A 54748-nucleotide genomic window follows, 5' to 3' on the forward strand; every position below is an offset into this window, starting at 1 on the left:
GAAGGTGCGTGAGTATCTCCAAGACAAACTAAAAAGCGCGTCCGTAAGCCGTATCGATATCCATCGTCCGGCTCAAACTGCACGTATCACCATCCACACCGCTCGTCCAGGTATCGTTATCGGGAAGAAAGGTGAAGATGTTGAGAAACTGCGTCAGGACCTGACCAAACAAATGGGTGTGCCTGTGCACATCAATATCGAAGAAATCCGCAAGCCGGAACTCGACGGTATGTTGGTTGCGCAGAGCGTAGCTCAGCAGCTGGAGCGTCGCGTAATGTTCCGTCGCGCTATGAAGCGCGCTGTACAGAACGCCATGCGCATTGGTGCCAAAGGCATCAAAATCCAAGTGAGCGGTCGTCTCGGCGGTGCTGAAATCGCACGTACTGAATGGTATCGCGAAGGTCGTGTGCCACTGCACACCCTGCGTGCCGACATCGACTATGCCAACTACGAAGCTCACACCACTTACGGTGTGATCGGTGTAAAGGTTTGGATCTTCAAAGGCGAAGTAATTGGTGGTCGCCAAGAAGAACTGAAACCACAAGCACCAGCGCCTCGTAAAAAAGCTGCTAAGTAAGGGGTACGCCAAATGTTGCAACCAAAGCGTACGAAGTTCCGCAAGCAGATGACAGGCCACAACCGTGGTCTGGCTCAGCGCGGTAGCAAAGTCAGCTTCGGCGAGTTCGCGCTGAAGTCTGTAGCTCGTGGTCGTCTCACCGCTCGTCAGATCGAGTCAGCGCGTCGTGCTCTGACCCGTCACGTTAAACGTGGCGGCAAGATCTGGATCCGTGTATTCCCGGACAAGCCTATTTCCAAAAAGCCACTCGAAGTTCGGATGGGTAAAGGTAAGGGTAGTGTGGAGTACTGGGTTGCCCAGATTCAGCCAGGCAAAGTCCTGTATGAAATCGAGGGTGTAACTGAAGAGCTGGCGCGTGAGGCTTTTGCCCTGGCTGCTGCAAAGCTGCCGCTCGCCACCGCCTTTGTTAAACGGACGGTGATGTGATGAAAGCGAATGAACTTCGTGAAAAAGACGCGCCGCAGCTTAACGAGCAACTGCTCGGCCTGCTGCGCGACCAGTTCAATCTGCGCATGCAGAAAGCAACTGGCCAGTTGGGGCAGTCTCACCTGCTCCGGCAAGTTAAGCGTGACATCGCTCGCGTGAAGACTGTGCTCAAACAGCAGGCAGGTAAGTAATCATGGCTGAAGCCGAAAAAACCGTCCGTACGCTGACTGGCCGTGTTGTCAGCGACAAAATGGACAAGACCATCACCGTTCTGATCGAGCGTCGCGTAAAGCACCCGATCTACGGTAAATACGTTAAGCGTTCGACTAAGCTGCACGCGCACGACGAAACCAATCAGTGCCACATCGGCGACAAAGTCACTATTCGTGAAACTCGTCCGCTGGCCAAGACCAAGTCTTGGGCATTGGTTGATGTTCTCGAACGCGCTGTGGAAGTCTAAGGACTAGGGGTCGGAGAAATTATATGATTCAGACTCAATCCATGCTCGATGTGGCCGATAACAGCGGCGCACGCCGCGTTATGTGCATCAAGGTGCTGGGTGGCTCCCATCGTCGTTACGCTGGTATCGGTGACATCATCAAAGTTACCGTGAAGGAAGCAATTCCTCGCGGTAAAGTGAAAAAAGGCCAAGTGATGACTGCTGTTGTAGTCCGCACTCGTCACGGCGTACGTCGTGCTGATGGCTCCATTATCCGCTTTGATGGCAACGCTGCTGTTCTTCTGAACAACAAGCAAGAGCCGATCGGCACCCGTATCTTTGGGCCAGTGACCCGTGAACTTCGTACTGAGAAGTTCATGAAGATCGTCTCGCTCGCCCCAGAAGTGCTGTAAGGAGATCCGACATGCAAAAGATTCGTCGTGACGACGAGATCATCGTGATCGCCGGCAAAGACAAAGGTAAGCGCGGTAAGGTGCTTAAGGTTCTCGCTAATAACCGTCTGGTTATTGGTGGTCTGAACCTGGTTAAGCGTCATACCAAGCCTAACCCGATGTCGGGCGTACAAGGCGGTATCGTCGAAAAAGAAGCTCCACTGGACGCTTCTAACGTCGCCATTTTCAACGGCGAAACCAACAAGGCTGACCGCGTTGGTTTCAAAGTAGAAGACGGCAAGAAAATTCGTGTCTTCAAGTCGACCCAAAAAGCGGTTGATGCTTGAACACTGCTAGGTAGAAGACCATGGCACGACTAAAAGAGATTTACTGGAAGGAAATCGCACCGAAGCTTAAGGAAGAACTTAAGCTTTCGAACGTGATGGAAGTTCCACGCGTTACCAAAATCACCCTGAACATGGGTCTGGGCGAAGCGGTCGGTGACAAAAAAGTCATCGAGCACGCTGTTGCTGACCTGGAAAAGATCACCGGCCAGAAAGTCGTTGTGACCTACGCTCGGAAATCCATCGCTGGCTTTAAAGTCCGTGAAGGTTGGCCGATCGGCGTCAAAGTGACCCTGCGCCGTGAGCGTATGTACGAGTTCCTGGATCGTCTGCTGTCGATCTCCCTGCCTCGGGTTCGCGACTTCCGCGGCCTGAATGCCAAGTCCTTCGATGGTCGTGGTAACTACAGCATGGGCGTTAAAGAGCAGATCATCTTCCCGGAAATCGACTACGACAAGATCGATGCTCTCCGCGGTCTGGACATTACCCTGACCACCACTGCCAAGAACGATGATGAAGGTCGCGCGCTGCTGCGTGCTTTCAAATTCCCGTTCCGCAACTGATTGGAGTAGGAAAATGGCCAAGATGAGCATGAAAAACCGCGAGCTGAAGCGTCAGCTCACGGTTGCCAAGTACGCCAAAAAGCGTGCAGCACTGAAAGCTATCATCGTTGATCTGAACGCAAGTCCAGAAGCGCGTTGGGAAGCTACAGTAGCTCTGCAGAAGCAGCCACGTGACGCAAGCGCTTCGCGCATGCGTAACCGCTGCCGCCTGACCGGTCGTCCACACGGCGTTTACCGCAAGTTCGGCCTCGGCCGTAACAAATTGCGTGAAGCTGCAATGCGTGGTGACGTACCTGGTCTGGTTAAAGCCAGCTGGTAAGCACTGTCAAAGTCTCGGTGCTCAGGATCGCAAGATCCTGACCGCCGGTGACCTTGAACTTGAATCAAGCCCCTTTTGGGGCTTGATTCATTTGTGGGGTGTGTCTAGAATACCCGGCTCGCCTGAGCCCGTGCTTTTTTCGCATGGATGAGCTCGGCGACACGTAGTAGCCGCAAGGCTAATTTTTTTGTATTAGGAGCGTCTAGCCCATGAGTATGCAGGACCCGTTAGCGGACATGCTAACTCGAATCCGTAATGCCCAGATGGCTGAAAAGTCCGTCGTAAGCATGCCATCTTCTACTTTGAAGGTAGCTGTTGCCAAAGTCCTGAAGGACGAAGGTTACATTGCGGGTTATCAGATCAGCAGCGAAATCAAACCACTGCTGTCCATCGAGCTGAAGTACTTCGAAGGCCGTCCGGTCATCGAAGAAGTGAAGCGCGTTAGCCGTCCAGGCCTGCGTCAGTACAAGTCCGTCGATGATCTGCCAAAAGTTCGTGGCGGTCTCGGTGTGTCTATCGTCTCCACCAACAAAGGTGTGATGACGGATCGTGCTGCGCGCGCTGCCGGTGTCGGCGGCGAAGTTCTTTGCACTGTGTTCTAAGGGGGGATAAGCATGTCACGCGTCGCTAAGAACCCCGTTAAGCTGCCAGCCGGTGTCGAAGTAAAATTCGCAGGCCAACAGCTTTCGGTGAAGGGTGCCAAGGGCACTCTCGAACTGAACATCCATTCGTCCGTTGAGATCGTTGAAGAAGCTGGTGAGCTGCGTTTCGCTGCTCGCAATGGCGATCAACAAACTCGCGCAATGGCTGGTACCACTCGTGCGTTGGTAAACAACATGGTCCAAGGCGTAAGCCAAGGCTTCGAGCGCAAGCTCCAGCTGGTCGGTGTTGGTTACAAAGCGCAAGCAAAAGGCACAGTGCTGAACCTGGCTCTTGGCTTCTCGCACCCAGTGGATTATGAACTGCCGGAAGGCATCACCGCTGAGACTCCTAGCCAAACCGACATCCTGATTCGGGGTATCGATAAGCAGCTGGTAGGTCAAGTGGCCGCCGAGATCCGCGACTTCCGTCCACCAGAGCCGTACAAAGGCAAAGGTGTGCGCTACGCGGACGAAGTCGTCCGTCGTAAAGAAGCCAAGAAGAAGTAGGGCATAGCAAATGACCGACAAAAAAGTTACTCGACTGCGTCGCGCTCGCAAAGCACGCCTGAAAATGCACGAACTCGAAGTCGTGCGTCTCTGCGTGTTCCGCTCGTCGCAGCACATCTACGCCCAGGTCATTTCGGCCGACGGCAACAAAGTCCTGGCATCTGCCTCGACTTTGGATAAAGAACTGCGTGATGGCGCCACTGGCAACATCGACGCGGCCACTAAGGTTGGCCAGCTGGTCGCTACGCGTGCTAAAGCCGCTGGCGTCTCGCAGGTGGCTTTCGACCGCTCTGGCTTCAAGTACCACGGCCGCGTCAAGGCGCTGGCTGATGCTGCTCGTGAAGCTGGGCTGGAGTTCTAAGTTATGTCAAATAACGACCAAAAGCGCGACGAAGGCTACATTGAGAAGCTGGTTCAAGTTAACCGCGTAGCCAAAACCGTAAAAGGCGGCCGTATCTTCACTTTCACCGCGTTGACCGTGGTTGGTGATGGTAAAGGGCGTGTTGGCTTCGGCCGTGGCAAGTCACGTGAAGTGCCTGCTGCGATTCAGAAGGCAATGGAAGCTGCTCGCCGCAACATGATCCAAGTTGATCTGAACGGCACCACTCTGCAGTACGCAATGAAGTCCGGTCACGGCGCTTCGAAGGTGTACATGCAGCCTGCTTCTGAAGGTACCGGTATCATCGCTGGCGGCGCTATGCGTGCTGTCCTCGAAGTTGCTGGCGTTCAGAACGTTCTGGCCAAGTGCTACGGCTCGACTAACCCGGTAAACGTGGTTCACGCCACTTTCAAAGGTTTGAAAGCTATGCAGTCTCCTGAGTCCATTGCCGCCAAGCGTGGCAAAAGCGTCAAGGAGATCTTCTGATCATGGCTACCGTTAAAGTTACGCTGATCAAAAGCATGACCGGCCGCATCCCTAACCACAAACTGTGCGTTAAGGGTCTGGGTCTGCGTCGCATCGGTCACACTGTAGAAGTACTTGATACTCCCGAGAATCGCGGGATGATCAACAAGGCTTACTACATGCTGCGTGTCGAGGGTTAATCGATGAAACTCAATGATCTGAGTCCAGCGCCGGGTTCCCGTCGCGAAAAGCATCGTCCGGGCCGTGGTATCGGTAGTGGTTTGGGTAAGACCGGTGGCCGTGGCCACAAAGGTCAATCCTCCCGCTCCGGTGGCACCATTGCTCCAGGCTTTGAAGGCGGTCAACAGCCGCTGCATCGTCGCCTGCCGAAGTTCGGTTTCGTTTCCCTGAAGGCCATGGATCGCGCAGAAGTGCGTTTGTCCGAGCTGGCTAAAGTGGAAGGCGACATCGTCACCGTGCAGTCCTTGAAAGATGCCAACGTGATCAACGTCAACGTACAGCGTGTGAAAATCATGCTGTCCGGCGAAGTTACTCGCGCTGTTACCATCGGAAAGGGAATCGGCGCCACCAAAGGTGCGCGTGCGGCTATCGAAGCAGCTGGCGGCAAGTTCGAGGAATAAATGGCTAAGCAAGGTGCTCTCTCTGCGCTCGGCAAAGGCGGTATGTCTGAACTCTGGGCTCGTCTGCGTTTTCTGTTCCTGGCGATTATCGTCTACCGAATAGGCGCACACATCCCGGTTCCAGGTATCAACCCGGACCGACTCGCGGACCTGTTTCGACAGAATGAGGGGACCATTCTTAGCTTGTTCAACATGTTTTCTGGCGGCGCGCTGGAACGGATGAGCATCTTTGCACTGGGGATCATGCCGTACATTTCGGCATCGATCATCATGCAACTGATGACCGCCGTCAGCCCGCAGCTGGAGCAGTTGAAGAAGGAAGGTGAAGCTGGCCGTCGCAAGATCAGCCAGTACACCCGCTACGGCACTGTCGTCCTAGCTCTCGTTCAGGCCATTGGCATGTCCATTGGTCTGGCAGGGCAGGGCGTTGCGTTCACTGGTGACTTTGGCTTCCATTTCGTCGCGGTATCCACATTTGTGGCTGGTGCGATGTTCATGATGTGGCTGGGTGAGCAGATTACTGAGCGTGGTGTTGGCAACGGTATCTCGATGTTGATTTTTTCGGGTATCGTCGCCGGTCTTCCGAGAGCGATCGGGCAGTCTTTCGAGTCTGCGCGTCAGGGTGATATCAACATCTTCGCCCTGGTTGCCATCGGTTTGCTGGCAGTAGCGATTATCGGTTTCGTGGTGTTCATTGAGCGTGGCCAGCGTCGTATTGCTGTTCATTACGCCAAGCGTCAGCAGGGCCGCAAGGTCTTCGCTGCGCAGACTAGCCACTTGCCGCTGAAGGTGAACATGGCCGGTGTTATTCCGGCCATTTTCGCGAGCAGCATTTTGCTGTTCCCGGCTTCGTTGGGTGCCTGGTTCGGCCAGTCTGAAGGTATGGGCTGGTTGCAGGACATCTCGCAGTCGATCGCTCCTGGTCAGCCGTTGAATATTCTGCTGTTTAGTGCAGGGATTATTTTCTTCTGCTTCTTCTATACGGCGTTGATGTTCAATCCGAAAGACGTAGCGGAAAACCTGAAGAAGTCCGGTGCCTTTATTCCGGGCATCCGTCCAGGTGAGCAGTCTGCGCGCTACATTGATGGCGTTCTGACTCGCTTGACCATGTTCGGTGCTCTTTACATGACGGCCGTGTGCTTGCTTCCCCAGTTCCTGGTGGTTGCGGCAAACGTACCGTTCTACCTTGGCGGGACCTCGTTGCTGATCGTCGTCGTGGTTGTGATGGACTTCATGTCCCAAGTACAATCGCACCTCGTTTCGCACCAGTACGAATCCCTGATGAAGAAAGCCAACCTGAAGGGTTACGGCAGCGGCATGTTGCGCTGAGTACCCATAAGGTTCGAGGAGTTGGTGATGAAAGTTCGTGCATCGGTGAAAAAGCTGTGCCGTAACTGCAAGATTATTCGCCGCGAAGGTGTTGTTCGAGTAATTTGCAGCGCGGAACCGCGTCACAAACAGCGCCAAGGCTGAGTGTGATTGTGCTTCAAGCCCGGTAGCTAGTGCGCTACCGGGTTGATTATTTGTTATTACAGCGATATTATCTCGCGCCCTATTTCTTGGCTTCCGGGGCGTAGGTAGCTGTCAATTGGAGTCCCACTGAATGGCCCGTATTGCAGGCGTTAACATTCCAGATAACAAGCATACTGTTATCTCGCTGACCTACATCTATGGTGTTGGTCGCACTACTGCACAGAAGATCTGTGCAGTGACTGGGGTAAACCCAGCCGCAAAGATCAAGGATCTGAGCGACGAGCAGATTGAACAGCTGCGTGGCGAAGTGGCGAAGTTCACCACTGAAGGTGACCTGCGTCGCGAAATCAACATGAAAATCAAGCGTTTGATGGACCTCGGTTGCTATCGCGGTCTGCGTCATCGTCGTGGTCTTCCAGTGCGCGGTCAGCGTACCAAGACTAACGCGCGTACCCGTAAAGGTCCGCGTAAGCCGATCCGCAAGTAATCGCCCCAGCGAATCGACAGGAAATTAATCATGGCTAAACCTGCTGCTCGTCCTCGTAAAAAAGTCAAAAAGACAGTGGTTGATGGCATCGCCCACATCCACGCGTCTTTTAACAACACAATCGTGACCATCACCGACCGTCAAGGCAACGCTCTTTCCTGGGCTACCTCCGGTGGTTCGGGTTTCCGCGGTTCCCGCAAGTCCACCCCGTTTGCTGCTCAAGTAGCTGCTGAACGTGCTGGTCAAGCTGCGCTGGAATACGGTCTGAAAAACCTCGACGTTAACGTCAAAGGTCCAGGCCCAGGTCGTGAATCTGCAGTCCGCGCTTTGAACGGCTGTGGCTACAAGATCGCCAGCATCACCGACGTGACGCCAATCCCGCACAACGGGTGCCGTCCGCCGAAGAAGCGCCGCGTGTAATCCAGGAGATTGTAAAGAATGGCTCGTTACATTGGTCCAAAATGCAAACTCGCTCGTCGCGAAGGCACCGATCTCTTTCTGAAGAGCGGCGTGCGCGCGATCGAATCGAAGTGCAACATCGAAGCAGCACCTGGTATCCACGGCCAACGCCGCGGTCGCCAGTCCGATTACGGCACCCAACTGCGTGAAAAGCAGAAGGTGCGTCGTATCTACGGCGTTCTCGAGCGTCAATTCAGCGGCTACTACAAAGAAGCTGCTGGCAAGAAAGGTGCAACCGGTGAAAACCTGCTGCAACTGCTCGAATGCCGTCTGGACAACGTTGTATACCGTATGGGTTTTGGCTCTACTCGTGCCGAATCCCGTCAGCTGGTATCGCACAAATCCGTCAGCGTTAACGGTCAGACCGTAAACGTGCCGTCGTACCAGGTTCGTGCTGGTGACGTGGTCGCGATTCGCGAGAAAGCAAAGAACCAACTTCGCATTGTCCAAGCTCTCGATCTGTGTGCCCAACGTGGCCGCGTAGAATGGGTAGAAGTAGACACTGAGAAGAAGTCGGGCGTTTTCAAGAACGTTCCTGCTCGCAGTGATCTGTCCGCCGACATCAACGAAAGCCTGATTGTCGAGCTCTACTCCAAGTAAGGGCTAGAAAATAGGTGCATCCATGCAGATTTCGGTAAATGAGTTCCTGACACCCCGCCATATTGATGTGCAGGTTGTCAGTCCAACCCGCGCCAAGATCACTCTCGAGCCTCTCGAGCGTGGTTTCGGCCACACCCTGGGCAACGCGCTGCGCCGCATCCTGTTGTCCTCAATGCCCGGCTGTGCAGTAGTCGAGGCCGAGATTGACGGTGTGCTCCATGAGTACAGCGCGATCGAAGGCGTACAGGAAGACGTAATTGAAATCCTGTTGAACCTTAAAGGTCTGGCTATCAAGCTGCACGGTCGTGACGAAGTTACGCTGACCTTGTCGAAGAAGGGTTCGGGGGTGGTTACCGCTGCCGATATTCAGCTGGATCATGATGTCGAGATCGTTAACCCCGATCACGTAATCGCTAACCTGGCGTCTAACGGCGCCCTGAACATGAAGCTCACCGTAGCTCGTGGTCGTGGTTATGAACCGGCAGACTCGCGTCAGAGCGATGAAGACGAAAGCCGCAGCATCGGTCGCTTGCAGCTTGACTCTTCGTTCAGCCCGGTTCGCCGTATCGCATACGTGGTGGAAAACGCCCGTGTCGAGCAGCGTACTAACCTGGACAAGCTGGTTATTGATCTGGAAACCAACGGTACCCTGGATCCTGAAGAGGCTATCCGTCGTGCTGCAACCATTCTGCAACAGCAGTTGGCTGCGTTCGTCGATCTCAAAGGTGACAGTGAGCCAGTGGTTGTCGAGCAGGAAGACGAGATCGATCCGATCCTGCTTCGCCCGGTTGACGATCTGGAACTGACTGTACGTTCGGCTAACTGCCTTAAGGCGGAAAACATCTACTACATCGGTGACCTGATTCAGCGTACCGAAGTAGAGCTGTTGAAGACTCCGAACCTTGGCAAGAAATCCTTGACTGAAATCAAGGACGTTCTGGCCTCCCGCGGTCTGTCCCTCGGCATGCGCCTCGACAACTGGCCGCCTGCAAGTCTTAAGAAGGACGACAAGGCGACTGCCTGATCGTCGTAATCACCGAACGTTGTGTTTGGTAAGGAATGAACCATGCGTCATCGTAAAAGTGGTCGTCACCTGAGCCGCACTAGCTCGCACCGCAAGGCCATGTTTCAAAACATGGCAGTGTCGCTGTTCGAGCACGAGCTGATCAAAACTACACTGCCGAAAGCTAAAGAACTGCGTCGCGTTGCTGAGCCGCTGATCACTTTGGCCAAGACAGACAGCCTGGCTAACCGCCGTCTGGCTTTCGACCGTACTCGTTCGAAAGCTATCGTTGGTAAGCTCTTCAACGACCTGGGCAAGCGTTACGCTACCCGTGAGGGTGGCTACCTGCGCATCCTCAAGTGCGGTTTCCGCACTGGCGACAACGCGCCTATGGCGTACGTCGAGTTGGTTGATCGTCCTGCCGGTGGTGAAGCTGTATCCGCTGAGTAAGACGTCAGTCTGAAACGAAAAACCGGGCCTAGTGCCCGGTTTTTTGTGGGCGCTCGAAAGTGTATTTGCATTAGTATTTTTCTATCGATTCTTAAAGGGTAATGAATTTGTAGGTGTAGCGTTCATGATCAATACTCCCTCTCAGCCGATTAGCCGGCAGCTAAACACTGACAGAGGAAGAGATCGCATGAGCCAAAATAAAACGCTTACCACCGCCAGTGGCGCTCCTGTCGCCGACAACCAGAATTCCCGCTCTGCCGGCCCTCGTGGCCCGCTGCTGCTCGACGATTTCCACCTGATCGAGAAGCTTGCCCACTTCAACCGTGAAAACATCCCTGAGCGCCGAGTGCACGCTAAAGGATCGGGTGCCTACGGCACATTCACCGTCACCCGTGATATCACCGGGTACACCAGCGCCAAACTGTTTGAATCTGTTGGCAAGCAAACCCCAACCTTCCTGCGGTTTTCCACCGTGGGCGGTGAGCGTGGTTCAGCCGATACCGAACGCGATCCACGCGGTTTCGCCCTGAAGTTCTACACCGAGGAAGGCAACTGGGACATCGTTGGTAACAACACGCCGGTGTTCTTTATCCGCGATCCGCTGAAGTTCCCGGACTTTATCCACACCCAAAAGCGCCTGCCGCAAAGCAATCTGAAAAGCGCGCAGATGATGTGGGATTTCTGGTCGCACTCACCTGAAGCGCTCCACCAGGTCACTATCCTGTTTTCGGATCGTGGTATCCCTGATGGCTACCGTCATATGCACGGCTTCGGTAGTCACACTTACAGCCTGATGAGCGCCGATGGTCAGCGTCACTGGGTGAAGTGGCACTACAAGACCCAGCAGGGGATCAAGAATCTGGCGCCGGCAGAGGCTGCGCGTCTGGCGGGTACTGACCCGGATTACGCGCAACGAGACCTGTTCACGGCGATCGAGCGTGGTGATTTCCCGAAGTGGCGCGTGTGCATTCAGATCATGACTGAAGCGCAAGCGGTCGCGCATTATGAGAACCCGTTCGACGTGACCAAAACCTGGTCGCAGAAAGAGTTTCCGTTGATCGAAGTGGGCGAGCTGGAGCTCAACCGCAATCCGCAGAACTATTTCGCTGAAGTTGAGCAGGCAGCGTTTGGCCCGAGCAACATGGTGCCGGGCGTTGGTCTGTCGCCAGACCGCATGCTGCAGGGGCGCGTGTTTGCGTACGCTGATGCGCATCGCTATCGCATTGGCACCAACCATCAGCAGCTGCCGGTGAACGCGCCTCGTAGTCCGGTCAATAGTTACCAGCGCGATGGCTCGATGGCATTTGGCAGTAACGGCGGTGCGGCACCGAACTACGAGCCGAATAGCTACGTTGAATCGCCGAAACAAGCGCCTCGCTATGCTGAGCCGCCATTGGCACTGAGCGGTGCGGCTGATCGCTACGATCACCGCGAAGATACCGACTACTACAGCCACGCCGGTGCGTTGTTCCGTTTGATGAGCGACGAGCAGAAAGCGCTGCTGGTGAACAACATTGCCGGCGCAATGGCCGGGGTTTCCAGCGATGTGGTAGACCGCCAATTGCAGCATTTCTACAAAGCCGATCCGGCGTATGGAGAAGCAATCGCAAAGCTGCTCAACGTACAGCTTAACGAAGTCTAAATGAGAAGCAGAACCGCCCTCGATTGGGCGGTTTTTGCGTTATTTAAACCACTTTTCTCAGAATATCTTCGCTTTTATCGCGCCAGCGGAGTGACCAATCGGTCGTCGTGGTTCAAACTACACACTTTCAAGCAGGGAGATGTAGGGCGATGCAAGGCCACCCAGACGTAATCGATTACCTCAACACGTTGCTGACCGGCGAACTGGCGGCGCGTGATCAATATTTCATCCATTCGCGGATGTACGAGGACTGGGGTTTCACCGAGCTCTACGAACGTATCAATCACGAAATGGAAGAAGAGGCTCAGCACGCTGACGCCCTGATGCGCCGAATTCTGATGCTCGAAGGCACTCCGCGCATGCGTCCGGACGACCTGGATGTCGGCACCACTGTACCCGACATGCTCGCCGCCGACCTGCGACTGGAATACAAAGTCCGCGCCGCACTCTGCAAGGGCATCGAACTCTGCGAGCAGCACAAGGATTACGTTAGCCGCGAGATGCTGCGTATTCAGCTGAACGACACCGAAGAAGACCACACCTACTGGCTTGAGAAGCAGTTGGGTCTGATCAAGTTGATCGGTCTGGAGAATTATCTGCAATCGCAGTTCTGAACCTCAGATCGCCTGTAGGAGCGAGCTTGCTCGCGATGGACTACAGAACGCCGCGTATATTCATGGATCACGCGTTATCGTTAACCACCATCGCGAGCAAGCTCGCTCCTACAGGCGGCGATACAAAAAGCCCCTGTCACCAACAAAGTGACAGGGGCTTTTTCATGGACCTGATTCAGGCCCTGTCGCGCTCCAGCAACGGCTTGAGATAGAAGCCGGTATGCGATTGCTTCATCTCTGACACTTCCTCCGGTGTACCGACGGCAATGATTTGTCCGCCCTTGGAACCGCCTTCCGGCCCCAGGTCCACCAGCCAGTCGGCCGTCTTGATCACGTCCAGGTTGTGCTCGATCACCACTACAGTGTTGCCGTGGTCGCGCAGGCGATGCAACACGTCGAGCAGTTGCTGAATATCCGCGAAGTGCAGGCCAGTGGTCGGCTCATCAAGGATGTACAGCGTCTTGCCGGTATCGCGCTTGGACAGCTCGCGGGACAGTTTCACCCGCTGGGCTTCACCCCCCGACAGCGTCGTCGCCGATTGCCCCAGCTTGATGTATGACAGACCCACATCCATCAACGTCTGAAGTTTGCGCGCCAGCGCCGGAACCGCGTCGAAGAACACCCGAGCTTCCTCGATAGTCATTTCGAGCGTCTCGTGGATGCTCTTGCCCTTGTACTTGATTTCCAGGGTTTCGCGGTTGTAGCGCTTGCTCTTGCAGACGTCGCACGGGACATAGATGTCCGGCAGGAAGTGCATTTCCACCTTGATCAAACCATCGCCCTGGCACGCTTCGCAGCGCCCGCCCTTCACGTTGAAGGAGAAGCGCCCCGGACCGTAGCCGCGCGAACGGGATTCCGGCACACCGGCGAACAGTTCGCGAATCGGCGTGAACAACCCGGTGTAGGTCGCCGGGTTGGAACGCGGCGTGCGACCGATCGGGCTCTGGTCGATATCGACAACCTTGTCCAGATGTTCCAGGCCCTTGATGCTGTCGTGAGCGGCGGCTTCAAGCGTCGTTGCACCGTTGAGTGCCGTGGCGCTCAATGGAAACAGGGTGTTGTTGATCAGCGTCGACTTGCCCGAACCGGACACGCCGGTGACGCAGGTCAACAGGCCGATTGGAATGTCCAGATCGACGTTGCGCAAGTTATTGCCGCGAGCGCCCTTGAGGGACAGCGACAACTTCTTGTTACGCGGCGTGCGCTCGGCTGGAACGGCAATCTTCACTCGGCCCGACAGGTACTTGCCGGTCAACGAGTCAGGGTGGGCCATGACCTCGGCTGGCGTACCTTCGGCGACGATATGTCCACCGTGTACACCCGCACCCGGACCAATATCCACCACGTAATCTGCCAGCCGAATGGCATCTTCATCGTGCTCGACCACGATCACCGTGTTGCCGATGTCCCGCAGGTGCTTGAGCGTACCGAGCAGGCGATCGTTATCGCGCTGATGCAAGCCAATCGACGGCTCATCGAGGATGTACAGAACGCCAACCAGGCCTGCACCGATCTGACTGGCCAGGCGAATACGCTGTGCCTCACCGCCGGACAACGTGTCCGCACTGCGATCCAGCGACAAGTAGTCGAGGCCAACGTTGACCAGGAATTGCAGGCGCTCGCGAATTTCCTTGAGAATCTTGTCGGCAATTTCGCCGCGACGGCCCGTCAGCTTCAGAACACCGAAGTACTCGCAGGCATCGCCGATTGGCAGATTGGTCACCGCGGGCAAGGTCTTCTCGCCGACCCACACGTGCCGCGCCTCGCGACGCAAACGGGTGCCGCGGCAATCCGGACAAGGCTGAGTGCTGAGGAACTTGGCCAGCTCTTCACGCACCGAGGCGGACTCGGTTTCGCGGTAGCGACGCTCCAGGTTCGGCACGATGCCTTCGAACGGGTGCGAGCGTTTGACGATGTCGCCACGGTCGTTCAGGTATTTAAAATCGACGTTTTGCGAGCCGCTGCCGTGCAGGATGAACTTCTGCTGATCGGCCGGCAGTTCGTTGAACGGCACTTCCAGGCTGAACTTGTAGTGGGAAGCCAACGACCCGAGCATCTGGAAGTAATAGACGTTGCGCCTGTCCCAGCCGCGAATCGCACCTTCGGCCAACGTCAGTTCACCGTTCACCAGCCGCTTGATATCGAAGAATTGCTTAACACCCAAGCCATCGCATGTCGGGCAGGCACCGGCCGGGTTGTTGAAGGAGAACAGCTTGGGTTCCAGTTCGCTGATGGCATGGCCGCAGATCGGGCAGGCAAAGCGCGCGGAGAAGATGATCTCTTCGCCGGGCTCGTCGTCCATCGGCGCCACCAGCGCAATGCCATCCGCCAGCTTCAATGCTGTTTCGAACGACTCGGCCAGACGCTGTTGCAGATCGGCGCGGACTTTGAAGCGGTCGACCACGACATCGATCGAATGCTTCTTCTGTTTGTCCAGCTTCGGCAGCTCGTCAAGCTCGCAGAGCCTGCCGTTGACCCGTGCCCGCACAAAACCCTGGGCGCGCAACTCTTCGAAGACCGAAAGGTGTTCGCCTTTGCGCTCGCGGATCACCGGGGCCAGCAGCATGAGTTTGCTGCCCTCCGGTTGCGCGAGAACCAGGTCGACCATCTGGCTGACAGTCTGGGCTTCCAGCGGAATATCGTGATCCGGGCAGCGCGGAATGCCGACACGGGCGTAAAGCAAGCGCAGGTAGTCGTAGATTTCGGTGATGGTGCCAACGGTCGAGCGCGGGTTGTGCGAGGTCGACTTCTGTTCGATGGAGATCGCTGGCGACAGTCCTTCGATGGTGTCGACGTCCGGCTTTTCCATCATCGACAGGAACTGCCGGGCATAGGCCGACAGCGATTCGACGTAGCGGCGCTGGCCTTCGGCGTACAGCGTATCGAAAGCCAGGGACGATTTGCCGGATCCGGACAGGCCGGTGATGACGATCAGTTTGTCCCGTGGCAGGGTCAGGTCGATGTTCTTCAGGTTGTGGGTTCGGGCCCCACGAATCAGGATCTTGTCCAAAGTGGCCTCGCTTGGCGGGCGTCGAAAACGTAGGAGTATACGGCCAAATACTGGATGGATGCACACTATCGAATAAGCGGGTTATTGTCTTTCATGAAGAGTCTGTCAGCAGAGCGCGGCAAAGCGTCGCGATATACCCTGTCAATCGATGGGACTGGTAGAATCGCCGCCGGTTCACATGAGGTTTTTCCATGCACGATCCCCACAGCGAACGCATGAGTGGCAGTGAGACCCGCGCAGCAAGCGGTCTAGCCCTGGTGTTCGCCTTCCGTATGCTTGGCATGTTCATGGTATTGCCGGTACTGGCAACCTATGGGATGGATTTGGCAGGAGCGACCCCGGCCCTCATCGGGCTGGCGATCGGCGCTTACGGCCTGACCCAGGCGATCTTTCAAATTCCTTTTGGCTTCATTTCCGACCGTATCGGTCGCCGTCCGGTGATTTATCTGGGGCTGATCGTCTTCGCCCTCGGTAGCGTGCTGGCGGCCAATGCCGATTCGATCTGGGGCGTCATTGCCGGGCGAATCCTGCAAGGTGCAGGGGCCATTTCCGCGGCGGTCATGGCTTTGCTGTCAGACCTGACCCGGGAACAGCACCGGACGAAAGCCATGGCCATGATCGGCATGACGATTGGTCTGTCGTTCGCTGTCGCCATGGTTGTAGGACCGCTGCTGACTCGCGCCTTCGGCCTGTCCGGGCTGTTCCTCGCCACCGGCGGCATGGCGTTGTTTGGCATTGTGATCGTGATGTTCATGGTCCCGCGGGCCACCGGGCCATTGCAGCATCGAGAATCCGGCGTCGCGCGCCAGGCGCTGATACCGACACTCAAGCACCCGGACTTGCTGCGCCTCGACCTCGGCATTTTTGTGTTGCACGCGATGTTGATGTCGAGCTTCGTTGCATTGCCCCTGGCCCTGGTCGAAAAAGCCGGGCTACCCAAAGAGCAGCACTGGTGGGTGTACCTGACCGCACTGCTAATTTCCTTCTTCGCCATGATCCCGTTCATTATCTACGGCGAGAAGAAACGCAAAATGAAACGAGTTTTATTGGGCTCCGTGCTGACGCTGATGCTCACTGAGCTATTCTTCTGGAAGTTCGGCGATAGCTTGCGGGCTCTGGTAATCGGGACGGTGGTGTTTTTTACCGCGTTCAATCTGCTGGAAGCTTCGCTGCCATCGCTGATCAGCAAAGTTTCACCGGCCGGCGGCAAGGGCACGGCAATGGGGGTGTATTCCACCAGCCAATTCCTCGGTTCGGCACTGGGCGGGATCCTCGGCGGCTGGATGTTCCAGCATGGCGGTTTGTCGGTTGTGTTCCTGGGATGTGCCGGCCTGGCTGCCCTCTGGCTAGCCTTTGCTGTTACCATGCGCGAACCTCCCTACGTGACGAGTCTGCGCTTGCCGTTGTCGGCCGAGGCGATCCGCGAAGCGGGTCTGGTCGAGCGCCTGAAGGCCGTCGTAGGGGTAACAGATGCAGTGATCGTTGCAGACGAAGCGGCGATTTACATCAAATTGGACACAGAACTATTGGATCGCACTACCCTCGAGCGCCTGGTGAACAACCCGCCCGAGGCAGCGTGCGTAGCCTAGGAGAACGTTATGGCCCGTGGGGTTAACAAAGTCATATTGGTCGGTACTTGCGGCCAGGATCCCGAAGTTCGCTACTTGCCTAACGGTAACGCCGTGACCAACCTGAGTCTGGCGACCAGCGAACAATGGACCGACAAGCAAACCGGCCAGAAGGTCGAGAAGACCGAATGGCACCGTGTATCGATGTTCGGCAAAGTTGCTGAAATCGCCGGCGAATACCTGCGTAAAGGTTCGCAGGTCTACATCGAAGGCAAGCTGCAGACCCGCGAGTGGGAAAAAGACGGTATCAAGCGTTACACCACTGAAATCGTGGTCGACATGCAAGGCACCATGCAACTGCTGGGCGGCCGTCCACAACAGGGCGACCAACAAGGCGGGGGCAACAACTACCAGCAGTCCGCCCCGGCTCCACGCCAGCAGGCTCCGCGCCCACAGCAGTCGGCACCGCAACAGTCGCGTCCGGCTCCACAGCAGCAGGCCGCGCCTCAGCCGGCTCCGGATTTCGACAGCTTTGATGACGATATCCCGTTCTAGAAAAGCAGCTATCCAGTCAGTAACAAAAAAGCGAAGCCATCTGGCTTCGCTTTTTTGTTGGCGCCGTTAACTCGATAACGAAGTCACGTTGGCCCGCGCCGTGTGCAGTTTTTTGTAGCTGTCGATCAATCGCAGGTGCCTGTCGAGGCCCTCCAGTTTCATGCTGGTTGGCGTCAAGCCATGGAAGCGCACGCTGCCGTCCACCGATCCGATCGCTGCGTCCATCCGCTCGTTGCCAAACATCCGGCGGAAATTGGCCTCGAAGTCTTCCAGTTCCAGGTCTTCGTCCAGCTTCATCTCCAGCACCACATTGACGGCCTGGTAGAACAAGCCACGCTCAACCGTGTTGTCGTTGTACTGCAGGAACATTTCCACTGCCTCTTTCGCCTCTTCAAATTGCTGCAAGGCGAGATAAATCAGCAGCTTCAACTCCAGGATCGTCAGCTGACCCCAGGCCGTATTGTCGTCAAATTCGATGCCGATCAAGGAGGTGATGTCGGTGTAGTCGTCCAGCTCACTTTCCACCAGGCGCTCAACCAGCGCTTGCAGTTCGTCTTCGTCCAGGCGATGCAGGTTCAGGATATCGGCGCGGAAGAACAGCGCTTTGTTGGTGTTATCCCAGATCAGATCGTCTACTGGATAAATTTCCGAATAGTCCGGCACCAGAATGCGGCAGGCCTTCGCGCCGATATGCTCGTAGACGGCCATGTACACTTCCTTGCCCATGCCTTTGAGAATGCCGAACAAGGTCGCGGCTTCCTCGGCATTCGAGTTTTCACCCTGGCCGGAGAAGTCCCACTCCACGAATTCGTAATCCGACTTGGCACTGAAGAAGCGCCACGACACCACGCCGCTGGAGTCGATAAAGTGCTCAACGAAGTTATTCGGCTCGGTCACCGCATGACCTTCAAACGTCGGCTGGGGCAAGTCGTTGAGGCCTTCGAAGCTGCGGCCCTGCAACAATTCGGTCAGGCTGCGTTCCAGCGCCACTTCCAGGCTAGGGTGCGCGCCGAATGAAGCGAACACACCGCCGGTACGCGGGTTCATCAACGTGACACACATCACCGGGAATTCACCCCCCAGGGATGCATCCTTCACCAACACAGGGAACCCTTGCTCTTCCAGCGCCTGAATACCGGCCAGTATCCCGGGGTACTTCGCCAGCACGCTGGCCGGCACATCCGGCAGTGCAAATTCACCTTCGATGATTTCGCGTTTTACCGCGCGCTCGAAGATCTCCGACAGGCACTGCACCTGGGCTTCGGCCAGCGTGTTACCGGCACTCATGCCGTTGCTCAGGTACAGGTTTTCAATCAGGTTGGACGGGAAATACACCACCTCGCCGTCCGACTGGCGCACGTACGGCAGTGAGCAGATGCCGCGCTCTTCATTGCCAGAGTTGGTATCGATCAGATGGGAGCCGCGCAGTTCGCCGTCGCGGTTGTAAATCTTCAGGCAGTACTCGTCGAGAATTTCAGTCGGCAGCGCGTCTTTGCGGCCAGGCTTGAACCAGCGCTCGTTCGGGTAATGCACAAACGCCGCATTGGCGATGTCTTCGCCCCAGAACTGGTCGTTGTAGAAGAAGTTGCAGTTGAGTCGCTCGATAAACTCGCCCAGCGCCGAAGCCAATGCGCCTTCCTTGGTCGCACCCTTGCCGTTGGTAAAGCACATAGGCGAGTGCGCGTCGCGGATATGCAGCGACCACACGTTGGGCACGATATTGCGCCACGAGGCGATTTCAATCTTCATGCCCAGGTCCGCCAGAATGGCCGACATATTGGCGATGGTTTGCTCCAGCGGCAGATCCTTGCCGGCGATATAAGTGCTCGCCTCTGAGTTAGAAGCAGGCATCAACAACGCCTGGGCATCGGCGTCGAGGTTTTCCACCTCTTCGATCACAAACTCAGGCCCGGCTTGCACCACTTTTTTCACGGTGCAACGGTCGATGGAGCGCAGGATGCCCTGGCGGTCCTTGTCGGAAATGTCCGCTGGCAACTCGACCTGGATCTTGAAGATCTGGTTGTAACGGTTCTCCGGGTCAACAATATTGTTCTGCGACAGGCGGATGTTATCGGTGGGGATATTGCGCGTGCTGCAATACAACTTCACAAAGTAGGCGGCACACAACGCCGACGACGCCAGGAAGTAGTCGAACGGACCCGGTGCCGAGCCATCGCCTTTGTAGCGGATAGGTTGATCGGCCACCACCGTGAAGTCATCGAACTTGGCTTCAAGCCGAAGGTTGTCGAGAAAGTTGACCTTGATTTCCATGGGGGATTACCAGAATAACGGGCTAGACGATTTGGCCGCCATTATCCGGCTTTTCGGCCGTAAGTCTCAGAAAAAAGGCCAGTCACGTACGCGCGCGACTGGCCTTCCTTGTTTCGGGAACGTCGGATTGCAGCACCCGACGCAGAAATGTTGATCAGTGATGCGCCGCCAGGAACTCGTCGGTGGACACCACGCTTGCATAGGCGAAACCCAGGGCCGACATGAAGGCCGCGTGAACGTGAGCAGCCGGGACGATGACTCCGTTGAACTCCAAGTCACGGGAGGCACAGGCGTCGTGAACGACCGTAACGGTGTAGCCGAAGTCAGCAGCAGCGCGAGTGATGCCATCGACGCACATGTGGCTCATGCTGCCGACGACTACGAACTCCTTGATGTCTTGTTCGTCGAGGATCGATTTCAGTTCGGTTTCGCGGAACGCGTTGACGAAGTGTTTGAGCACCACTGGCTCGTCGGCGCGGTTAAGGACTTTGGGGTGCAGCTTCGCGCCCTCGGAACCCGGGGTGAAGAACGGCGCGGCGTCGGAAGTGAACTCATGGCGGATGTGTACCACCGGTTTTTCGGCGCCACGAAAGGCCGCGAGCAGACGGGCGGCGTTGTCGGCGGCGGCCTCGGCGCCCACCAGCGGCCACTTGCCTTGGGGGAAGTAGTCGTTTTGGATATCGACTACGATGAGTGCTTGCTTGGCCATGACTGTTTCCTCGAAGTGCTTGTTGGGTGTGGAATGAAGTATTAGGTCTGGTCGGCCGTCCGAGGATTGGCTGCACCGACATTAGAAGGGGGAAAACTGACAATGAGCGTAGAAAGGGCAGTCGCCGAACTGGGTGTGTTGATCTACCCCGGCGCGCAGATGGCCGCGGTGCATGGGCTGACGGACTTGTTCGGGGTGGCTAACCGGATTGCCGCCGAGCATCAGGCTGCGCAGTTACCGTTGCTGCGGGTCAGTCATTGGCAGGTCGATGGCGATCAAATGCCTGAACGCGTTTACGACAGCCATCCCGCCCCGGACGGTGCATTGGTGGCGGTATTGATCCCGCCGTCGATTGGCGGCTTTTCTGAAGGTCAGGCGCCAAAAGGTTTGCTCCGCTGGATTCGCCAGCAACATGCACAAGGCGCGACCCTTGGCGGCGTGTGCGTGGGGTCAATACTGTTGGCCGAAACCGGCCTGCTCGACGGTCGCAGTGCCACCACTCACTGGACATCGGCCAAAACCTTCGCCGAGCGATACCCGGCGATCAAGCTCAAGGCCGACACGCCCATTGTCGATGACGGCGACCTGATCACAACGGCCGGGCTGATGGCCTGGTCCGAGCTGGGCTTGCGTCTGGTCGATCGTTTGCTGGGGCCGAGCATCGCTACCGGCACCGCGCGGTTTCTGGTGGTGGAACACAGCGACAGTGCGAGTGAATGCGGCAGCAACTTTGCACCGATTCTCAGCCATGGCGACGCGTCGATTCTCAACGTCCAACACTGGTTGCAAAGCACCGGGGCGACCGATGTGTCGCTGACGGCAATGGCCGAACGGGCAGGGCTGGAAGAGCGCACCTTCCTGCGTCGATTCCGCGCGGCGACCGGGCTCAAACCCACCGAATACTGCCAACACCTGCGGGTCGGCAAGGCCCGGGAAATGCTCGAGTTCACCAACGGCACGATCGATCACATTGCCTGGACCGTCGGCTACCAGGACCCGAGTGCGTTTCGCGCGACATTCAAGAAGATCACCGGGTTGGCGCCGAGTGATTATCGGACACGGTTTGGAGTGACGTCGACCGCTGCCGTGGCTCGATAGCAGCATCACCACTGATTAAGTGTGGGAGCGGGCTTGCTCGCGAATGCAGTGTGTCATGCAGTATTAATATCGACTGAAAGATTGCATTCGCGAGCAAGCCCGCTCCCACCTTATAAAGGTGTAAAGCTTGGGGTCGTGCAAAATGCCGGAGTCTTGGAGGGCGTCGTGCAGAATAAAACAGGCTTAGTGCTATCACGATCCCCACAACTGGCTGATTCGAAAGCCGTTTCACGAAACCACCCCTTGGCCTGATCTCTGCACCCCTTCAACTACATTCATCACGCGCAGATTGAAGGGGGATGCATGACCCCAACAAACCGCAAAAAACTGGTGGTCGCCCATTCGGTGCGCCCAGACGCTCCGCTGCATGAAGTCGAAACCAATCGAGCGCTGGCTCGATGGCTGGCACACATTGTAGGGCTCAAATACGGCGGCAGTTACGACCCCGAACTTCACAATGGCCGAGACCTTTACCTGCTGCCAACCCAGACCCTGGTCGGCGTTGCTGCGGCCCGGCAACTGGGCGTCAAAGGGCCGGAAGATTTGTGGGGTGGTTACGTCGACCATGATTTCATTTGTACCAAAGCCATCAGCCACGGTTTACACAACAAAAATGCGTTCGCCCCCGAAGGCTGGTCACCGCTGTTTTCCGAACGCGTGCGCAACGTGGTGCTGGACGGTCTCAGTGTGTTCTCTCTGGACGATGCGCGACCCGCCGCAGAACATCTGCTCTACAGCGGTCCGATTCGCTTGAAGCCGATTCATGCCTGCGCCGGCCGCGGTCAGGAAGTGATTCATAGCCTCGACGAGTTCGATGCCATCCTCGCCAGACCCGATGCAAAAACACTCTTCACCGGCGGAGTGGTGCTGGAACAGGAGCTGGACCAGGTGATTACACACAGCGTCGGACAGAGCATTATCGGCGACAAGGTGCTGAGTTATTGCGGTGATCAATACTTGACCGAAGATGGTCAGGGCGAGCAGGTTTATGGAGGTTCCAACCTGCTGGTGGTGCAGGGCAATTACGATGACTTGCTGGCGCTGGATCTGTCGGACGATGTGCGGCTGGCAATCCGGCAGGCCCAGGTCTTCGACAGCGCCGCGGATGAGGCCTATCCCGGGTTTTACGCTTCGCGCCGCAACTACGACATTGCCCAAGGTCTGGACAGCAACGGCAAACAGCGCAGCGGCGTGCTCGAACAGTCGTGGCGCATGGGCGGGGCCAGCAGCGCCGAAGTGGCGGCGTTGCAAAGTTTCGTCAACGATTCGGGCATGCGCGCGATTCGCGTGTCTTCGGTGGAAACCTATATCGATCAATCGCTGCCACCGGACGCCATCGAGGTCTACCGTGGGCCGGCGGAAAACAGTGACTTTCTTCTCAAGTACGTAACGGTCAACTCCTATGACGGCTAGAAGCGAAACCATTCAGATCGACATCGACGATGAACAGATGATCGGGACTTTTCTCAGTCCCAAATCGAAAGTTCCTGGTGTGCTGTTCGTGCACGGTTGGGGCGGCAGCCAGGAGCGGGACCTGGAGCGGGCCAAAGGCATCGCCGGCCTCGGTTGTGTGTGCCTGACGTTCGACTTGCGCGGGCACACTGGCGGCAAAGGTATTGCGCTGTCTCGCGTGACCCGGGAAGACAACCTGCGCGACCTGCTCGCAGCGTATGACCGCTTGCTCGCCCACCCGGCGCTCGACACGTCCGCCATTGCGGTGGTCGGCACCAGTTACGGCGGTTACCTGGCCGCGATCCTGACCTCGTTGCGCCCGGTTCGTTGGCTGGCGCTGCGGGTGCCGGCGTTGTATCGCGATGAGCAATGGCACACGCCAAAGCGAGACCTGGACAAGCTCGATTTACGCGATTACCGCAGCACATTCGTCCGCGCCGAGAGCAATCGTGCGCTGCATGCGTGTTCGCAATTTACCGGGGACGTGCTGCTGGTGCAGTCCGAGACCGACGAGTATGTGCCCCACGCAACCATCATGAGTTACCGCGCCGCCTGTCAGCGAACGCATTCATTGACCCACCGCATCATCGACGGTGCAGACCACGCGTTGACCGATCCGATTTCCCAACAGGCGTACACCTCGATCCTGGTGGGCTGGATCACCGAAATGGTGGTTGGCGAGCGGTTGAGCATTATTCAATCCTCGTAGGAGCTGCCGAAGGCTGCGATCTTTTGACTTTGCTTCTAATCCCTGGGTTTCTTCGCAATTCGCAGCGACTTCGCCTTGGCTTCCACCACCAAATACATCACCACCGTAATCAACAACGGCAAAATAAAATAAATCGCCCGATACGCCAGCAACCCCGCCACCAGGCTGCCCCGCGAAGCCTCGTGTTGCAGCAACGCCACAAACACCGCCTCCAGCACCCCAAGCCCGGCAGGGATGTGGGTGATAACCCCGGCGATGGCGCTGATCAGCAACACCCCCAGCACCAGTGGATAATCCAGCTTGCTCGGCAGCAGGGTGAAAATCACCGCCGCCATCAACGACCAGTTCAGCGCCCCGAGCGCCAGTTGCAGGATTGCCATGCGCAGGGACGGCAGGTCGATTTCCAACCCGCGAATCGCCCACTCCCGACGCTTGGAAAACCGGCAGGCCGCCAGGTACCCCGCGCTCACCACCAACAGCAACACGCCCACGCCTTGCAACGCATCGCTGCTTAGCGTCCAGCCCGGCGGCATTCGCACCAGCCCGCTGCTGAACACCGCGCCGGCAATCACCATGTAACCGAACCAGTTCGTCGCCAGGCTCAGCCCGAGGATTTTCGCGATGTTGCTCTTGCTCACGCCCAATCGCGAATACAGCCGATAACGCATGGCAATGCCGCCTACCCACGCGCTCAAATTGAGGTTGAAGGCGTAGCTGATAATCCCCACCGGCAGGATCTGTTTCCAGGTCAGGTCCTGTCGAATGTAAGTGCGTCCGATCAGGTCGAAGCAGGCATACACCAAAAAACTCACCAGCGTCAGTCCCGACGCGAGGACCAGCGTACGCACCTTGAAATCGGCGAGGGTGTCGAACACTTCGTTCCATTCGATGCGCTGAGCGAGCGTTGTGAACAAGACAATCAGCACCAGGAAAAACAGGATCGTCAGCGGTTTTTTCCAGCGGCTCCAGCGGGACTTGCTCGGGCGCTGCGCATGAGTGACGGGTTGCGCGTCAGAGTGGCTCATCAGGTGTCACTCCCGGCGGATGGGCAAAAGGTTTCAGCCGCGGTTTGTGTGCAGGCAGCCAGCCGGCCCAGGCGGGAAAATGCCGCAGGAAGTGAAACACCAGAAAGCCGATGGTCATGTGCCAGACGCGCCCGCGCGGCGACGTGTCCGCAGACATGGCTTTGCAATGGTTATTGCTCAACGTTTCGAGGCGCTGGAACAGTTCGCGGTTGAACGCACGGTCGCGAATCAACACGTTGGCTTCCAGGTTCATCGACAGGCTCAACGGGTCGAGGTTGCTGGAGCCGACGGTGCTCCAGTCTTCGTCCACCAGCGCGACCTTACCGTGCAGCGGGCGCTCGCAATATTCGTGAATCTGCACGCCGGACTTGAGCAGGTAGTCATAGGTCATGCGCGCGGCCAGCTTGGCCACCAGCATGTCGGGCTGACCTTGCAGAATCAGCCGCACATCAACGCCTCGACGGGCAGCGTTGCGGATCTCGCGCAGCAAGCGATAGCCGGGGAAGAAATACGCGTTGGCGATGACCACCCGTCGTTGGGCGCTGCGCAGTACCTGCCGGTAGACCTCTTCGATGTCGGTTCGATGGTCGCCGTTGTCGCGGTACACCAGCCGAACCTGGCCGTCGTGATCGCTGAACGCGAGCTCCGAACGGCGTTGCCGGCGACGTTGCCACCAGTATTTGGCGCGAACCGGGCGGCCGCTTTGCAACAACGCGAAGTGATGAATGTCGGCCACCGCCGGGCCTTGCACTTCAACGGAGTAATCCTGTTTCGCCTCGGGCCCGAAGTCGCCCAAATGGTCGGCGGAAAAGTTGATCCCGCCGAGGAACGCAATCGTGCCGTCGACCACCACGATTTTGCGGTGCAGGCGGCGGAACCAGTTGGTGCGGATGCCGAGATGCTTCGGTGCAGGGTCGAATATCTGGAGGTGCACACCGGCTTCACTCAGGGCGGCGAGAAACTCGGAGCTCAACTCACCGCAACCGAAACCGTCAAGGCTGACGGTGATGCGCACGCCGCGTTGCGCTGCTTCGATCAAAATCTGCTGCAGTTCAATGCCGACCTTGTCCTCGAACAAAATGAAGGTCTCCAGCAGGATTTCATTCTGGGCCTGACGCAGCACTTCAAATACCCGGGGAAAATATTCTTCACCATTTTCCAGCAGATCGACCCGGTTGTTGCCTTGCCAGCCATATTCCACGTTGACGGCTGCCGGCTCGCCCATTGGCGGTGCGGCAATCTGTTCTACCGTGGTTTTTTCCATCGATGGAGTGCTCATAGCTCAATCTCCACCGAGAGCGGTGCGTGGTCGGAAAGGTGTGACCAGGGTCGTGCCGCCAGCACTTGCGGGCGGCTGGCTTTGAGGTTGCGTACGTAAATTCGGTCTAGACGTAACGTCGGCATTCGCGCCGGAAAACTGCGCGCCGGTTTACCGTGTTGTTCGGCGAACACTTCCCGTAAACCGCAAGGCTTGAGCAGCGCATCAGCCCGCTGGCGCCAGTCGTTGAAGTCGCCGGCGACGATCACCGGGGCATCGGCCGGTAACGCTTCGAGGCGCTGGGCCAGCAGCTTGAGTTGCTCCGTACGGTGGGTTTCACGCAGGCCCAAATGGACGCAAATCGCATGCACTTCCGGCCCGTCACCGGGCAGTCGCAGCACGCAATGCAAGAGGCCGCGGTTCTCATGGCCACTGATGGAAACGTCGAGGTTGTCGTGGCGAATAATCTGGAATTTCGACAACAGCGCATTGCCGTGATCGCCCGCCGGGTAAACCGCGTTACGTCCGTAGGCGAATTGCGGCCACAGGGTGTCGGCGAGGAATTCGTATTGCGGCATCGTCGGCCAGTTGCTGTAACGCTGAAGATGTTGCTCGTGGGTGCCGTGGACCTCCTGCAAAAACACAACGTCGGCGGACACGCTGCGCACCGCTTCGCGCAACTCGGGCAGGATGAAACGCCGGTTGAGCGCGGTAAAACCCTTGTGAGTGTTGACGGTCAGCACGGTAAAACGGCGCACGGCGGCGATGGTTTGTGGCTGATCGTCGGCGGGGTCGAACTGCTCGTCAGTGTTCATGGCAGCACGCCTTCGGCAGCCGGTTCGCCGGGGGCAGTGACCAGGTCGTTATCGAGGTGGAAATGCTCGAGTAAGCGGCGGGCATCGAAGGGGGCCCGGACTTTGATGTCGTTATCGAAATAGCAGAATATTTCGCGGGACTTGCGTGCTCGGGGTTTTTGCCGAGGGGCGATCAGTTGCGGATCGGAAGGCTGCTTGCCGTGACTCCACGCGTCGATCCGGTCACCCCAACGATCCAGCGCTTGGGGTGTGTAACCGCTGGCATAGAGCTCTTCGGCACCGTGTAGCCGCAGGTAGACGAAGTCACTGGTAAGGTCTTCGCGATACGGCCACTTTCCGGCGGTGTCAGCAATGACCAGGGCCACGTTGTAGCGTTTGAGCAGCCGAATGAATGCAGGGTCGACAAATGTCTCGTTCCTGATTTCGACGGCATGGCGCAGTGGCTTTTTCTTGTAAGCCTTCATGCTGGCGTGACCGTGCAGGTGTGAGTCGTGCTGACGGGCGAGGGCGGCGGCCTGCTCGGTGTCGCGGGGCAGTTGCTCGAGAAAGCGTTCGAACAGCTCGGCATCGAATTTGAAATTGGGCGGAAATTGCCAGAGGATCGGGCCGAGTTTCTCCTTGAGCTCCAGCACCCCGGAGGCAAAGAAATTAGCCAGTGGCTTGTGAATGTCTCGCAGGCGTCGGATGTGGGTAATGAAGCGTGGGGCTTTGACGCTGAAGACGAAGTCCGCCGGGGTTTCTGTGTACCACTGGGCGTAACGTTCGGGGCGTTGCAGGGCGTAAAACGATCCATTGATTTCGATGCTGTTGACCGCCCGCGAGGCGAATTGCAATTCACGCTTGTGGGCCAGCCCCTTCGGGTAGAAATCCCCCCTCCAAGGCGTGTAGCGCCAACCTGAAATACCAATGTGAATCGCCGCCATGTCGCCTCCCGTCCAGTGGTCCTCGCATTGCCCCGTCTTTTGATGACTGCCGGGTACGCGAGAAAGTTTCGACGGGATTACGGACGGTGAAGGCGAAAGATTGCACCTGTAGGAGCTGCCGAAGGCTGCGATCTTTTGATGTTGATTTTCAGAAGATCAACAGATCGCAGCCTTCGGCAGCTCCTACAAGGTTCAGTGGCTGGCGATGAGGCGGGACGAGCCTTCGGACGGCTCGGCATACACCGGCCCCAACCGATCAAGACGGCCACTCCAGGCCGTCAGTGCCAGCGCCACCAGCACCACCAGGCCACCAATCCACGCGGTATGGATCAGCCCCATGTGAGCGACGATCAACCCGCCGCCCCACGCACCACCGGCAATGCCGAGGTTGAACGCGGCGATGTTCAGGCCGGACGCTACGTCCACCGCATGCGGCGTGTGATGTTCAGCCTGGCGCACCACATAAACCTGCAAACCCGGCACGTTGCCGAATGCGACCGCGCCCCAGACCAGCACAGTGGCCAAGGCCAGCCATGGATTGCCAGCGGTGAAGGTCAGTACGAACAGCACAGCGGCGAGCAGGGCGAAGATGATTTTCAGTGCGCTGATCGGGCCGCGTTTGTCCGCCAGTTTGCCGCCCCAGAGGTTACCGACGGCCACCGAGATGCCGTAGACCAGGAGCACCAGGCTGACCGTGCCGGCGCTGAAACCGGAGATATCCTGAAGAATCGGAGCGAGGAATGTGAAGGCGATGAACGAGCCGCCGTAACCCACCGCCGTCATCGCATATACCAGTAACAGACGCGGTTGCTTGAGCACCTGCAGTTGCTGCAACAGCGACGCCGGTTTGCTGTGGGCGATGTTTTTCGGCACGTAGAGCAGGCTGCCAATGAACGCGATCACACCCAATGCCGACACGGCGAGGAAGGTTTCACGCCAGCCGAAATGTTGACCGATAAACGTCCCTAGCGGCACGCCGGTGACGAGCGCCACGGTCAATCCGGTAAACATGATCGCAATCGCGCTGGCGGCTTTTTCCTTCGGCACCAGGCTGGTGGCGATGGTCGAGCCAATCGAGAAAAACACCCCGTGGGCCAGGCCGGTGACGATCCGCGCAATGATCAGCGACTCGTAGCTCGGCGCTTGCCAGGCCAGCAAGTTGCCGAGGGTGAACAACACCATCAGCGACAACAGGAGCAATTTGCGCGGGACTTTACCGGTGAGGGCAGTCAACACCGGCGCACCAACGGCAACGCCCAATGCATAAAGGCTGACCAGCAGCCCGGCGGAAGGCAGGCTGACGCCGAGGTCAGCGCCGATGGTGGGTAACAAGCCAACGATGACGAACTCGGTCGTCCCGATGGCGAAGGCGCTGAGGGTCAGCGCGAGCAAGGCGATGGGCATGGCTGCAACTCCGGTGGATTGATTTCAGGAGCGCAGTGTCGGAGATTGAGTTGTGCGGAAAAATACAGGGATGAGCATTTGATATTTGCGTGGAGGTCAAATATCAACAGCGTGACACGGTTCAGTGTGGGAGCGAGCCTGCTCGCGAAAGCGGTGGTCCAGATACATCAATGTGGGATATGCCGCCGCTTTCGCGAGCAGGCTCGCTCCCACAGTGAGATATGCTGAGTCTGTTATCTCGCCATTTCCCGATCAGTTCCATACAGACCCTTCCCAAGGAGCTTCCCGTTTTGTTCAAGTTCAAAACTGCGATACTACTGGGGTTGTTGCTGATACTGGGCAGCAATGTACTGCAAGCGGCGACATTGCCGGGTTTGCCGGCCACTACCGCAGCAACGCCACCGGCACACCCTGAACCGCTGGTACAAGGCGGATTGCTGGGGGCCATCAGCTCAAGCATTGATGAGATTCAGGGAAAACTCGATCTTAACGAGGACCTGCTCGACGCCTGGCGTCTGCGTGCAGACCGGGCAGCCGATGAAGTGGATCAACTGGTCAATCATCCATCGGCGCGTTCGAACTGGAGCGTGGCGAGGGACTTCCTGCTGTTGTCCGGCGTGTGGGTGGGCGTTTTCGCGCTGCTTTGGCTACTCGGCGGAATGCTTGCCAAACGTCTGTGCCAGCACCGCTTGCTGCTCAATCGCGAGCGTGGCCAGGCCTTGCTGGGTTATGTATTGCCCTACACGATTCCCGCACTGATCAGCCTGCCGCTGACGCTCTATGTCAGCCATTTCCTGCAAGTATCCGCCGGCCGGGCGCTGGCGTTGTGTTTTGCTTATGCCACCAGCAGCGGCATTTTCGCCGCGTCGCTAATGTTGTCGCTGGTGGTGTTGTTCAACGCCGGCCACAAGCGCCCGGCGGTGCGGATTATTCTTCAGCACAGCCCACAACCCCTGTTTTTGATTGGCTTCCTCGTGGCCCTGAGCGACGCCCTGACCAGCCCGCAGATCGCCCACCAACTGGGCGGCAATCTCACCGGCAGTATCGCGGTATTCACCGGTCTGACGGCGACGATCACCTTCGGCCTTTTGGTGCTTCGTATGCGCCGTCCGGTCGCGCATCTGATCCGCATTCTGCCGTTGGCCCAGCGCCTCAGCCAGCCAGCATTGCGCCAAAGCCTGCGGATTTTTTCCGGGCTCTGGCACTGGCCGATTCTGTTGATGGTGCTGGTGTCGGTGATCAACCTGATCGGCATCGGCGATGACAACCAGAAAGTGCTGCGCTGTGCGCTGTTTACCACGATTCTATTGATTGCGACGGTGGTCCTCAGCACCATGCTTCGCCACCTGTTCAAATCGCGCAATGAGATGGCAGCACGCCGTAGCAGTGCCTACAAAGAGCGCTTTCTCAGCCTTTCGCACGCCCTGCTACGGATCGCCATGGCCATTGTTTTTATCGATGTCCTGGGGCGGATCTGGGGCGTGTCGTTGTTCGAGTTCGCGGTGAGTAATTCGGTCGGCCGGGCGATCAGTGATTCGCTGAGCCGCATCGGCCTGATTTTTCTGGTGACCTGGATGGTCTGGGTCGTGTTGGACACGGCCATTCAGGAAACCCTGAAACCACCCGTTAACAAACGCTCGGCGCACCAACCCAGCACCCGGGTCAAAACGATTCTGCCGCTGCTGCGCAACGCGATAAAAATCATTCTGGTGGTGATCTGCGCAATCACCACCATGGCCAATCTGGGCATCAACGTTGCGCCTTTTCTGGCCGGTGCCGGTGTCGTGGGGCTGGCGATCGGTTTCGGCTCCCAGCAATTGGTGCAGGACGTGATCACCGGGTTGTTCATCATCATTGAAGACACCTTGTCGATTGGCGATTGGGTGGTCCTCGATTCCGGCCACGCCGGCACGGTCGAAGGCCTGACCATCCGCACCTTGCGCCTGCGTGACGGCAAGGGCTTTGTGCACTCGGTGCCGTTCGGCCAGATCAAGGCGGTCACCAATCAATCGCGGCAATTCGCCTATGCGTTCTTCTCGGTGCAGGTCACCTATGACACTGACGTGGACAAGGCCATCGAACTGATCCGCGAGGCCGGTCGTTCCATCACTGATGACCCGTTCCTCAAGTACAACTTGCAAGGGCCGCTGGATGTCTTCGGTGTCGATAAGATGGACCTCAACGGCGTGGTGCTGACGGCGCAATTCCGCACTGTATCGGGCGGGCAATACGCGGTGAGCCGGGCGTTTAACCAACGGTTGAAAAAGCTTGTGGATAACAGCCCGTGGGTGCATTTCGCGCAGACTTATCCACAGCAGGTTTTGTTAGCCAGGCGGCATGCGGATGAGCCGAAAGAAGAGGCTCCGGTGCCGGAGCATTCGTCGGTGTTGTTGCCGGATCAGCCTAGAACCCAATAATTTGTAGGGGGGCTGATGGCCTCTTCGCGGGCAAGCCCGCTCCCACAGTGATCTTTGGTGTTCATTAGTTTTGTATTCACAGATAAACCTGTGGGAGCGGGCTTGCCCGCGAAGGGGCCCGCCCAGACACCATCAATGCCGGATCAGCTTGTTATGCAACTCGGCAGTGGATTGCTGATCCAGCTCCAGCCAGAAAACCTGCTTGCCAGCAATCTCGGCCGCCGCCGGCAACCCATCGCGATACACCAGCCGATTGCTGGCCAAGGCCGGCACTTTTGCGCCCGGTAAAAGCGTGCCGGCGAGGTTCAGCGGATCAACCCCGCACACCGCAATCAGACTCCCGTCCTGTGGACGTCGCCGTACTTCCCGCAGTAATGGAATCGCTTCCGGCAGCGCGAACTGTTCACCGGCCAGGCCACTGACAAACCGTCCGCCGCGAATCTCGCCCCGAGCCTCGAGCCGATGAAACGTGCGCAACAATTCACGCCAACTGGGCAACCAGTCCGCCTCACGTTCCAGCAAGCGCCAGAACACCACGCCGTAGCGCCGCAGCAACGTCAGGGCGATGTGTTCCAGGGTCTCGCTCGGTGTGGGTGCCGGGCGTTTGTTATCCACCCTCGGCGCGGCGGGTCCACGTCGTAACAAAGCCCAGCGCCCGGCATCGTCCATCCCGCCGATAAACGCTCCACGTCCGCGTCGGCTGCTGCGATTCTGTCGTTTACTGGCGGGCGTAATCAGCGCCCGCAGACCGGCAAAACTGTCGGCGTTCACCAGTCCGGCGCCGACCAGTTCCTGCAAAGCAATTTCCAGCTCCGAGCGCAGCAGATGCGCCTCATGAATCAACTCATCGAAAAACAGCGCGCCGTGTTGGCTGAGCGCCTCAAAGACTTTTTGCGTTTTGGGCGACAGTTCGCTGGCTGGCGTCTGCTCGGTCAAACCGCTCCACAACCCGACCTGGCTGCGCGGCAACAACAGAATCGGCGTGCTGCGCAGGGCCGTGCTGGTGCTTTTGTTACGCGCACTCAGGCGGGTCCAGACCAGTTTGCCGCTGCGGCACAGATCGTCCAGCCAACCCGGCGAATAACCCTTGAGCCGTGCCGGCAAGAGGTCGCTGTCCCAGGCGGATGCGGCAGCGGGGTAGCCTTCGAACTGGCCGATGATCGCGGGCAACACCGCGCTGCCCTGGCCTTGCGTCGCAGTGGAGAGGTGCTGCCAGTCGAACAGAAAACGCATGAAATCCTGCAACGCGACCGGCTCGATTTCCCGGCGCAGACGCTTGACCGTGTAGCGATGAATCCGCGCCAGCAAATGCCGCTCGCACCATTCTTCCTCTACCGCCCGCGGCGTAAATTGGCCCCGCAGCACATAGCCTTCGCGTTCCAGTTGCGCTAACACTTGAGTGACGTGTGTCGCCGATAAACCCAGGGGTTCGGCAATCGCTTTCAGCGGCAATGGACCAAACGCACTGAGCCGCGCGCGGATCACTTCCAGCAGCGCATCGTCCGGCTCCCACTGGTCATCGAAGCCCGGCAGCGCTTCCAGCAGTGGCAGCAAAATCGCCTGTGGATAAATCACCCGCAAGCAGGTCAACCGCTCCAGAGGGAACCAAAGCGACTGCCCGGCATTGACCTGCAAACGGCTGGCGCGGCCGTTGTCGGCCAAAGCGTTCAGCCAGCCGAGCCAATCCGGGTTGGCCTGGGCCTCGGTGTCGGCAATGCACGCGAGGCTCATCAGCGCCTCATGCATTTCATCGACGCCAGTCGGCGCTGGCCAGGCTTCATCGCGCACCGCTTGAATCGCCTCGGCGTCCAGTGCGCCGAGGTCATCGGTGGATTGCGGATCGCTCCAGCGCCGGTTGAGCACCGCCTGGGTGCGGCGCTCTTCCAGCGGCGCGTCGTCGAGAAAGGTGTAAGGCCGTGCGCTGAGAATTTCTGCGGCCAGCGGCGAGGGCGCCGGCAAGTCGCGGCTGATCAGCCGCACATCGCCGCTCTCCATGCGCCGCAACAACGCCAGCCAACCCTCACTGTCCATCGCCTCATGCAGGCAATCGTCGAGGGTTTGTTCCACCAGCGGATGCTCGGGGATTTCGCGCTCGCCGGCGAGGTTTTCCACGCAGGCGAGCTGATCGGGAAACACGCTGGCGATCAGGTCTTCGCTTTTCATCCGCTGGATTTGCGGCGGCACTTTGCGCCCGCCTGCATACCGCGGCAACGCCAGCGCGACACTGGCATTCCAGCGCCAGCGCACGCCGAACAGCGGCGCTTCGAGCACTGCTTGAGTCAGTAAGTGTTTGGCAGTGTTGCTGTGCACGTAGCGCCAGACGTCATCAAGATCAAAGCTGTGGCTGGTGGACAGCGACAGCACGATTGCGTCCTCGCTGGCGGCGGCCTGCAGCTCGAAATTGAAGGTGCGGCAGAAGCGTTTGCGCAGGGCCAGGCCCCAGGCGCGGTTGATGCGGCTGCCGAACGGCGTGTGGATGATCAATTGCGTGCCGCCGGACTCGTCGAAAAAGCGTTCCATCAGCAGCGTGTCCTGCGACGGCAGGGCACCGAGGGTCAGGCGTGCGCGGGCGAGGTATTCCACCAGTTGTTCGGCACTGGCGAGGTTCAGGCCGAGGGTGTCGGTCAGCCAGTCGAGGGCGGGTTGCAAGTTACCGGGCGTGGCGCCGAGCAGCTCATCGAGTTGCGCTTGCAGGCGCGCTACGGCCAATGACAGTTCAGCGCTGCGGCCTGGCGCTTCACCGAGCCAGAACGGAATGGTCGGCGGCTGGCCTTGAGCGTCTTCGACCCGGACTTTGCCGGTTTCGACCCGCAAAATCCGGTAGGACGTATTGCCCAACTGGAAGACGTCCCCGGCGATGCTTTCCACCGCAAAGTCTTCGTTGACGCTGCCGATGTTCAGCCCTTGAGGCTCCAGCAACACGCTGTAGTCGGCGTTGTCCGGAATCGTCCCTCCGCTGGTCACGGCGGTCAGTTTGGCGCCTCGGCGACCGCGCAATGTGCGTGTCACGGCGTCGCGGTGCAGGTAAGCACTGCGGATGCCTTGGCGACCGTTGTAACCCTCGGCCAGCATGCGCAGCAGCGCCTGATAATGGTCTTCGTCGAGCTCGGTATAGGGCGAGGCTCTGCGGAGCATCTCCAGCAGTGCCTGCTCCTGCCATTCCTGGCAGCTGACCTCGGCGATGATTTGCTGGGCCAGCACGTCCAGCGGAGCCACAGGAATCAGCAAGGTGTCGAGTTCACCCCGGCGCACGCAATCGAGGAGCGCGGTGCATTCGATCAAGTCGTCGCGGGTGGTGGCGAACAATCGGCCTTTGGGCGTGCCGCCGACCTGGTGCCCGGAGCGGCCGACCCGTTGCAGAAAACCGGCAATCGAGCGCGGCGAAGCGATCTGGCAGACCAGATCGACGTCGCCAATGTCGATGCCCAGTTCCAGTGACGCGGTGGCGATCAGCACCTGCAGCTCGCCGCGTTTGAGCCGTTGTTCGGCGTCGAGGCGAAATTCCTTGGCCAGGCTGCCGTGATGGGCTGCCACGGCGTCCTTGCCAAGGCGTTCGCTTAAATGCCGGCTCAAGCGTTCGGCCAATCGTCGGGTGTTGACGAAAACCAGCGTGGTCCGGTGCTCGCGGGCGAGGGCGGCGAGGCGGTCGTAGACCAGCTCCCAGACATCGTTGGCCATTACGGCCGACAACGGCACTGGCGGCACTTCGATGTCCAGATCTCGCGGGCGGGCGTGACCGATGTCGATGATTTCACAAGGGCGGTCGCGGCCCACCAGAAAGCGCGACACCGCTTCGATGGGTTTTTGCGTGGCAGACAGACCGATGCGCATCAACGGTTGCGCGCACAACGCCTGCAACCGTTCGAGGCTTAGCGCCAGATGGCTGCCGCGTTTGCTGGCGGCGATGGCATGGATTTCGTCGACGATCACCGTGCGCGTGGTGCCAAGCATTTGCCGGCCGGAGTCGGAGCCGAGCAACACGTAAAGTGATTCCGGGGTCGTCACCAGAATGTGCGGCGCGTTCTTGCGCATCGCCGAGCGGTCTTTTTGCGGTGTATCGCCGGTGCGCACGGCGGTGTTGATTTGCAATTCCGGCCGGCCCATCCCCCGCAATTGCTCGGTAATCCCGGCCAGCGGGTTTTGCAGGTTGATTTGAATGTCGTTGGACAGGGCTTTAAGCGGTGAGACGTAGACCACCAGGGTTTCGTCGGGTAAATGACCGCCGTTGGTCAATCCCTGGTGTACCAGGTCGTCGATGACGGCGAGAAACGCGGTGAGGGTTTTGCCGGAGCCGGTGGGCGCGGCGATCAGGGTCGAGCGGCGCTGGCGAATCAACGGCCACGCCCGGGCCTGGGCGGCGGTCACCGTCGGGAAGGTGTTGCTGAACCAGGCACTGACAGCGGGGTGGAAGCCTGCCAGGGCCGCGTCCGTGGGGATGGGCAGATTCATGGGGTAATTTATGCGGGCAGGGTGGGGAAGATGCAAGTACCGCTCAAGACCTCCATTGCTTATAGGGCGTCTTCGCGGGCAAGCCCGCTCCCACAGTGTTCTCTGTTGTTCAAAAATCTAGCATTCACAGAAGATCCCTGTGGGAGCGGGCTTGCCCGCGAAGAGGCCAGTAGCAGTGCCACAAATCCGGCGGATCTATACTTTACGGATGACGGTTGCGCACTAAACCCGCAAAATGCAACGATTCCGGCAATTATCAACGGCATCGCCTGCGGGCAGTGTCGATACAGCCATCGTTCCAATCAGACTGGGCCTGCTGACTCTATGCGAATGCGCCTTATGTTACTGGGCGGCGGAAATGCCCTTGGGCAGGCGCTGATTCGCCTCGGTGCGGAGGAAGACATCGGTTTCCTCGCCCCCCGCCCACCGCAAGACGGCTGGGATGCCGCGAGCCTGACGCAACTGCTCGACGACACGCGCCCGGACGCGCTGATCAACCTCGCCTACTACTTCGACTGGTTCCAGGCGGAGACGGTCAGCGAACAACGTCTGGCCGGACAAGAGCGTGCGATCGAGCGTCTGGCCGAACTGTGCCAGCATCACAACATCGTTCTGCTGCAACCCTCGAGTTATCGAGTGTTCGACGGCTCTCGGGCCACTGCCTACAGCGAAAAAGACGAACCCGTGCCGCTCGGCCTGCGCGGTCAGGCATTGTGGCGGATCGAACAGAGCGTGCGCGCTACCTGTCCGCAGCATGTGTTGCTGCGTTTCGGCTGGCTGCTCGATGACAGCCCCGACGGCACCCTCGGGCGTTTCCTCGGTCGGGCCGAACAGCCTGAAGAGCTGCTGATGGCCGACGACCGTCGGGGCAATCCGACGCCGGTGGACGACGCGGCGCGGGTGATCATTTCGGTGCTCAAGCAGCTCGATTGTGCGGCGCCGCTATGGGGCACCTACCATTACGCCGGGCATGAGGCGACCACGCCGCTGGCTCTGGGACAGGCTATTCTCACCGAAGCCCGCAGCCTGCATCCACTGGCTATCGAAGCGCCGACCGCCCAGGCGCATGCCGCGCGCCCGGACGCCGCCGAGGAGCCGCAGCACGCGGTACTGGCCTGCAAGAAAATTTTGCACACGTTCGGCATCAAACCCCGCGCCTGGCGCGCGGCACTCCCAGGCTTATTGGATAGGTTTTATCGCCATGGTTGACGGTCCAGTTTTAATCACCGGCGGTGCCGGTTTCATCGGCTCGCACTTGACCGATGCCTTGCTTGCCAAGGGCCATTCGGTGCGCATTCTCGATGACCTTTCCACCGGCAAACGCAGCAACCTGCCGCTGGACAATCCCCGGGTCGAACTGATCGTGGGCGACGTCGCCGATGCCGCTCTGGTGGCTCGGGCTGTGATCGGTTGCGGCGCCGTTGCGCATTTGGCGGCAGTGGCTTCGGTGCAGGCTTCGGTGGACGATCCAGTGAAGACTCACCAGAGCAACTTCATCGGCTCGTTGAATGTCTGCGAGGCTATGCGTCAGGCTGGCGTCAAACGCGTGTTGTTTGCGTCCAGCGCGGCGGTCTACGGTAACAATGGCGAAGGCGAGTCGATCGACGAAGACACGCCCAAGGCGCCGTTGACGCCGTATGCTTCAGACAAGCTGGCCAGTGAGCACTACTTCGATTTCTACCGTCGCCAGCACGCGCTGGAACCAGTGATTTTCCGCTTCTTCAACATCTTCGGCCCGCGTCAGGATCCGTCCTCGCCGTACTCCGGGGTGATCAGTATTTTCAGCGAGCGTGCACAGAAAGGCCTGCCGATCACGGTCTTTGGCGATGGCGAGCAGACGCGCGACTTCGTGTACGTCGAGGACCTGGTCGATCTGCTGGTGCAAGGCATCGAGGAACCGCAGGTCGACGTCGGTGCGGTCAACGTCGGCTGGAACCAGGCCACCAGCCTCAAGCAGATGCTTGAAGCGCTGAAAGTGGTGGTCGGTGCATTACCGCCCGTGAGCTACGGGCCGGCGCGCTCCGGTGACATTCGTCATTCACGAGCCAACAATCAGCGATTGCTGGAGCGTTTTACGTCTCCGGCGCAGACACCCATGAGTGTCGGGCTGGCGCGGTTGTTGGGGCTCTGAATCAAAAAAAGGCACCTGTAGGAGCGAGCTTGCTCGCGATGGACGTTAACGATAACGCGTGTTGTCTGAACAAACGCGCAGTTCGTGAGTCCATCGCGAGCAAGCTCGCTCCTACAGGGGTGCCTTTAAGATGTTTTTTAGAATTTATAACCCAATCCGACCATGTAGATGAACGGGTCCACATTCACATCGACCTTGGCACGAGTGCCTGGCGCTACCGCATTATTTTCCACGGTCGCGGTGGTATCGATGTCGATGTAACGCACTTGGGCATTGAGCATGATGTTGTCGGTGATCATGTAATCGGCACCGACTTGAAATGCCATACCCCAGGAGTTATCGGCCTTGAAGTTGCTGAAGCCGTTGGACTGGGCCTCGCTGCTGAGCTGTTCGTCGTAGATCCAGGTGTAGTTGATACCGGCGCCGACATACGGCTGGAACACCGATTTATGGTCGAGCGGGTAGTACACAACGCTGAGGGTTGGCGGCAGGTGTTTCAGGGTGCCGAGTTTGCCGTTGGCCGCGCTCAGGGACGTGTCTTTGAGCTTCACGTCATGCTCGAACGGCGTGGCGGCGAGCAGCTCGATTCCCCAGTTGTTGGTGACCATGTAAGCGAAGTTCAAGCCCAATTGCGTATCGCTGTTCATGGTGGCTTTGCCACCCAGGTTGGCGCCCGCCAACGGTCCTTGGTCGACCTTGACGCTGGAGCTGTCGGCTTTCGGGTTGACGGTGATTGCACCGGCCCGAACGATGATGTCGCCGGCGTCGTGGGCGTGTGCGAGCGGGGCTGCGAGCGCTAGGGCGAACAGCGAAGCGCTGAGCAATGACTTGTGCATGAGGGCTCCAAAGGACGTTAAAAATGTTTGATGTCCAATGGTACGGAGCCGTCTGATACGGCCTTTTGACTCAGCTCAATGAAAGGGTGATAGCCTCAAAAGATCGCAGCCTTCGGCAGCTCCTACAGGATCGGGTTCGCACGCGGTCAATGTAGGAGCTGCCGAAGGCTGCGATCTTTTGGCTATGCTGATGCTAAGCAAACCTGCCGGATTCACTCCGGCAATTCATACACATAAATCTTCTGCGCCTCCATCTGATACCCGGCATCCGCCAACTCGCTGGTCGACGCCTTGACCTGCAACGCTCCCTCGACCCAGTACGGCTGATACAGCTCATCCAGTTTCACGCCGACTTTGCTTTTCACATGCACAATCTGGTTGGACGGCGGTGGCGGTACATGGATGCAGGCACCAAAGTACGGCACCAGCAGAAAGTCGGTGGTGCGGCCCTCTTCACTGACTTCCAGCGGCACGATGTAGCCCGGCAAGCGAATGTGCTGACCGTCGAGGGCTTTCACCACCGGCGCATTCGGCAGCTCTTGCCTGGCCGCTGGCGCCGACTCTGCAGACAGCGCGCTGCTCATCTGCGACAGGTCGTGCAGCGGCGTCATGTTCGGTACTTCTGCCGGTGCGTCCGGCGGGATCATTTCCGGCCAGGTCAGGTCTTTCGGCTGGGCCGCCCATAAGGGCAGGGCGACCAGCATCAACAGCGCAAGCAGAGCGCGGGGCATCATTAGCGTCCTCATAGTCGGATCGACAGGCCATCGGCCAAGGATTGGCGATAGGCGCGCCAGGCCGGCACGCTGCCCATCAACAGCGCGGCGATCAGGATGCCACCGAGCAGGGTCCATTCATATTCACTTGGCCACGCCAGCGGCAAGTACAAACCGTAATTGGCCTGCACGTAACCCTGCGCCGCTGCGATGCACAGGTAGAGCAACCCCACACCGGCAATTACGCCTGACAAAGCGAGGGCAAACGCCTCCAGCACCAGCAGTGTCGCAATGTGCCACGGCCGGGCGCCTACCGAACGCAGAATCGCCATCTCGCGGCGTCGTTCGTTGAGGCTGGTGAGAATCGCCGTGAGCATGCCGATCAACCCGGTCAGCACCACGAACAGCGACACCACAAACAACGCTTTTTCCGCCGTGCTCATTAAACTCCACAGTTCTTGCAGCGCCACGCCCGGCAGGATCGCCAGCATGGGTTCACCACGGAATTCGTTGATCTCGCGCTGCACCGCGAAGGTCGAAATCTTGTTGTTGAGGCCAAGCATGAACGCGGTGATCGCTTGCGGCGTCAGGTCCATGTTGCGCGCCTGATCGGCACTGATCCGACCCTCGCCCCGGGCCGGCACGCCGTTGTGCCAGTCGATGTGAATCGCTTCCATGCCGCCGAGGCTGATGTGCAGCGTGCGGTCTACCGGGGTGCCGGTACGCTTGAGAATGCCAACCACGGTGAACGGTTTGTCGTCGTGCTTGACCAGGCTAATCGCCGCGACACCGTGGGCCAGCACCAATTTATCGCCGAGCTTGTAGTGCAACGCGTCCGCCACTTCGGCACCGAGCACCACTTCGAACGGGTCAGTGGCGAAGGCACGGCCGTCGGCCAGTTCCAGGTGTTGCTGATGTCCGTACTGATAGTGCTCGAAGTACGCCCCGGTGGTGCCCATCACTCGATAACCGCGATGGGAGTCGCCGAGCGACATCGGGATCGCCCACTTCACTTTCGGGTTGTTGGCGAAGTGTTCGAAGCTGTCCCAGCGAATGTTGTTGGTCGCGTTGCCGATGCGAAACACCGAGTACAGCAACAGGTTGACCGAGCCGGAGCGTGCGCCAACGATCAGGTCGGTGCCGCTGATGGTACTGGCGAAACTGGCTTTGGCTTCGGTGCGCACCCGCTCAACGGCCAGCAGCAGACAGACCGACAGGGCGATGGCGAACGCGGTAAGGATCGCGGTGAAGCGGCGGTTAGCCAGGCTGGCCAGGGCTAGACGAAACAAATACATCTCAAACCTCGGACGGGGTGGCGGCGCGATTGAGTTCGGCCAGCGACAGGTTGCGATCGAACAGTGGCGCGAGGCTCTGGTCATGGCTGACAAACAATAGGCTCGATCCGGCTTCACGGCATTCGGCGAACAGCAAGCGAATGAAGTTCTCGCGGGCGTCGTAATCCAGGGCCGAGGTCGGTTCGTCGGCGATCACCAGTTCAGGCTGACCGATCAACGCGCGAGCAGCGGCCACCCGTTGCTGCTGACCGATGGACAGCGAGTCGGCGCGACGGCTGAGGATGCTTTCATCTTTCAAACCCAGGTGCGCGAGCAGGGTCGCCGCCGCCTGATCGACGCTGCCGTGGCGCTGGATCGCCCGCTCGGCGCGCAGTTTGGAGAAGTGGCAGGGCAACTCGACGTTCTCGCGCACCGAAAGAAACGGCAGCAAGTTGAACTGCTGGAAGATATAGCCGGTGTGGTCGACGCGGAAGCGGTCGCGGGCGCCGGCACCGAGTTCGGTCAGTTCCTGGCCGAGCAGGCGAATGCTTCCACGATCGGGTTTTTGCACGCCACCGAGCAGGCCGAGCAGGGTGGTCTTGCCGCTGCCGCTGGGGCCTTTGAGGAACAGGGTTTCACCCGGTTCCAGGCGAAACGCCGGGATATCCAGCAGCGGCGGATGACCGGGCCAGCTGAAGCCAAGGTCGGACAGTTCGATGAGTGCTTGGGTCATGTGAAACCGGTCAGGTTGGTGATTGACCCTGTAGGAGCGAGCTTGCTCGCGATGGTGTGTCAGTCGACATCAATTTGGCTGATACACCATCGCGAGCAAGCTCGCTCCTACAGGGGGATCTATGGTGGATTCAGAATTTCAGGGCGGCAGCCTTGGCCGTCACCTCAACACCTTGCTGGCCGCTCGGGCTGATCAGTTGTACCTGAATCTTCTGGGTTGCCGGGAAGGTATTGAAAATCGTCGCCAGATCCAGGGTTTTCAGTGCGCCGGGTGCCGAGCAGCTGAACTGGTAATGCGCGTGAATCTCGCTGTGGTCATGGTGATGTTCGTCCTTGGCATCTTCGTCATGGTCATCATCGGCGTCGGGCTTGTCACCGAACAGCGGGCTTGCCAGTTCCTGTGAGGCGACCACACAACCGGCGACTTTCGGCAGATTGAACAGGGTCAGCGGCTTTTCCAGCTGGGCGCGGACGGCGGCCACTTTGGCTTTGTCGGCGTCAGTGGTGGCGACGTGTTCGAAACCTACGAGATTCATTGCCGGGCTGTCCAGTTCCAGCGCCAGGGTCTGGCCGTCCAGTGCTGCGTTCAAGCGACCGACGCCATGTTCGTGGACGCCGAGGCTGCCGTGCTCATGATCATGTTCATCGGCGGCGTGGGCGATGGCCAGCGGCAACAGGGCGAACGGCAGGGCGAGAAGCAGACGGCGCATGGCAAGTCTCCGAAAGTAAAATGAAGAAATTGTTATGTAATCTTATAACGAAAGCGCGAGGAGTTTGACCGTCTGCTTGGCGTTGCGCAAGTCGCATGGGAGCATGTCCGTCAGAAATGTGCAGGAGCGAACTTATGTTGCGTATACGCGGAACCATCGGCGACTGGCCGGTGGATTTGACGCTGGAGATGGATGACGGTGACTGGGCACGGCTCGGCGCGCAGTTGCAAGTGGTCAAGCCCGAAGCCAGTGCGGCGCCGGCGAAACCGGTGAATCAGGATGATGCGCAGTGGCAGATCGCAAAGGATTTGCTGCGCAAGGCCGGACAATTGAGCGGGCCGGATTTACTGGATCAACTGGAAGGTTTGACCGGCAGCGCGGCGTCGGGCAAACGCCTGTTGGTGCGCCTGCGCCATAGCGCTGATGTGAAGGTATCGAGCGGCGGGGATACGCCGATCTATCGCTGGCTGTAGGAGCGAGCTTGCTCGCGAAAGGCGTTAGGGCGCCGCGGTCATGCAGGTAGCCCTCGTCATCGTTGACGCCCATCGCGAGCAAGCTCGCTCCTACAAGGTGGCGATTAGTACAGCGCAGCGAACAACTTGCGACGGTACGTGGTCACCAGCGGGTGATCGTTGCCCAGCAACTCGAACACCTGCAGCAAGGTCTTGTGCGGCAAGCCTTCGCTGTAGCTACGATTGCGGATGAACAGCTTGAGCAACGCATCCAGCGCGGCATCGTATTGCTGGCGGGCCAACTGCTGAATCGCCAGTTGATACACGGCCTCATCGTCCTGCGGATTTTTTGCCAGACGCGCTTTCAGGTCCGCTGCATCCGGCAGGTCCTTGGCCTGGCCGAGGAACTGAATTTGCGCCTTGGCGCCGGCGAGTGCCGCTTTGTGTTCATCACTTTTTACAGCGTCGAGCACGGTTTGCGCCTCACCCAGTTCGCCACGCTCAGTCAGGCAACGGGCGTAGAGGATTAATGCCTTGGCGTTGGTGTTGTCTTCGCCCAGCAGCACTTTGAGCACCGCTTCGGCGTCGGCAAAACGACTGTCGTCGAACAGCGCCTGGGCCTGCTCAAACGGGTCGGCCGCCGCTGGTGGCGGCATTTGTACGTGAGGCTCAAGCAGCGCGCGCACGGCCGATTCCGGTTGCGCACCGGCAAATCCATCGACGGGCTGGCCGTCTTTGAACAGCACCACGGTCGGCAGGCTGCGAATACCAAAACGGGCGACGATGTCTTGTTCAAGATCGCAGTTGACCTTGGCCAGCAGCAACTCGCCCTGATAGCTCTCGGCAATGGTCTGCAGCATCGGCATCAGCACTTTGCACGGCGCACACCATTCGGCCCAGAAGTCCACCAGCACCGGTTTGTGGAAAGAGTTCTCGATCACCGACTGGTCGAAATCGGCAGTCGTGGCGTCGAAGATGTACGGCGTTTCCTGACTCATGGGGGATCTCTTGGAAGCGTGAATACGCCCACTATAAGGTCTGGCGCAAAAGATCGCAGCCTTCGGCAGCTCCTACCGGGTCGGGTTTACGCGCGGAGGACGTGGCGCATGTGAAACGGACGCACAAAGGATGGGTAAAAAAACGCGGTCACTGTAGGAGCTGCCGCAGGCTGCGATCTTTTGGCGGCTTCAAACGCGCCGCGCATGGTAGAGGCTCACATGCCGAAACTCTTCAGGCTCGGCCAGATCCGGCAGGGTCATCGCTTCCAGCATCTCGATGCGTTGATACAACGGATGGCGGAAATCCCTCACCCGTGAATCTGCCACCAATGCCTCTTGGCCACGGCTCAAGAATTCATCGAGCAACGGCAGATTGGCCCGGTCATAGAGCACATCGGCCACCAAAATCAGGTCAAACCGATCCGCTTCGGCAAAGAAATCCGTCGAATAGCTGAGGTCTACGCCATTGAGTTGTGCATTTGCCCGACAGGCGGCAATCGCCAGCGGGTCCAGGTCGCAGGCCACCACTTCCAGGGCCCCGGCCTTCACCGCCGCAATCCCCGCGACCCCGGAACCGGCGCCGAAATCCAGCACTCGTTTGCCTTTGACCCACTCGGGAAATGCCGCCAGATAACGGGCAACCGCCAAACCGCTGGCCCAGCAGAAACTCCAGTACGGCGGTTCATGCAGAATCCGCCGGGTTTCCTCGGGACTGAACGCACGGTCCATATTGTCGCCGTCGATCAGCCACAGCTTCAGGTCCGTATCCGGCAAGGCGACAGGGACAAGCTGCGCATCGCCGAGCAGTTCACTTAACGCCTGTTGCAGGTCGAGCGGTGCCGTCATGGTGCTTTGACGAATTGCAGTTGGCCCAGCGCCTGCGTGGTTGGCTGGGTGATGGCCCGAGACGGCAGATGCAAGATCAACTGACCGGACTGGCTGGCGCGACCACGCAATTCAACGCGGCTGCCGACCGGGAACGAATCCGGGTTGAAGCGCAGATGGAACGGCAGAATTTGATTGGTGCCGATCAGGCTGGAACTGGCCAGCAATTGTTGCGGGCGACCCTTTTCGTCGATCACCAGCAACGCCAGTTCGACTTCGGCCCCGCTCGGCACGCCTTGCAAGGTACCGCTCAATTCACGCTGATAGGCGGGCAGTGGACCGAGGTCGGCTGCCTCCTTGGCTTTCTTCTGTGCCTGTTGCGACGCGGGGCCTGGCGTTGGCGGCTGGGGCTTGGGCGCATTGCTGCCACAGGCCACCAGCAGGCTGAAAACACTGAGCAAAACGAGCGGTCTTAGGGACATTTGCGGCTCCAGCGAGGTGAAATCCATGATCAGGCTTAATATAGCCCGTCTGTATACCGCAAACCCTATGGCTTGTCTTGCCACCGGGATGCGCTACCATGGCCCTCCCTTTTTTTGTTGCCTGCCACCATGCACTGTCCCTTCTGCGGTGCCAACGACACCAAGGTCATTGACTCGCGTCTGGTCGCCGAGGGCGAACAGGTGCGCCGCCGGCGTGAATGCCTGGCCTGCGGCGAGCGTTTTACGACGTTCGAGACTGCTGAACTGGTGTTGCCGCGCCTGATCAAAACCGACGGCAGCCGTCAGCCGTTCGACGAAGAAAAACTCCGCGCCGGCATGCAGCGTGCGCTGGAGAAGCGCCCGGTGAGTGTCGAGCGCCTCGAATCGTCGCTGGTGCACATCAAACACAAGCTGCGCGCCACCGGCGAGCGTGAGGTCAAATCCCTCGTGGTCGGTGAACTGGTGATGGCCGAGCTGCAAAAGCTCGACGAAGTCGCCTATATCCGCTTCGCTTCGGTGTATCGCCGCTTCCAGGACCTCAATGAGTTCCGCGAAGAAATCGATCGCCTGGCCCGTGAACCGGTGAAAGAATGACCACGTCCCCAGAACAAGCCATCCTCGACGCCCATTACATGGCCCGCGCCCTGGAACTGGCGCGCAAAGGACATTACACGACGCACCCCAACCCTCGGGTGGGCTGCGTGATCGTGCGTGACGGGCAGATTGTCGGCGAAGGCTGGCATGTGCGTACCGGCGAACCCCACGCCGAAGTCCATGCCCTGCGCGCCGCTGGCGACAAGGCCCGGGGCGCCACCGCTTACGTCACCCTCGAACCTTGCAGTCACCACGGCCGCACGCCGCCCTGCGCCGATGCGCTGGTGAATGCCGGCGTGGCGCGCGTGGTTGCCGCCATGCAGGACCCGAATCCTTCGGTTGCCGGTCGTGGCATGCAGCGTCTGGCCCAGGCCGGCATCGCCATTGAAAGCGGCGTGCTGGAAGGCGAGGCGCGAAAGCTGAACGAAGGCTTCCTCAAACGCATGGAACACGGCTTGCCGTTCGTGCGGGTCAAGCTGGCCATGAGCCTTGACGGTCGCACGGCGATGGAAAGCGGTGAGAGTCAATGGATAACCGGCCCGGCCGCGCGCTCGGCGGTACAACGCCTGCGCGCTCAGGCCAGTGTGGTGCTGACGGGCGCCGACACGGTGTTGGCAGACAATGCCCGGCTGACCGTGCGCGCCGATGAACTTGGCCTGGATGCCGAGCAAGCGGCGTTGGCCATGAGCCGTCCGCCGCTGCGCGTGCTGATCGATGGCCGCTTGCGAGTGCCATTGGATGCGCCGTTCTTCAAGGCAGGCCCGGCGTTGGTTGCCACTTGCATGGCGATCGAAGAGCAATACGCCAACGGCCCGGAATGCCTGATCGTGGCCGGCGATGATGGCTTGGTTGACCTGCGCAAGTTGCTGGTCGAACTGGCCAATCGCGGGGTCAACGAAGTGTTGGTCGAGGCCGGTCCGCGACTGGCGGGAGCGTTTGCCCAGCAAGGTCTGGTGGATGAGTTCCAGATTTTCATCGCCGGCAAGTTCCTCGGTTCTACGGCACGGCCGCTGCTGGACTGGCCGCTCGCGCAAATGAAGGATGCGCCCGAGCTCAACATCATCGAAATTCGCGCGGTTGGCGATGATTGGCGAGTCATCGCCATTCCTGTGCCATCAGCGAGCGTATAATTCCTGGCCGCAGCCTAGCGACGGCTTTGTTCTCGAGGAGGACTCCATGTTTACCGGCATCATCGAATCCATCGGCAGTATTCGTGCATTGACCCCCAAGGGCGGAGATGTGCGGGTACACGTAGAAACCGGCAAGCTCGATTTGAGCGACGTCAAGCTGGGCGACAGCATCGCGGTCAACGGCGTCTGCCTGACGGCGGTTGAACTGCCAGGCAACGGCTTTGCGGCGGACGTCAGTCGCGAAACACTCGACTGCACCGCGATGAATGACCTGAAAAGCGGCAGCCCGGTCAACCTGGAAAAAGCCCTGACCCCGACCACTCGCCTCGGCGGGCACCTGGTTAGCGGTCACGTCGACGGCGTGGGCGAAGTGATTGCCCGCACCGAGAACGCGCGCGCCGTGGAATTCCGCATCCGTGCCCCGAAAGAACTGGCCAAGTACATCGCCCATAAAGGCTCGATCACCGTCGACGGCACCAGCCTGACCGTGAACGCCGTCGATGGCGCCGAATTCCTGTTGACCATCATTCCGCACACCCTGAGCGAAACCATCATGGCGTCGTACCAGCCAGGTCGCCGGGTGAATCTGGAAGTCGATTTGCTGGCCCGTTATCTGGAGCGCCTGTTGCTGGGCGACAAGGCGGCTGAGTCCACGGCCGGCAGCACCATTACCGAAAGCTTTCTGGCCGCCAACGGCTACCTCAAATCCTGACCCAAGGGGGTGCCTTGTGGCGCTCAATAGCATCGAAGAACTAGTTGAAGACATCCGCCAAGGCAAGATGGTCATCCTCATGGATGACGAAGACCGCGAGAACGAAGGCGACCTGATCATGGCCGCCGAGTGCTGCCAGCCTGAACACATCAACTTCATGGCCAAGCACGCCCGTGGCCTGATCTGCATGCCGATGAGCCGTGAGCGCTGCGAACTGCTGAAGCTGCCATTGATGGCGCCACGCAACGGTTCCGGTTTCGGCACCAAGTTCACCGTGTCCATCGAAGCCGCCACCGGCGTGACCACCGGCATCTCTGCCGCCGACCGTGCGCGCACCGTGCAGGCGGCTGCCGCAAAAGACGCCAAGGCTGAAGACATCGTCAGCCCCGGCCACATCTTCCCGCTGATGGCACAGGCTGGCGGCACCCTGGCGCGGGCCGGCCACACCGAAGCGGCGTGCGACCTGGCGCGCATGGCCGGTTTCGAGCCAAGTGGCGTGATCTGCGAAGTGATGAACGACGACGGCACCATGTCCCGTCGCGCGGAGCTTGAGACGTTTGCGGCCGAACACAACATCAAGATCGGCACCATCGCCGACCTGATTCACTACCGGATGATCCACGAACGTACCGTTCAGCGGATTGCCGAGCAGCCACTGGACAGCGAACTGGGCCAATTCAACCTGGTGACCTATCGTGATTCCGTGGAAGGCGACGTGCACATGGCCCTGACCCTGGGCACCGTGTGCGCCGAAGAACCGACCCTGGTTCGGGTGCATAACATGGACCCGCTGCGTGACCTGCTGATGGTCAAGCAGCCTGGCCGCTGGAGCCTGCGGGCCGCCATGGCCGCGGTTGCCGAGGCCGGCAGCGGTGTGGTGCTGTTGCTCGGTCACCCGCTCGATGGCGACGTGTTGCTGGCGCACATTCGTGAAACCGCCGACCAGGCCGTCGTGAAAAAACCGACCACCTACAGCATCGTCGGTGCCGGTTCGCAGATCCTTCGGGACCTGGGCGTGCGCAAAATGCGTTTGATGAGTGCGCCAATGAAATTTAATGCGATATCCGGTTTCGATCTGGAAGTTGTAGAATACGTGCCCTCCGAATAATGACTGGTTGTTCCCGGCATTGTTGACTGAGATCCATTGTGGTGAGGGGATTTATCCCCGTTGGGCTGCGCAGCGGCCCCTTTTTTGGGACTGCTGCGCAGTCCAACGGGGATAAATCCCCTCGCCACAGGGGTGTAAGTGAACGGCAATGCGGTATATCCGGTCCTTGATTCGCGGCTAACAAATCACTGAGGGACGCGTAGAAAATGCGTCCCGGCTCTTTAAGAGATCTAACGAATGACCCTGAAGACCATCGAAGGTACCTTCATCGCCCCTAAAGGCCGCTACGCTTTGGTAGTAGGCCGTTTCAACAGCTTCGTCGTTGAAAGCCTGGTCAGCGGTGCAGTTGATGCCCTGGTTCGCCATGGCGTGAGCGAAAGCGACATCACCATCATCCGTGCGCCTGGCGCCTTCGAAATCCCGCTGGTTGCGCAAAAAGTCGCTCAGAAGGGCGAGTACGCGGCAATCATCGCGTTGGGCGCAGTCATTCGTGGCGGTACTCCGCACTTCGAATACGTGGCTGGCGAATGCACCAAGGGCCTGGCCCAGGTGTCCATGGAGTTTGGCGTACCGGTCGCTTTCGGCGTCCTGACCGTTGATTCCATCGAGCAAGCCATCGAACGTTCCGGCACCAAGGCCGGTAACAAAGGTGCTGAAGCTGCCCTGTCCGCTCTGGAAATGGTCAGCCTGCTGGCGCAGTTGGAGGCCAAGTGATTAGCGACGAAAGTGATCGTTTCAACCCGCGCGATCCGAAACCTGCGGACGCTGGCAAGCCATCCAAGAGCGTCAAGCGTCGCGAAGCCCGTCAGCTCGCGACTCAGGCGCTGTACCAATGGCACATGGCCAAAACTTCGCTGAACGAAATCGAAGCGCAGTTCCGGGTCGATAACGATTTCAGTGATGTCGATGCCGCCTACTTCCACGACATCCTGCACGGTGTACCGGCGCACAAGACCGAGATCGATTCTGCGCTCGCTCCGTGCCTGGACATCACCATTGATGAGCTCGATCCGGTTGAACTGGCCGTTCTGCGCCTGTCCACCTGGGAGCTGATCAAGCGTGTCGATGTGCCGTACCGCGTTGTGATCAACGAAGGGATCGAACTGGCCAAGGTCTACGGTTCCACCGACGGCCACAAGTTCGTCAACGGCGTACTCGACAAGCTGGCCTCGCGTCTGCGTGAAGCTGAAGTGAAGGCGTTCAAGCGCTAACCAGCGCTTGAATTTGCAATGGGCGAGTTTGAGCTGATCCGCAATTTCTTCGCCGCCGCGCCTTGTGCGCAAGGCGGTGAGGGCGTTGCCCTGGGGATCGGCGACGACTGCGCCTTGCTGGCTGTTCCCCCCGGGGAACAGTTGGCAATTTCCACCGACACCCTCGTTGCCGGTGTGCATTTCGCAGATCCCTGCGACCCGTTTCTGCTCGGTCAGCGTTCGCTGGCCGTGGCCGTCAGCGATTTGGCTGCCATGGGCGCCACCCCCGTTGCCTTTACCCTTGCCTTGACCTTGCCGACGGTGACCGCCGATTGGCTGGATGCCTACGCCCGTGGTTTGAATGTCATGGCGCAGAGTTGTGGCGTGGCACTGGTTGGGGGCGACACCACCCGCGGGCCGTTGAGCCTGACAATGACGGTGTTTGGGCGCGTGCCGGCCGGCCAGGCGTTGACGCGAAGTGGTGCACAACCGGGCGATTTACTGTGTGTCGGTGGCGAGCTGGGCAATGCCGCCGGAGCCTTGCCGCTGGTGCTGGGTCAACGGACCGCTGATCAAGCCATCGGCGATCCGCTGCTGCGCCATTACTGGTCGCCACAACCGCAACTGGCCCTCGGTCAGGCGTTGCGCGGCAAGGCCACTGCAGCCCTTGATATCTCCGATGGGTTACTGGCGGACTGCGGGCATATTGCGCTCGCATCGAAGGTCGGCGTTCAGGTTGAGCGGAGTAAGCTGCCACTGTCGCAGGCGTTAGTGGCGTTCCTCGGTCAGTCAGGCGCCGAAGACGCCGCCCTGAGTGGTGGCGATGATTACGTGCTGGCCTTCACCTTGCCGCCCGTCGAATTGCCCCGGTTGCTGGCGGGTGGCTGGCCGATCCATGTGGTCGGTCGTGTGGTGACGGGGCAGGGTGTTGTGCTAATGGATGCCGATGGACAAGACATCACCCCGCAAACCCGGGGCTACCAACATTTTCGGGAGACACCGTGACAGATCATCCCAAACAGGTGCCGGCGGAATTCGTACCGCCGTCGGTCTGGCGCAATCCATGGCATTTCCTGGCGTTCGGCTTCGGCTCGGGCACCTTGCCAAAAGCCCCCGGCACCTGGGGGTCGCTGGTTGCGCTACCTTTTATTCCGTTGTGGCAGATGTTGCCCGACTGGGGCTATTGGCTGATGCTCGGCATCACCATGCTGTTCGGTTTCTGGTTATGCGGCAAAGTCGCCGACGATTTGCGGGTGCACGATCACGAAGGCATCGTCTGGGATGAAATGGTCGGGATGTGGATCACCCTGTGGCTGGTGCCGGAGGGATGGTACTGGTTGCTGGCGGGGTTCCTGATGTTCCGCTTCTTCGACATTCTCAAGCCGTGGCCGATTCGCTGGATCGACCGGCATGTGCATGGCGGCGTCGGGATCATGCTCGATGACGTATTGGCCGGGGTGTTTGCGTGGTTGGCGATGCAAGGGCTGGTCAGGCTCTTCGCCTGAGGATCAAGCTGGGAGGACTAGGGATGGCTCGACGCTGGTTGGCTGTGATGGTTTTCGCGATGTTGGGCTCACTGGTGCAGGCGAGTGACGCGCCGACGACGCCGTCCGTGATTCATCTGGCCAGCGAAGAATGGCAAGACTACACCGCCGCCGATGGTCATGGTCTGGGCTGGGACGTCTTGCGGGAAGTGTTCGAGCCCGCCGGCGTCAAACTGGATATTCGTATCGAGCCCTACACGCGCTCCATTGGCCTGGCGCAGCGTGGCGAAGTGGACGCCTGTGTCGGCGGCTATCGCGATGAAGTCAGCGACTTGCTGTACCCGCGCTGGAATTACGATACCGATCACATCTATGCCCTGGGTCTGGCCACTAATCCGGCACCGACCCCGGAAACGCTGGGCACCTATCGACTGGCCTGGGTTCGCGGCTATGAGTTCCAGGCCTACCTGCCTAACGTGAACCGCTACAACGAAGTGGTACGGCGCACCGGAATTCTGTCGATGCTGACCCACAACCGCGCCGACTACTACATCGATGCGCTGACCGAAGTGGATTTCATTGTCAGCCGGGCCAAGGATCCGTCGCAGTACCGTCGCACCCACATCGCCGAATTGCCGCTGTACCTGTGTTTTGCCAATACTCCCAAGGCTCGCGCATTGATGGCGCTGTTCGATCAGCGCATGGAGCAATTGGTGAAGAATGGTCATTTGAAACCAATCTTCGAGCGCTGGAAGCAGCCGTATCCGTTTGATTCAAACTGAACACAACGCTTGAAACCGAAGATAAAACCCCTTGTAGGAGCGAGCTTGCTCGCGATGGTGGGTCAGTCAACACTCAGGTATCTGACACTCCATCGCGAGCAAGCTCGCTCCTACAGGTTTTAATGCGGGCATCAGTGATCTAACTTTTTGATCGTTATGCCCCATAATTCAGCCTAAGCGTCTGTCGGAACGTGCTGTTACAATGCCGCGTCTGCGAATCTCCAGTACTTATTGATCAGGAGCACACCGGTGCCTGTCGTTTTTGTCGCCGCTTCCAAGCTGCCAACGCCTTTTGCGCAATTCACCATGCACGGCTTTCTCGATGAGGAAAACGGGCGTGAGCACGTTGTACTGAGCCTGGGTGAGTTCGACGATGGTGCTCCGGTGCTCGGCCGGTTGCATTCCGAATGCCTGACCGGCGACGCCTTGTTCAGTCAGCGTTGCGACTGCGGCTCGCAACTCGAGGCCGCCTTGCAGGCCATCGCCCGCGAAGGTCGTGGCGTGTTGCTCTACTTGCGTCAGGAAGGCCGTGGCATTGGCCTGCTGAACAAGATCCGCGCCTATGAACTGCAGGACGGCGGCGCCGACACCGTTGAAGCCAACGAGCGTCTGGGCTTTGCCGCCGATCAGCGCGACTACGCCATGTGCCTGCCGATGCTTGAGCATCTAGGCGTGAAATCCCTGCGCCTGATGACCAACAACCCACGCAAGGTCAAAGCCTTGACCGACATGGGCATCGTGGTCGCCGAGCGCGTGCCGCTGCACACTGGCCACAACCCGCACAACAAACTCTATCTGGCGACCAAGGCCAGCAAGCTCGACCACATGATGGGCAACGAGCACCAGGGCGAGGCGGACCGGGCGTGACCCGCGGTCAAGTGCGGCGACGACTGTCGGTCAACTGGTGGCAATACCTGGCGTTGGGCCTGTTGCCGCTGTTCGTGATCAACGGCGTATTTGGTCAGAGCGAGGCGATTCTGCCGGTGCTGGCGATGCCGTTGTTCATCGCCGGTGTGGCCTCAATGTTTGTCAGCCTGAAATTTTTTGGTGGCTACAAACATGCGCTGATCGCCACCCAGAAAGCCCTCGATACCCCTGAAGAACCCGCCGCATGGATTACGCTGGCCGGCAAGCGTCGCACCGCGTTCCTCGCTGCGGCCTTACCAGCCTGGATCGGGGCGTTGGCGGTGTTTGTCGGCCTTGAAGCCGTGCCGCTGGTGCTGCTGGCGCTGTCGACCACGGTGCTGTTCTACCTCTACCGTATCCCGCGTCAACTCGGCTGATGCGCCGCGTTTGGCTGGCGGTTTTGCTGCTGGCCGTCAGCGGTTCGGCCTTGGCGGTTGAACGTGTGGTCAGCCTCGCGCCGTCTCTCTCTGAAATTGTTGTTGAACTGGGTTCAGCCGACCTGCTGGTCGGTGTGCTGGATGCCGGTGAGCGTCCTGCCGAACTCAAAGACCTTCCTTCCGTTGGCCGCTATGGTCAGTTGGACATGGAACGGTTGCTCAGCTTGAAGCCCGATTTACTGCTGCTCTGGCCCGGCAGCGTTGGCCCGGCGCAGCGTGAGCAGCTCAAGCGATTGAACATCCCCACCTACGTCGCCGAACCTCACAACCTCGACCAACTCACTGCGCAGATTGAGGCCATTGCCACCCAGCTCGGGCGACCTGGCCGCGGCGTGTCATTGGCCGCGAAGCTGCGGCACCGACTCGAATCACTGCGCCAGCGCTATCGTCGGGATGAGCCGGTGCGGGTGTTTTATCAGGTTTGGGATCGGCCGCTGTATACCGTCGGCGGCGGACAGATCATCAGCGACGCGCTCGATGTGTGCGGTGCGCGTAATGTGTTTGCCGACCTGACATTGCCGGCGCCGCAGGTCAGCGTTGAGGCGGTATTGCAGCGCAATCCCGAGGTGATTCTGGCCAGTGATCAAGCGCAGCTTGATGCCTGGAAGGCCTGGCCGCAGGTGTCGGCAGTGGCACAGGGGCAATTGCTGTTGGTGACGGATAAAGGCCTGGAGCGGCCGAGTGGGCAGATGATCGAGGCGACGGCCAAGTTGTGCCAAGTGATTACGCCCGACCGCTGAAACCGAGTCGCGGCCTTCGCGAGCAAGCCCGCTCCCACATTTGACCGCCTTCATCCAGACAACGCCGATCAAATGTGGGAGCGGGCTTGCTCGCGAAGAGGCCCGCCCAAACACTACAAATCTCAGGTCAGAGCCCCGGTGTCCAGGTCACCCCGAACATCCACGCCCGACCTTCCTCGCGATACCCATACTGACTGCCGTCATGGCTATACAGCGCCCGGCTGTAGCCTTTATCCAGCAGGTTATCGAGCTTCAGCTCAAGCTTGATTTCACGGTTGAGTTCCCAGCTACTGCGCAACCCCAACAGGGCGTAGCCACCCAATGGCTGTTGATTGTTCAAGTCGTCATAGCTGCTGCTGACCGCTTGCCAGCTGGCGCCGAGGCCCAGGCGATCAAATTGTCGATCCAGGTCCAGGCTCAGTGTCCGC

The 54748-nt window shown here is 59.0% G+C and carries 62 protein-coding genes (2 of these 62 only partly in view); 44 read left to right on the forward strand and 18 right to left on the reverse strand.

Annotated elements, in window-relative coordinates:
• The 23 genes from rpsC to bfr form a co-directional block, all read left to right on the forward strand.
• Positions 1 to 577, forward strand: the 3' portion of a protein-coding gene (gene rpsC / locus JFU37_RS15400) for a 30S ribosomal protein S3 (RefSeq protein WP_003176422.1). 110 nt of this gene lie to the left of the window's left edge; only the last 577 of its 687 coding nucleotides appear in the window; its start codon lies off the left edge, out of view; the stop codon is at positions 575 to 577.
• A 12-nt stretch (positions 578 to 589) separates the two neighbouring features.
• Positions 590 to 1003: a 50S ribosomal protein L16 gene (rplP, locus tag JFU37_RS15405; RefSeq protein WP_008145497.1), complete on the forward strand. Its 414-nt coding sequence runs from the start codon at positions 590 to 592 to the stop codon at positions 1001 to 1003.
• Positions 1003 to 1194, forward strand: a complete 192-nt coding sequence (gene rpmC / locus JFU37_RS15410; RefSeq protein ID WP_008030901.1) for a 50S ribosomal protein L29 — start codon at positions 1003 to 1005, stop codon at positions 1192 to 1194. Before rplP ends, rpmC begins: the two co-directional genes overlap by 1 nt.
• Before the next feature lie 2 nt (positions 1195 to 1196).
• The gene (gene rpsQ / locus JFU37_RS15415; protein WP_003176419.1) at positions 1197 to 1463 is read left to right on the forward strand and encodes a 30S ribosomal protein S17; all 267 of its coding nucleotides are present in this window, start codon (positions 1197 to 1199) and stop codon (positions 1461 to 1463) included.
• Positions 1464 to 1486: 23 nt separating this feature from the next.
• Positions 1487 to 1855 carry a 50S ribosomal protein L14 gene (rplN, locus tag JFU37_RS15420; protein ID WP_002555479.1) on the forward strand — a complete coding sequence of 123 codons (369 nt, stop codon included), beginning with the start codon at positions 1487 to 1489 and terminating at the stop codon, positions 1853 to 1855.
• 11 nt (positions 1856 to 1866) lie between these two features.
• Positions 1867 to 2181, forward strand: a complete 315-nt coding sequence (gene rplX / locus JFU37_RS15425) for a 50S ribosomal protein L24 (protein WP_003176416.1) — start codon at positions 1867 to 1869, stop codon at positions 2179 to 2181.
• A 20-nt stretch (positions 2182 to 2201) separates the two neighbouring features.
• Positions 2202 to 2741 (forward strand): 50S ribosomal protein L5, encoded by a 540-nt coding sequence (rplE, locus tag JFU37_RS15430; RefSeq protein WP_003176415.1) that lies wholly within the window; start codon positions 2202 to 2204, stop codon positions 2739 to 2741.
• 13 nt (positions 2742 to 2754) lie between these two features.
• The gene (gene rpsN / locus JFU37_RS15435) at positions 2755 to 3060 is read left to right on the forward strand and encodes a 30S ribosomal protein S14 (protein WP_003176414.1); all 306 of its coding nucleotides are present in this window, start codon (positions 2755 to 2757) and stop codon (positions 3058 to 3060) included.
• A 209-nt stretch (positions 3061 to 3269) separates the two neighbouring features.
• On the forward strand, positions 3270 to 3662 hold the full coding sequence (gene rpsH / locus JFU37_RS15440) for a 30S ribosomal protein S8 (RefSeq protein WP_003186040.1): 393 nt from the start codon (positions 3270 to 3272) through the stop codon (positions 3660 to 3662).
• A 12-nt stretch (positions 3663 to 3674) separates the two neighbouring features.
• Positions 3675 to 4208 (forward strand): 50S ribosomal protein L6, encoded by a 534-nt coding sequence (gene rplF / locus JFU37_RS15445; protein WP_007896774.1) that lies wholly within the window; start codon positions 3675 to 3677, stop codon positions 4206 to 4208.
• Between the two features lie 10 nt (positions 4209 to 4218).
• Complete coding sequence (gene rplR / locus JFU37_RS15450; RefSeq protein WP_003186037.1) at positions 4219 to 4569, forward strand: 50S ribosomal protein L18; 351 nt, start codon at positions 4219 to 4221, stop codon at positions 4567 to 4569.
• A gap of 3 nt (positions 4570 to 4572) precedes the next feature.
• Positions 4573 to 5073 carry a 30S ribosomal protein S5 gene (gene rpsE, locus JFU37_RS15455; protein ID WP_007943782.1) on the forward strand — a complete coding sequence of 167 codons (501 nt, stop codon included), beginning with the start codon at positions 4573 to 4575 and terminating at the stop codon, positions 5071 to 5073.
• Between the two features lie 2 nt (positions 5074 to 5075).
• Positions 5076 to 5252 (forward strand): 50S ribosomal protein L30, encoded by a 177-nt coding sequence (rpmD, locus tag JFU37_RS15460; RefSeq protein ID WP_003186033.1) that lies wholly within the window; start codon positions 5076 to 5078, stop codon positions 5250 to 5252.
• Positions 5253 to 5255: 3 nt separating this feature from the next.
• A complete protein-coding gene (rplO, locus tag JFU37_RS15465) occupies positions 5256 to 5693 on the forward strand; it encodes a 50S ribosomal protein L15 (RefSeq protein WP_007896782.1) in 438 nt (145 codons plus the stop codon).
• Entirely contained in the window at positions 5694 to 7022 is a 1329-nt protein-coding gene (gene secY / locus JFU37_RS15470) for a preprotein translocase subunit SecY (RefSeq protein WP_003228718.1), read from the forward strand.
• A gap of 27 nt (positions 7023 to 7049) precedes the next feature.
• Entirely contained in the window at positions 7050 to 7166 is a 117-nt protein-coding gene (gene rpmJ, locus JFU37_RS15475; RefSeq protein ID WP_002555468.1) for a 50S ribosomal protein L36, read from the forward strand.
• A gap of 130 nt (positions 7167 to 7296) precedes the next feature.
• Positions 7297 to 7653: a 30S ribosomal protein S13 gene (gene rpsM, locus JFU37_RS15480; RefSeq protein ID WP_003186020.1), complete on the forward strand. Its 357-nt coding sequence runs from the start codon at positions 7297 to 7299 to the stop codon at positions 7651 to 7653.
• 30 nt (positions 7654 to 7683) lie between these two features.
• The gene (gene rpsK / locus JFU37_RS15485; RefSeq protein WP_002555466.1) at positions 7684 to 8073 is read left to right on the forward strand and encodes a 30S ribosomal protein S11; all 390 of its coding nucleotides are present in this window, start codon (positions 7684 to 7686) and stop codon (positions 8071 to 8073) included.
• Between the two features lie 18 nt (positions 8074 to 8091).
• Positions 8092 to 8712, forward strand: a complete 621-nt coding sequence (gene rpsD / locus JFU37_RS15490) for a 30S ribosomal protein S4 (RefSeq protein ID WP_003210056.1) — start codon at positions 8092 to 8094, stop codon at positions 8710 to 8712.
• A 22-nt stretch (positions 8713 to 8734) separates the two neighbouring features.
• On the forward strand, positions 8735 to 9736 hold the full coding sequence (locus tag JFU37_RS15495; RefSeq protein ID WP_003186012.1) for a DNA-directed RNA polymerase subunit alpha: 1002 nt from the start codon (positions 8735 to 8737) through the stop codon (positions 9734 to 9736).
• 42 nt (positions 9737 to 9778) lie between these two features.
• A complete protein-coding gene (gene rplQ, locus JFU37_RS15500) occupies positions 9779 to 10165 on the forward strand; it encodes a 50S ribosomal protein L17 (protein ID WP_008145500.1) in 387 nt (128 codons plus the stop codon).
• 187 nt (positions 10166 to 10352) lie between these two features.
• Positions 10353 to 11807 carry a catalase gene (locus tag JFU37_RS15505; protein WP_201116052.1) on the forward strand — a complete coding sequence of 485 codons (1455 nt, stop codon included), beginning with the start codon at positions 10353 to 10355 and terminating at the stop codon, positions 11805 to 11807.
• 149 nt (positions 11808 to 11956) lie between these two features.
• Complete coding sequence (gene bfr, locus JFU37_RS15510) at positions 11957 to 12421, forward strand: bacterioferritin (protein WP_201116053.1); 465 nt, start codon at positions 11957 to 11959, stop codon at positions 12419 to 12421.
• 175 nt (positions 12422 to 12596) lie between these two features.
• On the opposite strand, the gene uvrA is transcribed toward bfr, so the two are convergent.
• The gene (uvrA, locus tag JFU37_RS15515) at positions 12597 to 15431 is read right to left on the reverse strand and encodes an excinuclease ABC subunit UvrA (protein WP_201116054.1); all 2835 of its coding nucleotides are present in this window, start codon (positions 15429 to 15431) and stop codon (positions 12597 to 12599) included.
• 191 nt (positions 15432 to 15622) lie between these two features.
• Here uvrA and JFU37_RS15520 point away from each other — a divergent pair, with 191 nt between their 5' ends.
• Both JFU37_RS15520 and JFU37_RS15525 read left to right on the forward strand, forming a co-directional pair.
• Entirely contained in the window at positions 15623 to 17020 is a 1398-nt protein-coding gene (locus JFU37_RS15520; RefSeq protein WP_201116055.1) for an MFS transporter, read from the forward strand.
• Positions 17021 to 17029: 9 nt separating this feature from the next.
• Positions 17030 to 17554 (forward strand): single-stranded DNA-binding protein, encoded by a 525-nt coding sequence (locus JFU37_RS15525; protein ID WP_007896798.1) that lies wholly within the window; start codon positions 17030 to 17032, stop codon positions 17552 to 17554.
• Positions 17555 to 17620: 66 nt separating this feature from the next.
• Here the strand turns inward: JFU37_RS15525 and JFU37_RS15530 are convergent, their stop codons facing one another.
• The gene (locus JFU37_RS15530) at positions 17621 to 19825 is read right to left on the reverse strand and encodes an OsmC domain/YcaO domain-containing protein (RefSeq protein ID WP_201116056.1); all 2205 of its coding nucleotides are present in this window, start codon (positions 19823 to 19825) and stop codon (positions 17621 to 17623) included.
• A 154-nt stretch (positions 19826 to 19979) separates the two neighbouring features.
• A complete protein-coding gene (locus tag JFU37_RS15535; protein WP_201116057.1) occupies positions 19980 to 20534 on the reverse strand; it encodes a cysteine hydrolase family protein in 555 nt (184 codons plus the stop codon).
• Between the two features lie 102 nt (positions 20535 to 20636).
• Between JFU37_RS15535 and JFU37_RS15540 the strand changes: the two genes are divergently transcribed.
• The 3 genes from JFU37_RS15540 to JFU37_RS15550 all read left to right on the forward strand — a co-directional run bounded on the left by JFU37_RS15540 (position 20637) and on the right by JFU37_RS15550 (position 23793).
• On the forward strand, positions 20637 to 21632 hold the full coding sequence (locus tag JFU37_RS15540; RefSeq protein ID WP_201116058.1) for a GlxA family transcriptional regulator: 996 nt from the start codon (positions 20637 to 20639) through the stop codon (positions 21630 to 21632).
• A gap of 303 nt (positions 21633 to 21935) precedes the next feature.
• The gene (locus JFU37_RS15545) at positions 21936 to 23045 is read left to right on the forward strand and encodes a DUF3182 family protein (RefSeq protein WP_201116059.1); all 1110 of its coding nucleotides are present in this window, start codon (positions 21936 to 21938) and stop codon (positions 23043 to 23045) included.
• Positions 23035 to 23793, forward strand: a complete 759-nt coding sequence (locus tag JFU37_RS15550) for an alpha/beta hydrolase family protein (RefSeq protein WP_201116060.1) — start codon at positions 23035 to 23037, stop codon at positions 23791 to 23793. The genes JFU37_RS15545 and JFU37_RS15550 overlap by 11 nt, the downstream gene beginning before the upstream one ends.
• 35 nt (positions 23794 to 23828) lie before the next feature.
• Here JFU37_RS15550 and JFU37_RS15555 read toward each other — a convergent pair whose 3' ends face one another.
• The 5 genes from JFU37_RS15555 to JFU37_RS15575 all read right to left on the reverse strand — a co-directional run bounded on the left by JFU37_RS15555 (position 23829) and on the right by JFU37_RS15575 (position 29218).
• A complete protein-coding gene (locus JFU37_RS15555; RefSeq protein ID WP_201116061.1) occupies positions 23829 to 24818 on the reverse strand; it encodes a lysylphosphatidylglycerol synthase domain-containing protein in 990 nt (329 codons plus the stop codon).
• Positions 24805 to 26097, reverse strand: coding sequence for a cardiolipin synthase ClsB (gene clsB / locus JFU37_RS15560; RefSeq protein ID WP_201116062.1), 1293 nt, complete (start codon positions 26095 to 26097; stop codon positions 24805 to 24807). Before clsB ends, JFU37_RS15555 begins: the two co-directional genes overlap by 14 nt.
• Positions 26094 to 26891 (reverse strand): endonuclease/exonuclease/phosphatase family protein, encoded by a 798-nt coding sequence (locus JFU37_RS15565; protein ID WP_201116063.1) that lies wholly within the window; start codon positions 26889 to 26891, stop codon positions 26094 to 26096. Before JFU37_RS15565 ends, clsB begins: the two co-directional genes overlap by 4 nt.
• Positions 26888 to 27814 carry a DUF72 domain-containing protein gene (locus JFU37_RS15570; RefSeq protein WP_201116064.1) on the reverse strand — a complete coding sequence of 309 codons (927 nt, stop codon included), beginning with the start codon at positions 27812 to 27814 and terminating at the stop codon, positions 26888 to 26890. The genes JFU37_RS15565 and JFU37_RS15570 overlap by 4 nt, the downstream gene beginning before the upstream one ends.
• A 192-nt stretch (positions 27815 to 28006) precedes the next feature.
• Positions 28007 to 29218 carry an MFS transporter gene (locus JFU37_RS15575; protein WP_201116065.1) on the reverse strand — a complete coding sequence of 404 codons (1212 nt, stop codon included), beginning with the start codon at positions 29216 to 29218 and terminating at the stop codon, positions 28007 to 28009.
• A 290-nt stretch (positions 29219 to 29508) separates the two neighbouring features.
• On the opposite strand from JFU37_RS15575, the gene JFU37_RS15580 reads away from it, so the two are divergent.
• Positions 29509 to 31635, forward strand: a complete 2127-nt coding sequence (locus JFU37_RS15580; RefSeq protein ID WP_201116066.1) for a mechanosensitive ion channel family protein — start codon at positions 29509 to 29511, stop codon at positions 31633 to 31635.
• Positions 31636 to 31767: 132 nt separating this feature from the next.
• Here the strand turns inward: JFU37_RS15580 and JFU37_RS15585 are convergent, their stop codons facing one another.
• The gene (locus tag JFU37_RS15585) at positions 31768 to 36084 is read right to left on the reverse strand and encodes a DEAD/DEAH box helicase (protein WP_201116067.1); all 4317 of its coding nucleotides are present in this window, start codon (positions 36082 to 36084) and stop codon (positions 31768 to 31770) included.
• 324 nt (positions 36085 to 36408) lie between these two features.
• Between JFU37_RS15585 and JFU37_RS15590 the strand changes: the two genes are divergently transcribed.
• A complete protein-coding gene (locus JFU37_RS15590; protein WP_010467310.1) occupies positions 36409 to 37293 on the forward strand; it encodes a sugar nucleotide-binding protein in 885 nt (294 codons plus the stop codon).
• On the forward strand, positions 37286 to 38215 hold the full coding sequence (locus JFU37_RS15595) for an NAD-dependent epimerase/dehydratase family protein (protein ID WP_201116068.1): 930 nt from the start codon (positions 37286 to 37288) through the stop codon (positions 38213 to 38215). The genes JFU37_RS15590 and JFU37_RS15595 overlap by 8 nt, the downstream gene beginning before the upstream one ends.
• A gap of 137 nt (positions 38216 to 38352) precedes the next feature.
• Here JFU37_RS15595 and JFU37_RS15600 read toward each other — a convergent pair whose 3' ends face one another.
• The 5 genes from JFU37_RS15600 to JFU37_RS15620 form a co-directional block, all read right to left on the reverse strand.
• Positions 38353 to 39051, reverse strand: coding sequence for an OmpW/AlkL family protein (locus tag JFU37_RS15600; RefSeq protein WP_201116069.1), 699 nt, complete (start codon positions 39049 to 39051; stop codon positions 38353 to 38355).
• Positions 39052 to 39263: 212 nt separating this feature from the next.
• Positions 39264 to 39782: a DUF3299 domain-containing protein gene (locus JFU37_RS15605; RefSeq protein WP_201116070.1), complete on the reverse strand. Its 519-nt coding sequence runs from the start codon at positions 39780 to 39782 to the stop codon at positions 39264 to 39266.
• Positions 39783 to 39793: 11 nt separating this feature from the next.
• Positions 39794 to 41059 carry an ABC transporter permease gene (locus JFU37_RS15610; RefSeq protein ID WP_201116071.1) on the reverse strand — a complete coding sequence of 422 codons (1266 nt, stop codon included), beginning with the start codon at positions 41057 to 41059 and terminating at the stop codon, positions 39794 to 39796.
• Position 41060: 1 nt separating this feature from the next.
• Complete coding sequence (locus tag JFU37_RS15615; RefSeq protein ID WP_201116072.1) at positions 41061 to 41771, reverse strand: ABC transporter ATP-binding protein; 711 nt, start codon at positions 41769 to 41771, stop codon at positions 41061 to 41063.
• Positions 41772 to 41901: 130 nt separating this feature from the next.
• Positions 41902 to 42480 (reverse strand): DUF2796 domain-containing protein, encoded by a 579-nt coding sequence (locus tag JFU37_RS15620; RefSeq protein ID WP_201116073.1) that lies wholly within the window; start codon positions 42478 to 42480, stop codon positions 41902 to 41904.
• Between the two features lie 134 nt (positions 42481 to 42614).
• Between JFU37_RS15620 and JFU37_RS15625 the strand changes: the two genes are divergently transcribed.
• Entirely contained in the window at positions 42615 to 42953 is a 339-nt protein-coding gene (locus tag JFU37_RS15625; protein WP_201116074.1) for a hypothetical protein, read from the forward strand.
• A gap of 104 nt (positions 42954 to 43057) precedes the next feature.
• On the opposite strand, the gene trxA is transcribed toward JFU37_RS15625, so the two are convergent.
• From trxA to JFU37_RS15640, 3 genes are all read right to left on the reverse strand, one after another.
• Positions 43058 to 43930 carry a thioredoxin gene (trxA, locus tag JFU37_RS15630; protein ID WP_201116075.1) on the reverse strand — a complete coding sequence of 291 codons (873 nt, stop codon included), beginning with the start codon at positions 43928 to 43930 and terminating at the stop codon, positions 43058 to 43060.
• 189 nt (positions 43931 to 44119) lie between these two features.
• Complete coding sequence (locus JFU37_RS15635) at positions 44120 to 44776, reverse strand: class I SAM-dependent methyltransferase (protein ID WP_201116076.1); 657 nt, start codon at positions 44774 to 44776, stop codon at positions 44120 to 44122.
• Positions 44773 to 45237 (reverse strand): hypothetical protein, encoded by a 465-nt coding sequence (locus JFU37_RS15640; protein WP_201116077.1) that lies wholly within the window; start codon positions 45235 to 45237, stop codon positions 44773 to 44775. Before JFU37_RS15640 ends, JFU37_RS15635 begins: the two co-directional genes overlap by 4 nt.
• Before the next feature lie 129 nt (positions 45238 to 45366).
• Here JFU37_RS15640 and nrdR point away from each other — a divergent pair, with 129 nt between their 5' ends.
• The 12 genes from nrdR to JFU37_RS15700 all read left to right on the forward strand — a co-directional run bounded on the left by nrdR (position 45367) and on the right by JFU37_RS15700 (position 54320).
• Entirely contained in the window at positions 45367 to 45831 is a 465-nt protein-coding gene (gene nrdR, locus JFU37_RS15645) for a transcriptional regulator NrdR (protein ID WP_003228656.1), read from the forward strand.
• The gene (gene ribD, locus JFU37_RS15650; RefSeq protein ID WP_201116078.1) at positions 45828 to 46961 is read left to right on the forward strand and encodes a bifunctional diaminohydroxyphosphoribosylaminopyrimidine deaminase/5-amino-6-(5-phosphoribosylamino)uracil reductase RibD; all 1134 of its coding nucleotides are present in this window, start codon (positions 45828 to 45830) and stop codon (positions 46959 to 46961) included. The genes nrdR and ribD overlap by 4 nt, the downstream gene beginning before the upstream one ends.
• Positions 46962 to 47007: 46 nt before the next feature.
• Positions 47008 to 47673, forward strand: a complete 666-nt coding sequence (locus JFU37_RS15655) for a riboflavin synthase (protein WP_201116079.1) — start codon at positions 47008 to 47010, stop codon at positions 47671 to 47673.
• A gap of 16 nt (positions 47674 to 47689) precedes the next feature.
• Entirely contained in the window at positions 47690 to 48781 is a 1092-nt protein-coding gene (gene ribBA, locus JFU37_RS15660; protein WP_201116080.1) for a bifunctional 3,4-dihydroxy-2-butanone-4-phosphate synthase/GTP cyclohydrolase II, read from the forward strand.
• Positions 48782 to 49018: 237 nt separating this feature from the next.
• Positions 49019 to 49495 carry a 6,7-dimethyl-8-ribityllumazine synthase gene (ribH, locus tag JFU37_RS15665; RefSeq protein ID WP_003185938.1) on the forward strand — a complete coding sequence of 159 codons (477 nt, stop codon included), beginning with the start codon at positions 49019 to 49021 and terminating at the stop codon, positions 49493 to 49495.
• Positions 49492 to 49992 carry a transcription antitermination factor NusB gene (nusB, locus tag JFU37_RS15670; RefSeq protein ID WP_201116081.1) on the forward strand — a complete coding sequence of 167 codons (501 nt, stop codon included), beginning with the start codon at positions 49492 to 49494 and terminating at the stop codon, positions 49990 to 49992. The genes ribH and nusB overlap by 4 nt, the downstream gene beginning before the upstream one ends.
• An 18-nt stretch (positions 49993 to 50010) precedes the next feature.
• Positions 50011 to 50976, forward strand: coding sequence for a thiamine-phosphate kinase (gene thiL / locus JFU37_RS15675; protein WP_201116082.1), 966 nt, complete (start codon positions 50011 to 50013; stop codon positions 50974 to 50976).
• The gene (locus JFU37_RS15680) at positions 50973 to 51476 is read left to right on the forward strand and encodes a phosphatidylglycerophosphatase A (RefSeq protein WP_201116083.1); all 504 of its coding nucleotides are present in this window, start codon (positions 50973 to 50975) and stop codon (positions 51474 to 51476) included. The genes thiL and JFU37_RS15680 overlap by 4 nt, the downstream gene beginning before the upstream one ends.
• 23 nt (positions 51477 to 51499) lie before the next feature.
• Complete coding sequence (locus JFU37_RS15685) at positions 51500 to 52237, forward strand: substrate-binding periplasmic protein (protein WP_201116084.1); 738 nt, start codon at positions 51500 to 51502, stop codon at positions 52235 to 52237.
• Between the two features lie 249 nt (positions 52238 to 52486).
• Positions 52487 to 53104 carry a GTP cyclohydrolase II gene (gene ribA, locus JFU37_RS15690; protein ID WP_045057501.1) on the forward strand — a complete coding sequence of 206 codons (618 nt, stop codon included), beginning with the start codon at positions 52487 to 52489 and terminating at the stop codon, positions 53102 to 53104.
• A complete protein-coding gene (locus tag JFU37_RS15695) occupies positions 53101 to 53520 on the forward strand; it encodes an MFS transporter (protein WP_201116085.1) in 420 nt (139 codons plus the stop codon). Before ribA ends, JFU37_RS15695 begins: the two co-directional genes overlap by 4 nt.
• Positions 53520 to 54320, forward strand: coding sequence for a cobalamin-binding protein (locus JFU37_RS15700; protein WP_201116086.1), 801 nt, complete (start codon positions 53520 to 53522; stop codon positions 54318 to 54320). The genes JFU37_RS15695 and JFU37_RS15700 overlap by 1 nt, the downstream gene beginning before the upstream one ends.
• Positions 54321 to 54447: 127 nt before the next feature.
• On the opposite strand, the gene JFU37_RS15705 is transcribed toward JFU37_RS15700, so the two are convergent.
• Positions 54448 to 54748, reverse strand: the 3' portion of a protein-coding gene (locus tag JFU37_RS15705) for a TonB-dependent receptor domain-containing protein (protein WP_201116087.1). 1583 nt of this gene lie beyond the right edge of the window; the window shows 301 of its 1884 coding nt (coding positions 1584-1884); its start codon lies beyond the right edge, outside the window; its stop codon occupies positions 54448 to 54450.

It is taken from the genome of Pseudomonas sp. TH41 (genome assembly GCF_016650695.1).
Classification (GTDB): Bacteria; Pseudomonadota; Gammaproteobacteria; order Pseudomonadales; family Pseudomonadaceae; genus Aquipseudomonas.

Bases quoted from the DNA above. Each gene is read 5' to 3' on its own strand.
- rpmC (WP_008030901.1), top strand. From the start codon at position 1,003: ATGAAAGCGAATGAACTTCGTGAAAAAGACGCGCCGCAGCTTAACGAG.
- JFU37_RS15685 (WP_201116084.1), top strand. From the start codon at position 51,500: ATGGCTCGACGCTGGTTGGCTGTGATGGTTTTCGCGATGTTGGGCTCA.
- JFU37_RS15505 (WP_201116052.1), top strand. From the start codon at position 10,353: ATGAGCCAAAATAAAACGCTTACCACCGCCAGTGGCGCTCCTGTCGCC.
- rpsQ (WP_003176419.1), top strand. From the start codon at position 1,197: ATGGCTGAAGCCGAAAAAACCGTCCGTACGCTGACTGGCCGTGTTGTC.
- rpsH (WP_003186040.1), top strand. From the start codon at position 3,270: ATGAGTATGCAGGACCCGTTAGCGGACATGCTAACTCGAATCCGTAAT.
- nrdR (WP_003228656.1), top strand. From the start codon at position 45,367: ATGCACTGTCCCTTCTGCGGTGCCAACGACACCAAGGTCATTGACTCG.
- rpsM (WP_003186020.1), top strand. From the start codon at position 7,297: ATGGCCCGTATTGCAGGCGTTAACATTCCAGATAACAAGCATACTGTT.
- ribH (WP_003185938.1), top strand. From the start codon at position 49,019: ATGACCCTGAAGACCATCGAAGGTACCTTCATCGCCCCTAAAGGCCGC.
- rpsN (WP_003176414.1), top strand. From the start codon at position 2,755: ATGGCCAAGATGAGCATGAAAAACCGCGAGCTGAAGCGTCAGCTCACG.
- trxA (WP_201116075.1), bottom strand. From the start codon at position 43,930: ATGAGTCAGGAAACGCCGTACATCTTCGACGCCACGACTGCCGATTTC.
- JFU37_RS15540 (WP_201116058.1), top strand. From the start codon at position 20,637: ATGAGCGTAGAAAGGGCAGTCGCCGAACTGGGTGTGTTGATCTACCCC.
- JFU37_RS15570 (WP_201116064.1), bottom strand. From the start codon at position 27,814: ATGGCGGCGATTCACATTGGTATTTCAGGTTGGCGCTACACGCCTTGG.
- rplP (WP_008145497.1), top strand. From the start codon at position 590: ATGTTGCAACCAAAGCGTACGAAGTTCCGCAAGCAGATGACAGGCCAC.
- JFU37_RS15535 (WP_201116057.1), bottom strand. From the start codon at position 20,534: ATGGCCAAGCAAGCACTCATCGTAGTCGATATCCAAAACGACTACTTC.
- JFU37_RS15590 (WP_010467310.1), top strand. From the start codon at position 36,409: ATGCGAATGCGCCTTATGTTACTGGGCGGCGGAAATGCCCTTGGGCAG.
- rplN (WP_002555479.1), top strand. From the start codon at position 1,487: ATGATTCAGACTCAATCCATGCTCGATGTGGCCGATAACAGCGGCGCA.
- rpmJ (WP_002555468.1), top strand. From the start codon at position 7,050: ATGAAAGTTCGTGCATCGGTGAAAAAGCTGTGCCGTAACTGCAAGATT.
- rpmD (WP_003186033.1), top strand. From the start codon at position 5,076: ATGGCTACCGTTAAAGTTACGCTGATCAAAAGCATGACCGGCCGCATC.
- JFU37_RS15585 (WP_201116067.1), bottom strand. From the start codon at position 36,084: ATGAATCTGCCCATCCCCACGGACGCGGCCCTGGCAGGCTTCCACCCC.
- JFU37_RS15700 (WP_201116086.1), top strand. From the start codon at position 53,520: ATGCGCCGCGTTTGGCTGGCGGTTTTGCTGCTGGCCGTCAGCGGTTCG.
- JFU37_RS15600 (WP_201116069.1), bottom strand. From the start codon at position 39,051: ATGCACAAGTCATTGCTCAGCGCTTCGCTGTTCGCCCTAGCGCTCGCA.
- JFU37_RS15550 (WP_201116060.1), top strand. From the start codon at position 23,035: ATGACGGCTAGAAGCGAAACCATTCAGATCGACATCGACGATGAACAG.
- rplO (WP_007896782.1), top strand. From the start codon at position 5,256: ATGAAACTCAATGATCTGAGTCCAGCGCCGGGTTCCCGTCGCGAAAAG.
- JFU37_RS15530 (WP_201116056.1), bottom strand. From the start codon at position 19,825: ATGGAAATCAAGGTCAACTTTCTCGACAACCTTCGGCTTGAAGCCAAG.
- thiL (WP_201116082.1), top strand. From the start codon at position 50,011: ATGGGCGAGTTTGAGCTGATCCGCAATTTCTTCGCCGCCGCGCCTTGT.
- JFU37_RS15525 (WP_007896798.1), top strand. From the start codon at position 17,030: ATGGCCCGTGGGGTTAACAAAGTCATATTGGTCGGTACTTGCGGCCAG.
- rplR (WP_003186037.1), top strand. From the start codon at position 4,219: ATGACCGACAAAAAAGTTACTCGACTGCGTCGCGCTCGCAAAGCACGC.
- JFU37_RS15655 (WP_201116079.1), top strand. From the start codon at position 47,008: ATGTTTACCGGCATCATCGAATCCATCGGCAGTATTCGTGCATTGACC.
- bfr (WP_201116053.1), top strand. From the start codon at position 11,957: ATGCAAGGCCACCCAGACGTAATCGATTACCTCAACACGTTGCTGACC.
- JFU37_RS15640 (WP_201116077.1), bottom strand. From the start codon at position 45,237: ATGTCCCTAAGACCGCTCGTTTTGCTCAGTGTTTTCAGCCTGCTGGTG.
- JFU37_RS15605 (WP_201116070.1), bottom strand. From the start codon at position 39,782: ATGCCCCGCGCTCTGCTTGCGCTGTTGATGCTGGTCGCCCTGCCCTTA.
- rplE (WP_003176415.1), top strand. From the start codon at position 2,202: ATGGCACGACTAAAAGAGATTTACTGGAAGGAAATCGCACCGAAGCTT.
- JFU37_RS15635 (WP_201116076.1), bottom strand. From the start codon at position 44,776: ATGACGGCACCGCTCGACCTGCAACAGGCGTTAAGTGAACTGCTCGGC.
- rplX (WP_003176416.1), top strand. From the start codon at position 1,867: ATGCAAAAGATTCGTCGTGACGACGAGATCATCGTGATCGCCGGCAAA.
- secY (WP_003228718.1), top strand. From the start codon at position 5,694: ATGGCTAAGCAAGGTGCTCTCTCTGCGCTCGGCAAAGGCGGTATGTCT.
- JFU37_RS15595 (WP_201116068.1), top strand. From the start codon at position 37,286: ATGGTTGACGGTCCAGTTTTAATCACCGGCGGTGCCGGTTTCATCGGC.
- rpsD (WP_003210056.1), top strand. From the start codon at position 8,092: ATGGCTCGTTACATTGGTCCAAAATGCAAACTCGCTCGTCGCGAAGGC.
- JFU37_RS15575 (WP_201116065.1), bottom strand. From the start codon at position 29,218: ATGCCCATCGCCTTGCTCGCGCTGACCCTCAGCGCCTTCGCCATCGGG.
- rpsK (WP_002555466.1), top strand. From the start codon at position 7,684: ATGGCTAAACCTGCTGCTCGTCCTCGTAAAAAAGTCAAAAAGACAGTG.
- JFU37_RS15615 (WP_201116072.1), bottom strand. From the start codon at position 41,771: ATGACCCAAGCACTCATCGAACTGTCCGACCTTGGCTTCAGCTGGCCC.
- JFU37_RS15625 (WP_201116074.1), top strand. From the start codon at position 42,615: ATGTTGCGTATACGCGGAACCATCGGCGACTGGCCGGTGGATTTGACG.
- rplQ (WP_008145500.1), top strand. From the start codon at position 9,779: ATGCGTCATCGTAAAAGTGGTCGTCACCTGAGCCGCACTAGCTCGCAC.
- clsB (WP_201116062.1), bottom strand. From the start codon at position 26,097: ATGAGCACTCCATCGATGGAAAAAACCACGGTAGAACAGATTGCCGCA.
- JFU37_RS15610 (WP_201116071.1), bottom strand. From the start codon at position 41,059: ATGTATTTGTTTCGTCTAGCCCTGGCCAGCCTGGCTAACCGCCGCTTC.
- JFU37_RS15565 (WP_201116063.1), bottom strand. From the start codon at position 26,891: ATGAACACTGACGAGCAGTTCGACCCCGCCGACGATCAGCCACAAACC.
- rpsE (WP_007943782.1), top strand. From the start codon at position 4,573: ATGTCAAATAACGACCAAAAGCGCGACGAAGGCTACATTGAGAAGCTG.
- JFU37_RS15555 (WP_201116061.1), bottom strand. From the start codon at position 24,818: ATGAGCCACTCTGACGCGCAACCCGTCACTCATGCGCAGCGCCCGAGC.
- JFU37_RS15620 (WP_201116073.1), bottom strand. From the start codon at position 42,480: ATGCGCCGTCTGCTTCTCGCCCTGCCGTTCGCCCTGTTGCCGCTGGCC.
- JFU37_RS15545 (WP_201116059.1), top strand. From the start codon at position 21,936: ATGACCCCAACAAACCGCAAAAAACTGGTGGTCGCCCATTCGGTGCGC.
- JFU37_RS15520 (WP_201116055.1), top strand. From the start codon at position 15,623: ATGCACGATCCCCACAGCGAACGCATGAGTGGCAGTGAGACCCGCGCA.
- JFU37_RS15495 (WP_003186012.1), top strand. From the start codon at position 8,735: ATGCAGATTTCGGTAAATGAGTTCCTGACACCCCGCCATATTGATGTG.
- ribD (WP_201116078.1), top strand. From the start codon at position 45,828: ATGACCACGTCCCCAGAACAAGCCATCCTCGACGCCCATTACATGGCC.
- rplF (WP_007896774.1), top strand. From the start codon at position 3,675: ATGTCACGCGTCGCTAAGAACCCCGTTAAGCTGCCAGCCGGTGTCGAA.